This window comes from Prevotella pallens, from assembly GCF_900454935.1.
Classification (GTDB): domain Bacteria; phylum Bacteroidota; class Bacteroidia; order Bacteroidales; family Bacteroidaceae; genus Prevotella; species Prevotella pallens.
Map to the genome: position 1 here is coordinate 1 of NZ_UGTP01000002.1, position 57671 is coordinate 57671.

A 57671-nucleotide genomic window follows, 5' to 3' on the forward strand; every position below is an offset into this window, starting at 1 on the left:
ATGATTACGAAAACGTTGGGAACGGTAAATGCCTTTCAACGTACGCGTATAACTCTGTCGTAGAGGAAGACTCTTGTCATGAACTATCTTCAGAACGTTTTTGATTATCTTTTTATGCAACTTCGCATCTGTAGGATAGGTTATATTCTTCTCCTGTACAGTAGAATCAATGAAAGCAGTATCAAAATGATCTTCGTCATCATGGTCGGTATTAACGCGGATACTTTCTGCTAATATTAACTCCATACCTTCCTCGCCTATACGATTTCTGAAGTGAACTAACTCGGAAGCGTCACAGGGTTGTTTTGGCATAAATTCAAGTCCACCACAGAAATATTGGTAGTAAGCATTCTCGCTCCATTGAAAAACAACCATTTCATCCGACACATTACGCAAATGTTTTAAAATTAAAAGACCACACATCAGGCGAATTGGATGAGCCGGGCGACCGTTAGTGCTGCAATACAAAGGAGAAAAAGCATTTTCAAAACTCTCCCAATTAATCTTATTACTAAGTTGGAAAAGGGGATGTTGATGACTAAGCATATCCTCTAAGGAAGAGAACATAGAGAGCTGTTTGGATGTACGTTTAAGCATAAATATCTGCAAGAATTATAGTGTAAAGGTACAAAAACTTGCAGATATTTGCAAATAATTTATAGCATAATATACTATGAATCAGAGGAATATTAGGCTTTTAAGGGTGGACTATATACGCTTGTATTGCCTTATTGTATGCCTTTACATACATACGATAGGTGCGATATATTGGTATTTTCAGATGGTTAGCAACATTTAAACTTTGTTTTTCTAAAGCGCATAGCGTGGATTATTGTTTTTAGGATATTTGTATTCAAAATCTGTTTATTGTGTTCTTACAATAGTATAAGATAGGTATACCGCACTACTGGGAAAGAATATTAGATATGCCACATTAGAAAACACGATAGCAAAGAGTGTATAAACAAAAGATAGAGTTTTATCGCACAAAAGATAGTTTCTTGTTAAATAAAAAGGTATCTTTTGAAAAACGAACACGTAACTATCAATAAACAAATGCGTAACGCTTGCTATGTTAAGTATAGAAATACGATTTATGGAACCAACATCTCTTTTTTATCTATTGCAGATATGTATGATGTGAGAACGCAATTATTTGCATCTCTAAAGCTATTGGCAAATTGCAATTATATGGCGCATATATAGCCATTACACAACAAATGCAACTCTACAATGCTACAACTACTATGCTGTGGGGTATATATATAATAAGGTGAAAATGATTTTCAGTTCTCATCTCTCCCACTCTAGTTCTTCACTTCTGTTGTTTCAAAATATTTAGAGAGCACCAGTTGAGACACTATATATTCGCGACGAGCATTGCGAAAGCGGGCTACATGGGCGTGAGCGTGTGCTATTATAGCTTCGGCTTCGTGTGGGTGCTGTATATAATAGTTTATTTTAGCTTCCAAATCGGAGTAGTCTGGTGCTACTTCAATGTAATGATAGTCGGGTATCAGAGTTCCTTCCATAAACCAAGTTTCGTACTTTGGACGAGGCATTACAGCAATAGAGTTCGACGACATTATCCATTTTAGATTGCTAGCAACATCGTTTCCTTCTAATGCCATTATGAATTTGTAGGCTAAATGCTCGTTTATAGTCATTTTAGTGGTGTGCCATTGTGGAATATTCTTATCGATAACACCAATATTAAAGAGAGGATTACCAAAAAACTTCTGTACAAAATCGTAGCGATTTTGCTTTAAGTTGTGGCTATCGAACTGACCTATTAAACCACGAAACACCACTTTGTTTAGTTTGTCGGCATAGCTTATACGGTCGTTTACAAAGAGAAAATGGCGTACGCGGTCGAGCTTTAGCAACACCGAATTGGCATTATCGCCTGCAATCGGTCTACTTTTTACGATGGAAGGAACGCTGGGAACGGTGGTTACATCGCCTGGATAAAGACACCATTTATTGTTTAATGGGAACGACTTTGCGTAGCGAAAAGAATCTAAATAGTAGACCGATTGACTTGTTTTTTGCTGTTGGGCAAGACTAATGGCTTTTTGTTGGAAAACAGAATGGTTTATTTTAGACGAGCAAAGCCTGTTATAGTAGTCTACACGTGCCTTAATTTCGTTCCAATCGCTACGTTGTTGCACGTTAGCAAGCAGCATTTTGCGCAGCAACGAGAGCAACCAATGTGGTGTAAACACCCAAAGATAAGACGTAATGTAGTATTTTAGTTTAGAATTTTTCCCACTGTTTAACGTGTAGTAGAGTCGTCTGCAGAAAGTAATATTCATTGCTTTACTGTATAAAGATATTTCTTTGAGAGAGGAATATATATAATTTTTCTATCACCAATAGGAGGCTTTACGTGGTTGATAACATCTCAGAGCTATTGTGTCTTTCCACTTTTACATTAGTAGTGGAACCACAAAACGCGCTAAGCAATAGCCACCGCCAATGAGCCAACAATATATTATGGCTGCCAGCAAAAAGGGTTTGAAGCCTGCCTTTTTAAACTTATCTATACTTGTTTCAGCTCCTAATGCAGTCATAGCCATAGTTAAAAGGAAGGTATCTAAGGTAACAATAGCTTTCACTACTGGTGCAGGTAGCAGGTTGAAACTGTTGAAACAGATAACCAATAAGAACATTATAGCAAACCAAGGCACTTGTATTTTCTTTTTTTCGCCCTCAATGTGTTCGCCATTGGCAGCGTTTCGGGCTGCAAAAAAGGCAATAACAATAAGCACTGGCACCAACATCATTACACGAATCATTTTCACTATGATTGCATTATCGCTAATTGCGGCTCCCATTGCATTGCCAGCTCCCACCACATGGGCTACTTCGTGAATGGTAGAACCGGCGTAAATACCCATTTGTTGTGCAGGCAAATCGAACACACCAGAGCGGTACAGAACTGGATAAAGAAACATTGAGAGCGTTCCAAATATAACCACTGTTGCCACAGCAACGGCTGTTTTATATGGTTTAGGACGTATTGCACCGTCTACACCCATAACTGCTGCTGCTCCACAAATGGCACTTCCGCAAGCTGTTAGCAGGGCTATACTGCGATCCATCTTTAGCAATCGTCCCACAAACAAGCCCAACAGTATGGTTACTGTTACCACTATAGCATCGATAATAATGGCTGGAAGTCCAACATTGGTAACGTCTTGAAAGGTTAGTTTAAACCCATATAGAATAATTCCGAAGCGCAATATGCGTTTAGAACAGAACACAATGCCTGGTGTCCACGTCTCTGGCAAGTCGCTACGCAAGCTGTTTGCATAGAGCATACCCAGAATAATACCAATTATCATAGGCGAAAACGATAGTGTTTTTGCCACATTTGTGTCGCCTAAATAGAAGGCTGCGCACGCAAAAAGCGCCATGAGTAGTACACCATGGAGCATATTTCTACGTTGATTTGTAAGTTTCATACAGGTTGTTTATATCTTTATTTATTGCGCACTGCCCATCTCTGTATAGGTTGGCAAAGCGTTGTTGTTTGCTTATTCGGTGTGCAAAGGTACATAAAAAACACTTATTCGGTTGTACATAATCATAATAATTTCTGAGAGATAGATATATAATACACGTGAATAGCTACGAACTTGTGTTGTGTATATCCCCATTATTAGGTATTTTAACAAAGTTTTAGTTATACGTTACATAGCCTCCAACGATTTATTTGTACTTTTGTAATGAATAATTGGCATACGTAAAGAAATATGTAAGGCATAAAGTGTTCCAAAGTCTTCTTGTATTTCTAAATGATTTAGAATACTTCGAGACACCAATAAATTTATGGAAACTATGAGCATTATACTCTTTATATTTAAGGAATTACTGCCAAACAAAAGAACAAGATTATGAAGTTATCAGAACTTAAGACTGGTCAGACTGGTACAATTATAAAGGTTTTAGGGCATGGGGGTTTTAGAAAACGCATCATAGAAATGGGCTTTATTAGTGGCAAAACGGTTGAAGTACTACTAAATGCGCCACTACACGACCCAGTAAAGTATCGCATTATGGGATACGAAGTGAGCTTGCGACGCAACGAAGCCGAACTTATTGAAGTGGTGCCAACACCAGACAACCAACAAACAAACACAAAAAACACAAACCAAAACACCGAAAGTTCTACACCAAATATTCCACACTCTACATATAATCCGCCAATAGAGGCAGAAGAAAACGATGTTTGTGCACTATCTTCGCCCGCTAACGAAGCCGAAAGAAAGGTGCACCAACAGCTACATACCATAAACGTAGCATTGGTGGGAAACCCTAATTGTGGTAAAACATCGCTCTTTAACTTCGCATCGGGAGCACACGAACGTGTAGGAAACTACTCGGGTGTTACTGTTGATGCTAAGTACGGATATACCGATATGCTGGGTTACCATTTTGAATTAGTAGACTTACCCGGCACTTACAGCTTGTCGGCTTACAGTCCGGAAGAACTTTACGTACGTAAACAAATTGTAGAGAAGACACCAGACATTGTTATTAATGTTATAGATGCATCGAACTTGGAGCGCAATCTCTATCTAACCACACAACTAATAGATATGAATGTGCCTATGGTTTGTGCACTAAATATGTACGACGAGGTAGAAAACCGTGGAGACCACATAGACTATATAAAGCTTGGAACGCTACTCGGAGTCCCTATGGTGCCCACAGTGTTTAAATCGGGAAGAGGCGTTGAGGAATTATTCCGAACCGTAATACAAAACTACGAAGGACAAAAGAGCGATGGCCCACTATATAGGCACATTCACATAAATCACGGACATGAAATAGAAAATGGTATTGTTGAAATTCAAAACCATTTGAAACAAGAATATGATATAGCACAAAAATACTCTACACGCTACCTTGCTATAAAACTGCTTGAGAACGATAAGGAGGCTGAACAGATAGTTTCTGCTTTTCCAGATGCCACAGAAATAATGAAACACAGAGACGAAACTGCTCAGCGTGTGAAGGAAGAGACTGGCGAAGACAGCGAAACGGCTATTATGGACGCAAAGTATGGATTTATATACGGGGCTTTGCAAGAAACCAACTACACCACTGGCAATGGTAAAGACGCATACGCAACAACACGTACCATAGACAAAATTCTTACCAATAGGTATCTTGGCTTTCCGCTTTTCTTCCTTATTCTATTTGTTATGTTCACAGCAACATTCACTATTGGACAGTATCCGATGGATTGGATTGATGCTGGTGTGGCATGGATTTCGGACATGCTAAACAACAATTTGCCCGATGGTCCTGTAAAAGCAATGCTTGTAGATGGTGCTATTGCAGGTGTAGGTGCCGTTATTGTGTTTCTTCCGCAAATTCTTATACTCTATTTCTTCATATCATATATGGAAGACTGTGGCTATATGGCACGGGCTGCATTCATTATGGACCGCCTCATGCACAAAATGGGGCTACACGGCAAGTCGTTCATACCGCTTATAATGGGCTTCGGTTGCAACGTTCCCGCTGTAATGGCTACCCGAACTATAGAGAGTAAACGTAGCCGTTTGGTTACAATGCTGGTACTTCCTATGATGAGCTGCTCGGCTCGACTTCCTATCTATATAATGATGACGGGGTCGTTCTTTGCTGCTCAATATCGCTCAAGCGTTATGTTGCTACTATATATAATAGGTATAGCAATGGCGGTGCTACTGGCTCGACTGTTTTCCAAAACGCTTGTGAAGGGCGAAGATACTCCGTTTGTTATGGAACTTCCGCCATACAGATTTCCTACATGGAAGGCTATTGGACGACATACGTGGGAAAAGGGACGACAATATCTTAAAAAAATGGGTGGAATAATTCTTGTTGCTTCCATCATAGTGTGGGCGTTGAGCTATTTTCCTGTGCCCGACAATCCTAATACTGACAAGCAAGCCCGACAAGAACAGAGTTATATGGGACAAGTTGGTAAGGCTATTGAACCTGTATTCCGTCCAATGGGTTTCAATTGGCGATTAGACGTGGGACTGTTGGCTGGAGTTGGTGCAAAAGAAATTGTTGCATCTACAATGGGTGTGCTCTATACAAACAACGATTCGTTCGGCAATGATAATGAATATAACAACGATAGCCATAAATACGAAGCATTACGCCACCAAATGACAGCCGATGTTGCTGAACAACACCACATTAGCTACACGCAAGCCGAACCATTGGCGCAGCTAACTGCCTTTTGTTTCTTGCTCTTCGTTCTGCTCTACTTTCCATGTGTAGCCACCATTGCAGCCATTAAAGGCGAAACGGGTAGTTGGAAATGGGGCATATTTGCTGCCGTATACACTACGGTGTTGGCATGGATAGTGAGTGCTATTGTTTTCCAAATAGGTAGCTTTTTCTTATAACGCTTTAGAGAAGCAAATGGCATAAATGCCACAAAAGTTGTAAGGTGCTTAGAAACTCTATACATTTTAGGGTTTCTAAGTACTTTTGTTTTACAGCAAACATATAGTTCTTAATATCAGAAAGAGAACAGCACAAACAATATTCGCCGATGGTACGGTATAACTATCTATTGGAATTAATTGTATCAACGCCAAGCATTTATAAACCAACTTTCTTTTCCAACAATACATATTTTTCGTTACATATAATGTGTTGCAAAACGCTTCTAAATGCGAACGCAAAACTTTAGATATCTATAACGTTCGTTTCAGATATCTGTCGTGTGGGTCTCAGATATCTGTCGTGTTCGTTTTAGATATCTGTCGTGCGGGTTTTAGATGTCTGTTTTAAATGTACCTATAAGCAAACACATTTTCGTTATAAAACTGATGCGTTGTTTCCAGAATAAAATAAAGATGACTATTAAACTTAAATCTCTAAGTTTGCAATATGAATTACAAACTTAGAGATTCGAGTAAAACCATAAAGCCTATTAAAACTACTGGTAAGATTACGAAAGATGGCGGGGAATGATATTATTAATAATGTATAATGGTATTATGCTTTTACAACCAATTTAGATTAATAAAAACAATATTTTGTTGGTTTATGCCAGTGAGGGCTAAATGAAGTGGTTTGCTACGCATAGCAGATTGTTCGGTAATGAATACAATTCAGCGTGTGCAGAATATATACAAACGCACTTCGCAAAGCGTAGCGTCTAATTCATCGCATTCACCACCTCGCCAAAAACAATTAATTTGGTGTTAGCAATAGAATAAACCAAACACTCCAAAATAGGAATACATAACAACAATAAACATTATCTATGAATATAGAAATGATAGTGTTACGATAGAAATTCCTATTAGAGCTTTGGGTTCTTATTACCTATATATACGGTTATATAAGTTTATTGAAATTCGCAAACAGATAGCAGTTGCAGCCCTATCGCAAGTCGATAATTTCGGCAGAAGGAGCATCAGCGTGCTTAAACTGGAAATAAGAATTAGGCTGTGAGGCTGTTCTAAAATTACTAATATTAATAGTTACCCACTTTTTTCCTTGCAACATTCTTATTTGTTGTGGGTAAAAAGTTTTAGAAATGGTAACATAAAACTCTTGCATACTACGTGCAGGGTGAATGGCTTGCAAATGCACAACGTATGTTGCAGCAGTTGTTTTCATAGAAATGTGATAGCCATTCTTATACATAGTAATAAAAGCGTATGGGTTCATAGAAAGGCGTTTCGCCTCGTTTGGAGTAGAAACATTCACCTCGTTGGTGCTTTTCATATATGCCCACTGCGTTTTACCATCGAACCAAATGGTAGTTTCGGGTGTAACAGCTTTAAACTTATTGCCCTTTATTACAATACTACCCGATGTTCTGCCCATATCTCCTCCTGTAATCGAGAAGTTAGCAGCAGCTCCGCCACGTTGTCTCACAACCTTTGCAGTTTTGTCTAAAACTTTCTTTGCATCTGCAGAACTCTGCGAAAAAGCATTGACACACAATAGAAATGTCAAAGCAAATAAAATGTTACGTTGTATCTTCATCGTTTTTATAACTCCTTTTTCGTTTTACTTATGCAATGTTGCGAGCAACGATTCAAGACTCATTTCGTCGCCTATTAGTACTTCACGAGGCTTAGAACCTTGTGCTGCTCCCACAATGCCAGCCTTCTCCATCTGGTCCATTAGTCTTCCAGCTCGGTTATATCCAATAGAGAAACGTCTCTGTATCATACTGGTAGAACCTTGTTGATTTAACACTATCGTCCGCGCCGCATCTTCAAACAGCGGGTCTAAGTTTTCATCAAGACTACCTCCGGCAATACCTCCGTCTTCTGCTACAGGCTCAGGAATAAGCAATGGTTCAACAGGACCCGGCTGTGTAGCTATGAATTTGGATATATCTTCTACTTCTGGCGTATCAACAAAAGCACATTGCACACGCGTTGGTTCTCCACCATTAAGATAGAGCATATCGCCTCGTCCCACAAGCTGTTGCGCACCAGGACGGTCTAAAATGATACGCGAATCCATCATAGCACCCACACGGAAAGCTATTCTGCCAGGGAAGTTGGCTTTAATATTACCAGTAATAATAGAAGTGGTAGGTCGTTGTGTAGCTATAATCATGTGAATACCAACAGCACGCGCAAGCTGAGCAATACGTGTAATAGGCATCTCAATCTCTTTTCCTGCTGTAAGAATAAGGTCGCCAAACTCGTCAATAATAACAACAATGTATGGCATAAACTCGTGTCCCTCTTCAGGATTAAGCTGATGATTCAAGAATTTGCTATTATATTCCTTTATATTACGTGCTCCAGCAGCTTTCAACATATCGTAGCGATTGTCCATAAGTACACAAAGACCTTTCAACGTCTTTACCACCTTTTGCACATCAGTAATTATAGGTTCATCTTCGTTCTCTTCTACTGCCGCCATAAATGGCTTAGCAATTGGCGCATATATGCTAAATTCAACTTTCTTAGGGTCTACCAGCACTATTTTAAGGTCGTTCGGGTGCTTTTTATATAGTAACGACGTAATAATAGCGTTAAGTCCTACCGACTTACCTTGTCCGGTTGCACCAGCCACAAGCAAGTGTGGAATTTTTGCTAAATCCACCATATATACATCGTTAGTAATGGTCTTACCTAACGCAATAGGCAGTTCCATTGTACTTTCTTGGAACTTTCTCGAATTTAAAATAGAAAACATCGACACAATAGAAGGCTTTGCATTTGGCACCTCAATACCTATTGTGCCTTTACCAGGCATTGGCGCTATAATACGAATACCAATTGCAGCTAAGCTCAGTGCAATGTCGTCTTCCAAATTCTTTATCTTCGAAATGCGTACACCCTGTGCAGGTGTTATTTCGTATAGCGTAATAGTGGGTCCCACCGTAGCGCGAATGCTACGAATTTGCACACCGAAGTCGTTGAGGACTTTTATAATGCGATTTTTATTCGCTTCCAACTCCTCTTTATCAACAAAGTTTACGTTGTTATCAGAGTCGTATTGTTTAAGCAAATTAAGGGTTGGGTACTTCCAGTTAATGAAAGGTTCGTGCGGATTAATAGGCGAAGTAAGGTCTGTTGCACCAGCAACAACTTTACCTTGTGCTTTTTCTACCGCTTCAGGTATATCAACTTCTATTCCTATTTCACTGTTGTCAGTAGGTTTAGAATCATCTTCTTTTGTGTTTTTCTTATCTTTAGTGTTTGGGTTTATAACTACATTTGGCACATCATCGTCGAGAAACTCCACCGTTTGAGCTTCTATATTTTGCAGTTTCTCTACTGCCGCAGTTTCCATTTCTTGAGTGCTTTCGCCAATTTTATCTTTCTCAATGTTATGTTGGACGATAGTAAACTTCACCTTATCGCGTAAATATCCCACTGGATTTAGCAACTTCTTAATCACAGTGATAGTCTCTGAAGTAAGATAAGTAAGGAAAGCAATCATTGTAATGGCAAGTATAGCTATCAATCCAGGCGAGCCTATGATGTTTTCAACATATTCTACAACGAAAGCACCGTGGTCTCCACCAGGGTTAAATATATTGTCGCCCATTAACGGAGTAAGGAATTTTGCGAAAGTAATAGAACTCCAAACCATTATCAACGCCATTCCAAAGAACCACTTCCATAAGTTTATCTTCTCGTAAGCCTTTATCATTCTCACGCCACAAAGTATAATATAAAGCGGAATAATGAAAGCAGGAATTCCAAAACAGCGTGCTATAAGGAAGTAAGAGAGCAGTGCCCCCACAGATCCACAACTATTTTGAAACACTTTCGTTGAATTCTCTATCTCGCCTGGCCGTAATGCAGTAACTAAACTTTGGTCAGCTTCGCCAGTAGAAAAATAACTTATGAAAGCCACTAATACGTATAAGGCAAGACAAAGTAAAACAATCCCCAATACAAATCCTGTCTTATCGTTTATAATATAATGTGCGCCAATAGCCTCACTAAATGTCTTTGGAGTCTTCTCCTTTTTCTTTTTAGCCATTACTGAATGTTTAAATCAAATGCAAAAGTACTAAAAAAAAGCGATATAATCGGATATCTTTTCAGAAGATTTTGCTAAATTTGCAAAACGAAACAGTACATTATGGTTACTAAATTATATAATAAGTTCGATAAGAAGAATATCTCTGACCTGCCCAGGGTAACATTTCCAGGCAAAATAATAGTAGTGATTACTGAGACGGAGGCTAATAAGGCTGTCGATTTTCTACTATCTGCCGATATTCTTGGTATCGATTCTGAAACACGTCCAGTATTCAAAAAAGGGCAACATCATAAGGTTGCACTCTTACAGGTTAGCACTAAAGACGTGTGTTTTTTATTTCGTTTAAACTTAATAGGTATGCCTGCGTGTATAGTTAGACTGCTTGAAGATACTACTGTTCTTAAAGTAGGACTCTCTTTACACGACGATTTTAGTATGCTACATCAGCGTGCCGAATTTAAGATTGGACGTTTTATTGACTTGCAGAACATTGTAAGCGAATTTGGAATAGAAGACCTTAGCTTACAGAAATTATATGCAAACCTTTTCCATGAACGCATTACCAAACGACAACAATTATCCAATTGGGAGGCTCCCATACTAACAGAACAGCAAAAAATATATGCTGCCACAGATGCGTGGACGTGCATTCAACTTTACGAACGATTAGAAGAACTTCATAAAACACACAATTACGAAACCGTAATAGTGCCAACAGATGAACCTGAAACTACTAAAAACATCGATGAAAGTGGCACTAATGACACACAAAAAAATATGTAGCGATGTATAAAAAGATAGTTTTAAAGAAAGGAAAAGAAGAGAGTTTGCAACGCCAGCACCCATGGGTATTCTCTGGTGCCATACTTAAAATGGACGAACCATTAGAAGAAGGCGAACTGGTAAGAGTTTACACGCACGATGGAGAGTTTATGGGAGTGGGCCATTTTCAAATAGGTTCTATCAGCGTTCGTATTCTCTCGTTTCACGATGTGCCTATTAATGCCAACTTTTGGCAAGCTCGTTTAAAGGCGGCAATGGAAGTTAGAGAAGCCATCGACGTTATTAGACCTGCCGAAAAAGTGGATACCGATAAACATAATACTGTAAATACAACTTATCGCTTAGTACACGGAGAGGGCGACAATCTCCCCGGATTGATTGTTGATGTATATGGAACAACGTGTGTTATGCAGGCTCACTCGGTGGGAATGCACGTCAGTCGCTACGAAATTGCTGATGCATTGCGCAACATTATGGGGGATAAAATTGACAGTATATACTATAAAAGCGAAACCACCCTACCCTTTAAGGCTGAATTAGGACAAGAAAATAGCTTTATTTACGGCAATACCGACAACGATATAGCTATTGAAAACGGACTTAAATTTCATATAGACTGGCTGAAAGGGCAAAAAACGGGCTTCTTTATAGACCAACGCGAAAACCGTAGCTTATTAGAACACTATGCCAAAGGACGCACAGTGCTGAACATGTTTTGCTATACAGGCGGATTCTCTGTATATGCTATGCGAGGAGGTGCAAAGGTGGTACACTCTGTAGACAGTTCGGCAAAGGCGATAGAACTCACCAATAAAAATATTGCGTTGAACTTTCCAAACGATAACAGACACCAAGCGTTCTGCGAAGATGCTTTTAAATATCTGGACAATAACGATGGAAAATACGACCTTATAGTGCTCGATCCACCTGCTTTCGCCAAACATAGAAGTGCCTTAAAGAACGGATTGCGTGGATATACACGCCTAAATGTAAAGGGTTTTGAACGTATTAAGAAGGGTGGAATATTGTTTACATTCAGCTGCTCACAGGTTGTAACAAAGGAAAACTTTCGTCAGGCTGTGTTTACTGCTGCTGCTCAAGCTGGTAGAAAGGTTAGAATATTGCACCAAATACACCAGCCTGCCGACCACCCCATAAATATATATCACCTCGAAGGAGAGTATCTAAAGGGATTAGTGCTCTATGTTGAATAAGGTAAAAACATATATCAACACCCACAAGCTACTACGTTTAAATGGTCGGTATATAGTTGGACTGTCTGGAGGGGCTGACAGTGTAGCGCTGTTACTGATTTTAAAGGAATTAGGCTTTCACGTTGAAGCGGCGCATTGCAATTTCCACTTGCGCGGAGAAGAGAGCCAACGAGACGAAGACTTCTGCATAAAACTATGTAGAGAGAACCATATAGAACTGCACCTAATACACTTTTATACAGCAGAATATGCCAAATTACATAAAGTAAGCATAGAAATGGCAGCGCGCACGTTGCGTTATAACTATTTCGAAGCTCTGAGACACGACATTAGTGCCGATGCTGTTTGCATTGCTCACCACTGCGACGACTCGGTTGAAACCGTCTTATTAAATCTTGTTAGAGGTACAGGCTTACGTGGGTTGATGGGTATTCAACCCATTAACGGCTACATTATTAGACCGTTACTCTGTTGCTCTAAAGCAGAAATAGAAACTTATTTAAGCACGAAAAAACAGACTTTTGTTACCGACAGCACTAACCTTATTGCCGATGTAAAACGAAATAAGCTTCGATTAGAGGTTATTCCAAAACTGAAAGAGATTAACCCATCGTTCGATAACGCCGTAACAAAAATGTCGGAACACCTTACCGAAGCAAACAGAATTATTAATGACTCTATAAGAAGTGCTTTTCCACACATTGTTTCCACCACAAACACAGATATCGAAACGTTGTTTGCACAGCTACAGAAAGGCACATCAGAACAAACACTACCCAACCTTAGCATAAACATAGCTGCACTACAAAAATATGTTTCGCCCGAATATTTCTTGTTTTTCTTACTCACTCCCTACGGATTTACTTCATTGCAGATAAATAATATTGCTTCTTCGCTATCGTCTAATAGTGGAAAAGAATATATTGCAGATAGTTACACCATTTTGTTCGATAGAAAAATGATGCTTTTATCGCGACACGAAACAACTGTTCCAAAAACATTACGAATACCCGAAACGGGAAGATATGTCTACTCGAAGCAATATAAAATAGAAATAAAAGAAGCTATTGTAGATAGCAATTTCGCTATTCCAACAAATTCAAACCACATTGTTGTAGACAAAGCCGCTGTGCATTTTCCGCTCACTCTGCGTCGTATTAAGGTGGCAGACCGCTTTCACCCTTTTGGAATGAGGGGGACAAAACTCGTTAGCGACTATCTAACCAACCTTAAAATAGACACCATTAGTAAACGCCAACAACTTGTTTTAGTCGATGGAAACGGAGAAATTATATGGGTGGTTGGACGCCGTTCCAGCGATATATACCGCATAAGCAAGTCTACAACCACAGCATTGCACATTCGTTTTATATCTGCAGAAGAAGCTAATAAGTAGTAATAACTACTGCAACTATTAACCATATATTAGCAAGAACATTGGAAATATATTTCGCAGACAACATTCCTCAATAGCAAGCTCATAACTAATTAGAGGCTAAAAGCGAACAGCAGAAAATAGCCGAAAACACTTTGAAAGAAAAACTGAATGTAACAACCCCTACACCCATAATACCAGATAATAAGTAATATATTGCTATCCAAATAGATATACAAAACGCTTAAACCAACACATTGATATAATAGTATTCAAACATCTTCAATATTTAGTTGAACCAGCATCTTTTACGTATAATAATATAGGCATATAAAGGTGGTATTTCTGACAGATATCTGAAACAATACTGACAGATATCTGAAACGAACACGACAGATATCTGAAACGAACGTTACAGACGACTAAAACAAGTACAACAAACATCTAACAGATTTCTCCTATAATAACACACAGTTTATTACATTGCAAAGTAGCCAGTAGACACAGTTTATAAATTGCCTACCCATTTTCTACCGAACACAACCACATACTCTACAGCTCCCTATCACCTTCTGCACCATATATCCTTTCTTTCTATTCTCCCAGTAAGCCACAATATTTTATATTCTACACCTTATTATATATTAGTTTCCAAACTTTTTTGTACCTTTGCAATATTAATAGAATTATTTTCAGAGTAGAAAATCATTAACACATAAAGGAAATGAAACCAACATTATTACTTCTTGCAGCTGGTATGGGTAGCCGCTATGGTGGCTTAAAGCAGCTAGACGGATTAGGACCAAACGGCGAAACCATCATGGATTACTCTATATACGATGCGATAAAAGCCGGTTTTGGGAAAATCGTTTTTATCATTCGTAAGGATTTCGAAGCACAATTCCGTGAGAAAGTGCTATCTAAATACGAAGGGCATATACCTGCAGAACTCGTATTCCAAAGCGTTGATGCACTGCCAGAAGGCTTTACGGTGCCCGAAGGAAGAGAAAAACCATGGGGAACCAACCACGCTGTACTTATGGCAAAGCCCGTTGTGCACGAACCTTTCTGCGTTATTAATTGCGACGACTTTTACAATCGTGATGCATTTATGGTGATTGGGAAGTTTCTTGCCAACCTTTCTGAAGGCTCAGAAAACAAGTATGCAATGGTAGGATTTCGTGTTGGAAACACCCTTAGCGAAAATGGAACAGTGTCGCGAGGCTTATGCAGCACCAACGAACAGGGACACCTAACCACCGTTGTAGAGAGAACAAAAATAGAACGTCGCGATGGTAAAGTGCAATATATGAACGAAGATGGTAGTTGGACCAGAGTTCCAGACAATACACCCACCTCTATGAACATGTGGGGATTTACGCCAGACTACTTCGAATACAGCGAAAGCTATTTCAAAGAGTTTCTTTCTAATCCAAAGAACATAGAAAATAAGAAGTCTGAATACTACATTCCAACAATGGTAAACAAACTTATTAACGATGGAACAGCCACAGTAGACGTGCTTGATACCACAAGCACATGGTTCGGTGTAACCTATCCAGCAGACAGAGACGGTGTTGTGGCACGGATAAAAAAACTAGTAGACGAAGGTATCTACCCCAAAAAGCTATTCTAAACACAAAGCTACTTTAAGCTATTTCGATACTCCCAAGTATCGAAATAGCATACACATGAGAAGAAAATAAAGGCAGATGAATATTAATTTATTAGACAATGCAGAAGCTAAACAGTTGCAACAACTTATAATCGAAGCCGAACACATCGTTATTTGTGCACATAAATCGCCCGATGGAGATGCCTTAGGGTCTTCATTAGCGTGGAAATCGTATCTTAACCAAATAGGAAAGACAGATGTAACAGTGTGTATGCCAGATGCATATCCCGACTTCTTACAATGGTTGCCAGAAGCAAACACTGTACTACGATACGACAAGAACCCCGAAAAAGTGCAAGAAACATTCAATAGAGCCGACCTTGTTTGTTGCTTAGACTTTAACCAATATGCACGTGTAGAGGCAATGAGAAGCACTCTCGAAGGCTGCAAAGCAAAGCGAATACTCATTGATCATCACTTAGAACCACAAACAGACAATGCTATAACCATATCGCAACCCAACATGTCGAGCACAAGCGAAATGATATTCTACATCATTAGCCAGCTGGGAGGATACAACGATATGACAAAAGACTGTGCACAGTGCATTTATTGTGGTATGATGACCGATACAGGAGGCTTTACCTACAACTCTACACGTCCAGAAATATACTTCGTAATAGGACAATTACTATCGAAAGGCATTGATAAAGATAACATATATAACCGAGTTTTTCATAACTATTCGGTTAATGCACTACGCTTTAGAGCACACATCATAGCCAATAAAATGAAGGTTGTAAACGAATTGCACGCATCTTATTTCATAGTAACAAAAGAAGATATGCACCGTTTCCACTTTATAAAAGGCGATTTAGAAGGCGTTGTAAATTCACCACTACAAATAAAAGGACTGAAACTAAGCATATCGCTACGCGAAGACACCGAACGCCACAATCTCGTATTGGTTAGCCTACGCTCAAGCAACGGTTTCCACTGTCAGCCAATGGCGGTTCAGTTCTTTAACGGAGGCGGACACGCTGATGCTTCTGGCGGAAAACTATATTGCTCAATAGCTGAAGCCGAACAAATAGTACTAAAAGCATTGCTCGCATTCCAAGACGAACTAAAACGAAAATAAAAGAATTAAAATACAATACAAAAAAAATAGTCAATCATTTGTTATATCCAGATAAATCTCTTACCTTTGCAGACGATTTGAAAACATAAGGTTTCGCTTCTGAAACCTTTATCTCCACAATATCAAAATTTCGATATAACCCATACATAAATACTTTATGTTTAGTAAAGAAGAACTTTTAGAAAAGGATATTCCCGAATTGGAGAATATTGCCAAAGACCTTGAGGTGGACTATAAAAAGTCTGACGACAAAGAGGCTATCATCTATGCCATATTAGATAGGCAGGCAGTAAACGCCGGCATATCACACCCTATGGGAACAACAAAGCGTAAGCGTACGAGGATAACAAAGAAGGATTCCGACAAGGTTTATACCGTTCATGGAAAAGAAGGAGAAAACTTCGACCTACAAAAAAACAAAGTGCAGAACAACACATCACCCAGTTTGTTTAAAGATTTACCAGACACACAAACTAGTGAAAAGCAAGAAGCAGAAATTGAGAAACCGGCAGAAGCTCCAAAAAAGCGTGGACGAAAAAAGAAAGAAGATACACAAACAACTGCAAAGACAACTGTTGAAGAAACTCCGAAGAGTAGCGTAAAAGAGGAAAGTGCTGCAGAGGAAACTAACAAAACTGTAACAGAAACTTCTACAGAAACACCTGTTGAAACAACAGCAGCAGAAACAACAACAAAGCCAACGGAAGAGGTTGTTGAAACAGAAACTCCCGCTAACAATACAGATGACGTGGTGATTCCTGAAGCTGAATTCGTATCAGAAAACGGAGAAACAAACGAAAGCGAAACTACAGAGAATCTTCTCGAACAGCTCCAAGCAAAGGTAAATGCACACAACGAGCAGATGGAAGATACTGAAAATATGGGACGAGACGGTGTATGGGAAGGCGACCCCGGAGATGGAACAGACTTTATTACAGTGGTAGATATTCCGGTTGAAGACCAGGGTATGGTGCCATCGTACGATATGTTCGACCGTCCAACAATACCTACTGATAACAACCAAGCATCATATTACAACGAATCGGCAACACGCCAAGACAATGCTCCCGCTTATGACTTTAACAATATAATTAAAGCTAACGGTGTATTAGAAGTTATGCCCGATGGTTATGGCTTCTTAAGATCTAGCGACTATAACTACCTATCGTCGCCTGACGATGTATATGTGCCTGCAAACCAAATTAAGCAAAATGGTTTAAAGACAGGCGATGTAGTGGAATGCCACGTTAGACCACCACATGAAGGAGAGAAATATTTCCCTCTTACATCTATAGATATGATAAATGGTCGTGCACCATCGGAAGTTAGAGATCGCGTATCGTTCGAACATCTAACACCATTGTTCCCTGACGAGAAGTTTACACTGTGTGGCGACCCACGCACAACAAATCTTTCTACACGTGTGGTAGACCTCTTCTCGCCTATTGGTAAGGGACAACGTGCGCTAATAGTGGCACAACCAAAAACGGGTAAAACTATCTTAATGAAAGATATTGCTAATGCTATAGCGGCAAATCACCCAGAAGCCTATCTGATGATGCTACTTATAGACGAACGCCCAGAAGAGGTTACCGATATGGCACGCACTGTTAATGCAGAGGTAATAGCCTCTACCTTCGATGAACCAGCAGAGCGCCACGTGAAAATTGCAGGAATTGTGCTTGAGAAGGCAAAACGAATGGTGGAATGCGGCCACGATGTTGTTATATTTCTTGACTCTATTACACGTCTTGCGCGAGCATATAACACAGTAGCCCCTGCTTCTGGAAAGGTACTAACAGGGGGTGTTGATGCCAACGCACTACAAAAACCAAAACGCTTTTTTGGTGCTGCGCGTAATATAGAAGGTGGCGGTTCGCTCACAATTATAGCAACGGCACTTATTGATACAGGTTCTAAGATGGATGAGGTGATATTCGAAGAGTTTAAAGGAACTGGTAATATGGAGTTGCAACTCGACCGTTCACTCAGCAATAAACGTATCTTCCCATCTGTCAATCTGGTTGCTTCGAGCACTCGTCGCGACGACTTGCTACAGGATAAAACTACTATCGATCGTATGTGGATTCTCCGTAAGTACATTGCAGATATGAATCCAATAGAGGCTATGAACTCTATTCACGATAGAATGTTACGAACCCATGACAACAATGAGTTCCTCTTATCAATGAATGGATAAACCTATCAATCATTTATAAATACTTCTGAAAAGGGGGGTGTGTCAAAATTGATACATCCTCTTTTTATTCTCCCTTTACCTTGTCTACCACATAATTCGTTAATTACTGCAGCTATGCTGCTAATTTCATATAAAATGATTTATTGGGCTTTAAATAGCCTATATAAACTTGTATAGAGCATCTGAAGGTGCCTAAAAGTACCTCCATAATGTCTTTTAGTTCCTTGAGATTGGTTTTTCTACACATTTTCCCTATGTTAAAGGCTATAGCAAAGAAGGCAAAGTCCATATTGACCTTGTCTTTTCCAAAATGCCTAAACCTCTTGTAGGTCTTATTATATTTTGTTTGTCCAAAAACAGCTTCAGGTTCTATGCACCTTTGTCCTCGATGCTTGATGCCTTCTTTAGAGGTCAGTAGTTCCCGTGCCTTTTGTTTATAGTGCTGTAGTTGGTGGTTTACTTCTATAATTCTGTTCCCTCTTGCCTTAAAACATGAGCCTCTCAACGGACAACCATCACAGCGTTCTGCCTGATAACGTACGCTGTAAGTAACGAATCCGTTAGAGGTTAGGGAACGCTTCATGCCTATACGTTTCATATGCTGTCCCATAGGGCAGACGTAGAAATCCTGTTCCTTATTATAGTAAAGGCTTGCGGGACTGAATGGGTTAGGTGTGTAACGTGGACGCTGCTCTTTATGGAAGTAGTTATACTTCACATAGGCTTCCATATTATGTACGTCCATGAACAGATAGTTCTCCTCGGAGCCATACCCTGAATCGGCTACGACTGTCTTGGCATAACGATGATAGCGTGATTTGAAAGACTCCAAGAAAGAAGGTAGTGTGAGTGTATCTGTACGATTAGCATAGAGTGCAAAGTCGGTGATAAACTGGTTCTCAGTTGCTATCTGCAGATTATATCCAGGCTTAGTCTGTCCGTTCCGCATAGCATCCTCCTTCATGTGCATAAACGTGGCATCAGGATCGGTCTTGCTGTAGGAGTTTCTCTCGCCCATAACCTCAAGGTGTTGGTCATACTCCTGGAGTTTATTACGTTTCTTCTCTAGCTCTTTAAGCTGTTTTTTCTTGGTTCTAACAGCCTGCTTCTCTTCTTTTGTCTTAGGCTCAGGGACTGATTCCAAAGACTTGTTCAATTCCTCGGATATCTCATCGAGCAGAGCTGCAGTAAACTCGACACCTTCTCTCTTAGCGGCATTGTCCTGCGCTATGACATCATCAACTTGAAGCAAGAGTGTGCGTATTTGTTCCTGCAACTTGGCGCGGTTCTTTTCCACGGTTCTCTTCCAAACGAAGGTATACTTGTTGGCTTTCGATTCTATCTTTGTGCCGTCAATATATTCAACGTCAAGACTTATCAAACCTTTGGCTGCAAGTACTAATACGACTTGTGTAAAGATATTGTTGATTTCCTTTTTCGCACGATTACGAAAACGATTGATGGTAATAAAATCAGGCTGCTCATATCCTGCCAGATAGATGAAATGAATGTCACGCTTGAGAAGCGACTCTATACGACGGCAGGAATAGATATTATTCATATAGGCGTAAAGAATCACCTTGAGCATCATTTGTGGATGATAAGGCTTGCGACCACTGGGCTTATAAAGCTTGTAGACATTATCCAACATAAGATTATCCACCAAGGCGTCTAAAAGACGAACAGGATCATCTTCTGCGATATCCTTATCAATTCTTTGAGGAAAAAGAATCATTTTCTTGTGTATGTAAGAACGAAAGTGTATCTTTGTCATAATGAGATTTTTTTAATGCCTAAAGGTACAAAAACTTTAGGAAATAGCAAAGCCCTGGCTTGAGAAAGTCGGGGCTTTGTGCATAAAAAAGAGGATGTGTACATTTTGACACACCCTCTTTTTTTCATATCCTTTCTGCGCTATAATATTCTTCTTGCAACATAGAAGAATGTTTAACCCGAATCAGTCGTTAGTCTCATTATGTATAGTCCGTACCATTATGCATTGTTTCCTAACATCTGTTATATCTTTATTGATATCTCCTCTGCCTTTGTTAATCGACGTAACCTACTGTGTCTGCATTGCAAAGGCAGACAATCTACTCGACAATAAAACACAATATGTTTAGGTTCTACCGACAAATTTGAGTTTAAGCAAGCCTACTGCGCAAACGTTTGACAACCGAAAAACTATTCTTATGCAATATTGCTACTATTTTTATCGGCGAAATGCAATAACTTTGCCACATAATAGTATTAGTAGTGATAGTACAAATTGATAGTTCTAAATGCCAAAAGCTTTGAGGACATAAGCAAATAACACATTCGCAGTCTATATGCTTATTCATTGCAAGGTATTTGAACGTTAATTGTTATGGCTAAACATTTTTATTGTTTTAGAGTGGAGCCCCATTTGCTGTTTGAAGCAGGTGAGGCTTTCTTTTTGGACTAAAATGTAGAACCATAACACTGTTATTATGCAAAATTAAATATGCATTACATATTTCTAACCCATTAATAATCCGTATCTTTGCAACAGTATATTATTAAAGTGGAGATGAACCACATAGAGAAATGTGCAACATTATGAAAAGTTTAACCGATAAATTAAATAAAGTAATAGCTATTTTAGAGAATAGGCTATCGGGCGAGCCTAAATTAAGCTTGATTATTTCCAGATTGAAAAGAACAAGAGAACTGTTGTCAGATAATAATCAAAATAAAACTCTAAAGTCTATCTATGGAATAACCAGAGCCTATTTAGATATTACGAGCGATTATGCAGATCCCATTGTTACCGATTTACACACCATAGAAAAAGAGATTGATGCACTATCTAAATAACATAAATGACAATGAAATATATAAATATTCAGTTGAATAAACACATCTTAAGTGTTATAATATAGCACTATATGAGCGTTTATTTGCTATGATATCTGAAACGAATATTACAGACGTCTAAAACGAAACTCACAGATATCTAAAACGAACACGACAGATATCTGAAACGAAAGCGACAGATATCTAAAACAAAGACAACTATATTCTGCAAACATTCTTATACATTTTAGAAGCTCTATTCTATTGAACCATAAACAGTAAGCACAGCTTACAATATAGCCATCGCCTTTTTACTGAACACACACATCTACCATAGCCATATAATAAGGTTATACACTACATAAAACACAAATTTTAGCAAAACAAGAGCATAATTAATCACTTATTTTGCAAGTGTCGGTAAATTATCGTACTTTTGTATTTCAAATATCAACTCGGTGCAGACAACAAACGTATGGTATTAAATTATATTTGGATAGCATTTTTCCTTATAGCTTTTGCTTTTGGAATAGTGGGCTTAATAATGGGCGATACTACACTATTTCAGAAAATGGTAGATGCTACTTCCGACTCAGCTAAGACAGCTTTCCAAGTATCACTTGGGCTAACAGGAGTTCTCTCGTTATGGCTTGGCATTATGAAAATCGGCGAGAAGGCTGGTATGGTGAATATGTTGGCACGTATGTTAAGTCCGGTTTTCACCAAACTCTTTCCCGATATTCCTAAGAATCACCCTGTTATGGGGTCTATCTTTATGAACATTGCATCTAATATGTTGGGATTAGACAATGCCGCTACACCCACAGGACTAAAGGCAATGGCACAGATGCAAGAGCTAAACACAAAGAAAGACACGGCTACCAACCCCATGATAATGTTTTTAGTGCTGAACACAAGCGGGCTTACCATTATTCCAACCAGCATTCTGGCAGTACGAAGTGCTTGCAAAGCCGTCCAACCCACCGATGTTTTTGTACCCATTTTGCTTGCAACAACCATAGCAACACTTGTTGGAATTATAATAACATCGCTCTGGCAACGCATAAATATCTTTCAACCAGTGTTGTTTATCACCATTTTCGGACTACTCGGAACAGTGGGTTTCATTATATGGGGACTTATGCAGATGCCCCAAAACACTATGAATACTGTTACATCGGTAGTTTCTAATCTAATTCTAATGTCCATAATAGTCAGCTTTATTGGTGCCGGACTATTTAAAAAAATAAATGTTTACGATGCTTTTATAGAAGGTGCAAAAGAAGGTTTCGCCACAGCTGTACGCATTATACCCTATTTGGTAGCAATACTTGTGGCTGTTGGCGTGTTTAGAGCATCGGGCGCAATGGACATTTGTGTAGATGGCATAAGATGGACGCTGCAACAATTCAACATAGACACCACTTTTGTAGATGCGCTGCCAACCGCTATGATGAAACCACTGTCGGGAAGCGGTGCACGTGGACTTATGCTGGAGACCATGCACCACTACGGCGCCGATTCGTTCGTAGGCAGGCTAAGCTGCATATTCCAAGGGTCCACAGATACCACTTTCTATATATTGGCAGTCTATTTTGGCAGCATTGGTGTACGATACACACGCCATGCAGTGGCTTGCGGACTATTGGCAGACCTCGCTGGTGTGCTTGCCGCAATAGGAATATGCTACATTTTCTTCTAAACGAACACAAAACAAAATGGCAAATTTAAAATCATTAGCAAAAGATACAGCTATTTACGGTCTTAGTAGCATAGCTGCTCGCTTTGTAAACTATTTGTTAGTACCCATACAAACCACCAAATTTAATGCAGCAGGTGGACAATACGGCATTATAACCAATGTGTATGCTTATGTAGCACTACTAATTGTACTGCTTACATACGGTATGGAAACTACCTTCTTCCGCTTTATGAGCAAAGAAGGAGAAGACCCAAACAAGGTGTATGCCACTACCTTAAAAATGGTTGGCACAACATCGGTGATATTTATGGCAATAATTCTGCTCTTTAATCAGCCCATAGCAAATTTCTTAGGCTATGCCGACCACCCAGAATACATAACCATAATGTATATGACGGTAGCCATCGACGCATTTGCCGCCATACCCTTTGCCTATTTACGGTGCAAACACAGACCTATAAAATTTGCCGTACTAAAAATTTTAAACATCTCTTTAAACATTGTTTTAAACTTGCTATACCTTATTATATTACCAGGTTTGAAACTTAATTTGTTTGGCATATACGATGCACACTTCACACTCGATGTGGTGTGGGTGTTCTATATCAACCTTATTTGTACCATTATCACCTTGCTTTTGCTTTGGAAAGAACTCTATGGCATACGCTACAGCTTCGATAAAAGCACATGCAAACGTATGCTTAGCTACACTTTTCCACTGCTAATAATGGGGTTGGCAGGACAATTAAACCAATGCGCATCGCAAATAATATTTCCATACGTTTACAATGGAACAGCCGAAGAGGCACGAACACAGCTCGGAATATATGGTGCATGCATAAAAATAGCAATGATAATGGTGATGATTACACAAGCCTTTCGCTACGCTTACGAACCATTTGTGTTTGGAAAGTCGAAGGACAGAGACAATAAAGACACCTACGCTAAGGCTATGAAATTTTATGTCATATTCACCTTGTTAGCATTTCTCACCGTAATGGGATATATGGACGTGCTTCGCCATGTAGTGGGACGCAGCTATTGGGACGGATTAGAGATTGTTCCAATTGTAATGGCAGCCGAAATAATGTTTGGCATCTTCTTTAACCTAAGTTTCTGGTATAAACTTACCGACCGAACAATATGGGGAGCCTATTTCTCTGGTGTAGGTGCAGTAGTGCTTATTGCAATGAACATTCTGCTAATACCAAGTTTTAGCTATTGGGCTTGCGCATGGGCAGGGTTTGTTTCGTATGCCGTAAGTATGATAATAAGCTACTATTTCGGACAGAAATATTACCCTATAGCTTATCCATTAAAAGAAATTCTATTCTATGTAGTGGTGGCATTGGCTTTGTTTGCAGCCATTACAGCCTCTAACAAATATATACCATCGTTGCTTGCACTGGTTGTAAACACAGCTTTAATACTGGTTTTTGTGGGCATCATAGTAAAACGCGACTTTCCATTAGGCAAACTCCCCATTATAGGAAAACGGTTTAGAAAGTAAGAATAACCAAAACATATTTACCATATTATTAATAAATTATGAAAAAATCAACTCTAGTCCTTGCCAGTATGCTTGCAATGAGCACTGCTTCTAAGGCAGATGAAGGTATGTGGACGCTTTTCAATCTACCCGAAGCCGTTTATACGCAGATGGTAGACTATGGTTTCTCGTTGCCATGCGATAGACTTTACAACAGTCCAAACGCTATAAGCAACTATGTAGTAAACTTCTCTGGCTTCTGTTCAGGTGTAGTAGTATCGCCAGATGGGTTAGTTTTCACAAACCATCACTGCGGTTTTGGTGCCATCAATGCCCACTCTACTGTAGAGCACGACTACATGCGCGATGGTTTTTATGCCAAAAGTTTTGCCGAAGAGCTACCTAACAAAGATACTTTCGTATCGTTTATGCGTGCCCAAGACGACATCACTAGTCGTATTGCTCCACTAATTGTAAACAAATCGTTAAAACAACAAGGAGAAATAATAGACTCTGTGGAGAACGTTTTAAACGATTCTATCAAAAAAATAGATAAGACTTTACACATAGAGGTAGCACCATTCTACGAGGGAAATAAATATTATGCTACCACATATCAAGACTTTACCGATGTTCGCCTTGTATTTACCGTACCAAAGAGTATGGGTAAATTTGGTGGAGACACTGATAACTGGATGTGGCCACGTCAGACTTGCGACTTCTCAGTATTCAGAATATATGCCGACCCTAAGACTAACGGACCTGCACCCTACTCTAAAGATAATGTGCCATATCACCCAGAACACTTCGCACCCGTAAGTATGCAAGGCTATAAGGACAAAGACTTCGCTATGACTATTGGCTATCCAGGCACAACCAACCGTTATCTCTCATCGTACGGCATTCAGCAACGCCGCGACATAGAGAATACGGCACGCGTAGAGAGCAGAGATATAAAACTGGCTATTATGAAGAAGTATATGGATGCCGACCAAAAAGTGCGCATTCAGTATGAGTCAAAATATGCAGGTTCTGCTAACTATTGGAAGAACTCTATGGGTATGAATAAGTGTATAGATTCTATTGGACTTATCCGACAAAAAGCTGAATACGAAGGAAAAATTAGAAATTGGTTGGCAACACAGCCAAAGAAAGATGCTTCAATAGATGTTGACTTCAATAAACTGGAGCAACTATATGCACAGAACCGTCCGCTTATTAAGGTTATAAGCTATTGGTCAGAAGCATTCAACCGCACAACAGAGTTCTTTACACGCGCTACAAATGTTGGAACAAATATGCCTTTAAAAGGTTCTGCAAATAATCCAAAGGCTCAATACGTAGAGTTTGCCGACAATAGCGACAAATGGAACTACGCATTAGATAAGGAACTAACTGCTGCAATGTTAGAGAACTATGCGAAAGTGGTGCCTGCCGAATATCACCCTGCATTCTTTCAAACTGTAGCAAAGAAGTTTGGAGGTAATTTCTACAAATATACCGACTGGCTTTACAAAAACAGTAAGCTGCTGAAAAATGGTGAGAAGTTTTATCCTAACGACCGTAAGAAGTTCTTGAAAGACCCTGGTGTAGTAGTAGGAGAAGAACTGGTGAATGTTTATAAAGCCGTTCAAACCAAAGCACTACAGTTGCGTGGAGAAATAAAAGCACAAGAGAAGAAACTCACCGAGGCGAAACTCCAAATGGAAATGGACCTCCCACATTATAGCGATGCCAATTTCACAATGCGTCTTAGCTATGGTCAGGTAGGTGGATATAAGATTGGTGGTTTCAACAGTGGCTACTATACAACAGCCGAAAGCATTGTAGAGAAATTCAAACAAGCAAATAAAGTGGCTGACTATAAGGCTGAACCTATTATGATGAAGCTACTCTCGTCTAACGATTACGGACCATACGCTGACAAGACTTCTGGACAATTGCAACTCTGTTTCCTCACTAATAACGATATTACAGGTGGTAACTCTGGTTCACCAATGTTTAACGGCAAAGGCGAACTTATTGGTCTTGCTTTCGATGGAAATTGGGATAGTCTAAGCTCTGGTATTAACTTCGATCGTGAATTGGCTCGTTGTATTGGTGTAGACATTCGCTTTGTACTCTTCATGATGGATAAATGGGGACACGCCGACCGTTTAATTAAGGAGATAAATGCTAAATAAACAAAACTAATACAACATAAAGACATTGCATATTTAGAAATAAATATATTAAAACCAAATTGGTCATCAGACCACAATATAATATCAATGTAATATTAAACCCCAAGAGTTATACGAAATAACTTTTGGGGTTTTGTTTTAAATAGCACACTCTTCTTTTTGTTGTCCACCTTATATTAAGCATTCTTGCATATTATAAAATAGAAAAACACAAATACTTAGTGCTATGGTTAAAACAAGAACCATACCCTATATGTACACACACATACATCTTATACATATAGCAATATGGCTCTTGCTAATATATAATAGTTATTCCTTTACGGAAATAACACTAAAACCATACGAGCAGTTAGATATAAATGTATCTGATGCTCCTGTATCCTTTACTCCAAAGAAATTTGTTTCTGGACGTCTAGATAAAGCATGAACACCATAATAACCATATTTAGAACCATTATTCCCTACTCTCTTTTCTGTAGACCAGAAATAACCGCGATTATACTGTACAATACCATCAGACCAGTAATCTGGAGCGAGATATCCTATCTTTGTAACTGTAGCCGGTTTACCATTGTTACCATCTGTTATTTTTGAGAAGTCGCTTGCACGGGGAACATGGAAACCAGCAGGACTTGGGTCGTAAACAGTCTTAATAAATGTACCATTATACCCATAGCCTGTTGTATTCTTTGCATCCCACAAATTAAAGAAGGTATTATCTTTACCTGCGTCAAATGTCCAATCCCAATTACCTTTACTAGAAGAATGATTACTTATATTGCGAGCGGCAGCCATTCGCTCTGGAAACATAGAGGCTTGTTGCAATGTGAAACCTTTATCATTACCAGGCGTTTGACATCTAAATGGTGATTGCCACCACAATGGGTCTTTACGCCCTTGTTGGTAGAACATTGATACACCTACATTTTCTAGTTCTTTTGGCTTCTGTGTAATTGTGATTTGTGCAGTTTTACCGCTCACAGCTTGTTCAAATGTTATTCTTACTTTACGGTCTGTTTGATACGTTGTACCACCCCATATTGTATGGCGAAAGCCTAATGGTTCAAGCATAAAATAGCCAGAGCTTGTATTGGCTACGTCTTTTGATGTAATCCATATATGCCAACTCCACAAAACTGTTTCTCCTGCACTAACACCTGTTTTAACTGTAATAACGGCACTTGCCTCTTTCATCTTAGTTTTATCAACACTAAATTCTACAAAGCCACCACTTATACCCTCAACAGTTACAAGATTTGGTTCACTACACCACAACAATTCTGCATTTTCTGCATTTTCTATTTCGGGTTTAGTAATATCACCTGCTCCACCAACAAAACGCTTAATAGCATTGCTATTTACTACATTTGGTTTAAAAGCATCGTTATTTGTTGCACCATTCTTTATAGCATTACCATAAACCAATGGGAATTTATATTTACCACCTGCAGAAACTATATAGCAGTTGGCTGTGTTCTTAATTCCATTAGCATCTATAGAGAGGTCTTTTCTTGTTGTTACTTCTTGTGCTGCCTTAAGTTCTGCTTCTCTTAATGCTTTATAATCTTTATATTCGTTTGTTAGGGTAAGGTTACAAGCTTGTCCTGACGTGCCACCTTCTCCGTGGTCGTTAATAGAAGCAACCATCGATGGTCTACCTTCTGTCCAATGAGAACCGTCTTCGCTATATTCATATTTCTTTATCGTCCATGCCACTCCTTTATCACGAGAAGTGGGGGCTTCTTTCAAGTGTCTATAACTCTGTACGGTGAAAGGAACATCTGTTTCGTTATATTCTTTATTAATTGCATTTGGTGTAACAGTAAATATATACTCTCTATCGTCTACAGCCTTACTGTTTGATATGGTATAAGTTTTTGTAGTTCCTTCAGCCCATACTTTGTCGTGTCCATTTTTGTCTTTACCGCCAATTTTAGCAATAACGGGGTCGCCACTCTCAAAAGATATTTTTACTTGTGCATCGGTTGGCAAGGTTTGTGGAATCATAAAGAAGATACCATCGCCTCCGTTCATTGTTGCACCTGGCTGAACTGCTGTTGAGAATGGTTGTGCCAATGTTAAGGCATAGCTCTTTTTGGTTGTTCCCAGTGTCCACTTTTTTTGTGCAATGTCGTATGTTCCTTCGCCAATAACGTTTAGTATTTCTATTTTTGTTACCTTTCTGTTATACGACAAGTCGTTGCCCACTTTAAAAAAGATGGCTGTTGTTGCGTGATTGAAAGTAATTGGTATTTTCGTATTCACATAGTCGTCGTAGTTATAGTTATCTGTTGCAGCCACAAGCAGGTCGGTTTGTTTCTTTGCATCGGCATCTGGGCTAAACTTTATAATAGGGTTTTGTCCCGATGTGGTTGTAATGTTGCTTGCTATTGGTGCTGGGTGCACTGCATAGAATTTTAACCCTGCGGCTTCGCTTTTACGCCATTTCACAGCGTTTTTCATTGTGCCATCTGCATTCACTTCTTGCCCGTAAAGATAGTTGGCTGTAGTGCTGCCGTTTTTACATGCAAATATAGTGAAGGGTTTATTTATGGTAGCAAAGTTGTCTTTCGTTGTTATTGTTCCGCGCGATTCTGCCGGATAGTATATAGGGTTCACTCCCTCCACTGTTGTTTCTACAAGTTGCAACCCTTCGGCATCTCTGCCCAAAAGTGGTGTTGTTTGTGTTTCGTATACTTGTGGTGCCTTCGTCATTTGTAACGATGGTTCGTTTTTAACCGCTTGTACATCGTTCACACTAAAGCTAATACCATCTGTGGTTGCACTTGGTGTATTGGGCGTATCATCATCGGTACAAGATGTTACCAAAAACGATGTTAAGCCAACGAAACCAACCATAACAGAAACTTTTAGATTGTTTACTTTCATATTTCTTAATTACATTGAATGTGATTATAAAACTAATATATACCTCCTAATATTATCGTCAGATAAAACTATTCTTTATTCCCCATCTAACTCCTCTTCATCACCAGGTGTAAAGGGAGTAACGGTAGGGCCAAGTTCTGGAGTAGTACCTGATCCTGCTAAAATATTTAGATTTTCTTCCATCTCATAAATCTTAACACGTGGTGTGTCATACTTGCTCTTTTCCATACGCTAAAACAATTCTTTTTACATTCTTTTAATAATTATAAATAATAATACATTCTGCTTAAATTAAGTGAGCTATATACCAGAAGTCTCTCTCTATTCTGCTGGTACTTTTAATATACATATAGTAATTTTAAGTGAGCTACTAAAAAATACTTTTATCTACAGTTTCAATTCGGTTGCAAAGTTAGGAGTTTTTTTATAATTAAAAAACAAAAATACACGTTTTATTTTTAAATGAATATATATTCATATTCTGAATTATTAACAGAATGCTGCTAACCATAGCATATACAAGTATGGGCAAAGGGTGTGGAATGTGCTTATACATTTTTTGTTTATACATTATGGTGGATATGGCAACATTATAAAAAAGGTTTATGGTAAGTTATAAAATATATTAAAACTACTGACAAGAAAACATGAGATTGCAGAAAGCAGCGATATAAACAAATTGTTATGCGATTACAGTATTAGAGTTGGAAGCTGAATTGTTGGATACTAAACGCTATGTAGAGCAATTTTCTTTGCCAAAGGCACATTGTTTTTGCGGTGTATGGTGTGTTGCGGCATGGCTTTAAATATGTGCAAAAAGTTTTAGATATCTATCACGATCGTTTTAGATATCTGTCGTGTGCGTTTCAGATATCTGTCATTCACGTTTTAGATATCTGTTTTGAATGGCTTTGCAAACTAACGCTTTTTTTGTTTAAAACTCAACTGGGTTGTTAGAGCATAAACATATTTTGTTTTATTATTGTGCAGATTGTATGTTGTTGCAATGCAGGTGTAGCGAGCTACGTCAGGCTATAAAGACATACAAGATGCCGATAAGAGAACGCAAGATTAGAGGAAGTAATGTTTACGAATATAAAAATGGTGGTGTTGCAGTGGCATTAGCTTTTGGCACCGGTCCTTTGAAAGGCAAAAAAGTTCCCCAATGTCTTCACATTTATGAAAAAAACTAAAAACATGATATACTAACTGGAAGAGCATTGGGGGTATAGTTCGTTGCAATACAATCAACATTTAGTTGTTAAACCTTGTTTAGAAAGCGTCGTTGCTACCAGGCGGTGGCAGTGGGTCATCGTTCATTCTGCTGTCTATAATTTCTCCGCCAAGATCGTTAGGCATCATCGGAGGCAACATATCGTTATCGTCAGGGTTGGCGAAACGTGTAAATTCGCCACGAAACGAGAGCAAAACATCGTCGGTAGCACCCTTACGGTGTTTCGCAATAATAATCTGCGCCTTTCCGTGTAAGTCGTTTCCTTTTTCGTCTTGAAATATTCGGTAGTATTCTGGTCTATGCACAAAGAGCACCAGGTCGGCATCTTGCTCAATAGCACCCGATTCGCGCAAGTCGCTTAGTTGTGGTCGTTTTCCTTCAATGCCATCGCGCTGTTCCACCGTACGGTTCAGCTGCGAGAGAGCCAGCACAGGAATATTCAGTTCTTTAGCCAGTCCTTTTAGCGATCGGCTTATGGTAGAAACCTCTTCTTGCCTACTATTGAAGCGCATTCCGTTAGCATTCATCAGCTGCAGATAGTCTACCATCAGCACTTTTATTCCATGTTCGCGCACCAATCTACGTGCTTTGGTACGGAGTTCGAAAACCGATAGTCCGGGTGTATCGTCTACATAGATAGGCGCACCGTCCATTTTTCTCAAATTGTTATCGAAGCGTTCCCAGTCGGAGGGGTCCAGCTGTCCACTTAGAATTTTGCTACCCGATATGGAACAGACGTTAGACAATAGGCGATTAACCAACTGTACGTTGTTCATTTCGAGCGAGAAGAAAGCCACTGGCACACGATTGTCTATAGCAATATTCTTTGCTAAACTTAAAGCAAACGATGTTTTTCCCATGGCAGGTCGTCCAGCAATAATAACAAGGTCGGACGGTTGCCAGCCAGCAGTTATCTTGTCTAACTGTGTAAAGCCAGTAGAAATACCCGTTAGTCCGCCACTTTCCTGATTGTTAGCCGCTTTGAGCAGTAGTTCGTGTGCTTGCTTTACAATGGGGTCTATCTGTGTGTACTCTTGCGCCATATTCTTTTGCGAGAGTTCAAACAAACTGCCTTCTGCCTTTTGCATAAGTTCGTCTACATCAACAGTTTCATCGAAAGCCGATGTTTCTATCATAGAGGCAAACTGTATAAGTTGTCGGGCAAGAAATTTTTGTGCTAAAATTCGTCCATGATATTCTATGTGTGCCGACGATGCCACGTGCGAACTTAGTTCTACTATATAGGCAGGTCCTCCCACTTCTTCTAATTCGCCGCTGCGTTTCAGCTCTTCCGCCACCGTCATAATGTCTACGGGCTTTTCGTGTAAATTCAACGACTGTATAGCACCATATATTTTTTGATGACGTGGGTCGTAAAAAGTTTCAGGACGAATCAACTCCGATACCACTGTGAAGGCATCGCTGTCTATCATTAGTGCTCCCAGCACAACCCTCTCTATATCTAAGGCTTGCGGCTGTAAGTGCCCAAACGATGTGTCGATAGGTGCTACAGCACGTTTTCGAGTGCCTTTTGCACTATTAGTTTTCTTTTCTGGCATAACAGCCACAAAAGTAGTGAAAAATTTGCAAACCATCGTAACTTTTATCATAATCATTTTTTATCTTTGCAAAAGATTACAGCAGGTAGAGCTTATGGGCTGTATCCAAAAAAAGCCAATTGCTATATATAAATAGGTGTAATGGCTTGTTTTTAGAAAAGAAATATAGATGGAAGAAAAATTAATAGTATATCCGAATTGTAAGATAAACCTTGGTTTGAACGTTGTGCGCAAACGCTCTGATGGATATCACGACCTTGAAACCGTGTTCTATCCTGTGCCTCTGTGCGATAAATTAGAAGCAGTGGTGGGCGAAGGTGCAGAAGGTACGTGTTCGCTCGCAATAAGTGGCAATAAGATAGAAGGAGAACTGTCCGACAATCTAATTGTAAAGGCATATAGAATGTTGTCTGCCGACCACATATTACCACATATTAATTTTAATTTAGAGAAACACATTCCATCGCAAGCTGGACTGGGCGGAGGTTCGTCTGATGCAACCTACACACTGCGCTTGCTAAACAAATTGTGCCAGTTGAATCTCAATTCAGCCACATTGCACCAATATGCCGTTCGGTTAGGTGCCGACTGTGCCTTCTTTGTTACAGCTACACCAGCATTTGCAACAGGAATAGGCGATATATTAGAGCCAATGAATGCCGAATGTGCACATCTGCATGGTATGTATTTGTTAATTGTGAAACCCACAGTAGCCATATCTACCGCACAAGCCTTTGCGTTCGTAAAACCTGAGCCAACATTAATAAAGTGTAAAGACATAGTTGCACAACCTGTAAATAGCGAGTGGCGCAACCATCTTACAAACAACTTTGAAGTGTCGGCATTTAAACTACACCCAGAAATGCATACCATAAAAGAACAACTCTACAATATGGGAGCACTCTATGCACAAATGTCGGGTAGCGGAAGTGCATTCTTTGGCATCTTTAACACACCACCCACACTAACGGCAAACCACTTTAACGGAATGTTCACTTACCTCTGCCAATTGTAAAAGCTTCTGCTTATACAAATAATTAGTGCATAAATACTTACGAACACTTGATGTACATCATTTAATTGCATTATACACTAAAATATATTAGATTATATTTGGAACTACTCTAAACATTATCTACCTTTGCATCAGATAATAAATACAAGAGATAATACTTCAATAGATTGTTTAGGTTATAAGATTAGTTGTTTAAGTAAAAAGTTAGGTATTTAGGCTCAATAGGAGTAATTTAGGTAAAAGATTTGTTAAGCAGGATTTCAAATTTTGAGTATCAGTATTGATTGAACACCGTGAGATGTTAATCATTATTTAAAGCTCAAAGAACATTTTAAGTTTTAAGTTTAAAAGACTAAGCACGACGTTGGTCGTGCTTTTTTTGTGTCGTACCAGTTTAATATATAACAGTCGTGGTGGCAAGTTATATAAGAGTGCAATTAAAAAGTTACAATGTGACACAATATAAAATATCGCCTATTCATTATAAATAGCACATTTATATAATACACATAGTACACTCGAACATAACATTCGTATCTATCAATAAGACAACAATAGAGGCAATAGGAAGATACAAAACTCGAAAAAAAACTTAATTCGCAAGAATATGTCAGCATTTTCTTTGTCAGTTTCTAAAATTTTCATAACTTTGCACACTGTTTGGAATAGGTATCAATTAACGAATTACAAAACTACAGATAGAAATGTCTAAGATTTGTCAAATCACAGGTAAGAAGGCACAGATAGGTTGTAATGTGTCTCACTCAAAGCATCGCACAAAGCGTAGTTTTGATGTAAACCTCTTTAGAAAGAAGTTCTTTTATGTAGAAGAGGACTGCTGGATATCGTTGAAGATTAGTGCAGCTGGTCTTCGTACAATTAATAAATTAGGCTTAGACCGTGCGTTGAAGCAAGCCGTATCCAAAGGTTATGTAAACTGGAAGGATATTAAAGTTATAGGAGACTAATATCATGGCAAAGAAAGCTAAAGGTAATAGAGTTCAGGTCATATTAGAATGCACTGAAATGAAGAGTAGCGGTCTGCCAGGTACAAGTCGCTATATAACAACAAAGAATCGTAAGAATACAGCAGACCGTTTGGAACTGATGAAGTATAATCCGATTCTAAAGAAGATGACTCTTCACAAGGAGATTAAGTAAGCACGTAAATTATAAATAGTTAGATATATTAGACTATGGCAAAGAAAGCGGTCGCTACCCTCCACGAAGGTTCAACGGATGGTCGCGCATATTCAAAAGTTATTAAGATGGTAAAGAGTCCTAAAACAGGTGCTTATATTTTCGATGAGAAGATGGTACCTAACGAGGACGTTAAGGAATTCTTTAAGAATTAATTCTTATAAGATAGATATGGTAGGGGGAGATGGTATGTGTACCGTCTCCCCCTTTTCTTTTGCAAATAACTAAATAGTTTTATTAAACAAAACACAAACAACCATTAACAATTATAGGTTCAACAGAAAACAAATGGCGAAATTATAAACAGTGCCTTCTAATACAGACACTTAAAACAGAATGGTTCTGATATTTATAAAAGTCATAACAAATATCAGTTTCTCTTGCTTCATATATAGGGCAGTTGTGTTTTAGATATTCGCCGTATTCGTTTTAGATATCTATCGTGCTCTTTTCAGATATCTATCAGCTTCGTTTCAGATATCTATCAGTTCCGTTTTAGATATCTATCAGCTTCGTTTCAGATATCTATCAGTTCCGTTTCAGATATCTATCAGTTCCGTTTTAGATATCTATCGTGCTCTTTTCAGATATCTATCAGCTTCGTTTTAGATATCTATTATTTCTAAATTAGATACCATAATAAAGCACAACCGTTATGAGTTTGTATTATAATGCCTAAAAGCTATTTCTTTAGCTAAAGAATTATGACGTTCTTTATTGGTAATGTTTCGAGAAATATATTCGTATAAATACCTAAACAACAATAAGTTGTTCCTAACTTTTATGTATATGGGTGAGAGCTATTACTATCACCATCTTTCTCAATATCTCCCCTACTCGTTTCTACTAAATTGGCATAAAGTTTCTAATAACAGTAAACACGTACAAATGCTAAACGCATATATTTTTCACAACATTCGTTACATTCTTAAAAATCACAAAACTTTTATCCAAACAACAAACGCAAGGCTTCTTCTACTTTGGCTACAGGGTGTATTGCAATTTTAAAACGACCTTTCAATGCTTGTGCATTATTCTTTGGAACAATAATATTACTAAAGCCTAATTTTTCTGCTTCGGCTATGCGTTGTTCTATACGACTAACTGGACGAACCTCGCCACTCAATCCAACCTCGCCCGCCATACACCAACCACTTTCAATAGGAGTATCGACGTTCGATGATAATACTGCAGCTATAACGCTTAAATCCATAGCCATATCCGTTATACGCAAACCGCCTGCTATATTCAGAAACACATCTTTTTGCATTAGTTTAAATCCAACACGCTTTTCAAGTACAGCAAGTAGCATATTCAACCGACGCTGATCGAACCCAGTAGCCGAACGCTGTGGGGTTCCATAAGCTGCCGACGAAACAAGTGCTTGTGTTTCTACCAGAAACGGGCGCACACCTTCGATTGCACTTGATATGGCAACACCCGACAAGTCGCCGGGAGTATCGGTAAGCAACAATTCGGAAGGATTATTAACTGGTCGCAATCCATTTTGGCGCATCTCATATATTCCTAATTCAGAAGTAGAGCCAAAACGGTTTTTTATACTGCGCAAGATACGATACATATAGTGCTGGTCTCCCTCAAACTGCAACACAGTGTCTACAATATGCTCCAACACCTTCGGTCCTGCAATAGAACCTTCCTTGTTGATATGTCCGATAAGAATAACAGGAATATTGCTCGATTTTGCTAATTGTAACAAAGCAGCTGCACTCTCTCGTATCTGTGAAATACTACCAGCACTACTTGCCACTGTTTCAGTAGCCACTGTCTGTATAGAATCTATCACCAAAAGTTCGGGCTTAACATCTTTTATGCTGTTAAATATCTTTTCGATAGATGTCTCTGATAAGATAACTATGTTATTGGGAATAGTCTCTGAAATACGCAAAGCTCGCATCTTAATTTGTTGTGGACTCTCCTCTCCACTTACATAGAGCACCCTGCGGTCGGTAGATAATAGTGTCTGAAGTGTTAAAGTACTCTTCCCTATTCCTGGCTCACCACCTATCAACACCATACTTCCCACAACAAGTCCACCACCAAGCACACGATTCAGCTCGTTGTCCTTCATATCAATACGAATCTCGTCTGTCGAGGAAACATCTCTAAGCGGTTGTGGCACATTTTGTTTTGCCACACCAAACGTGTTAGAAACAAATGCTTTAGCACTACTAACACCCAAATCTGGAGCTATTCTAATTTGCTTAAATGTGTTCCATTCTCCACAATTAGGACATTTGCCTATCCACTTCGCGCTCTCTTGTCCACAGTTATCGCAGACGTATGCTATTCTGTCTTTTACCATAATTATAGCACAAAAGTAGTATTTTCTTTCGTTATTACAAAATTATTCATTACTTTTGCAACATTAAGATTATGTGTAGAATAAAGTATTTACTGCTTCTCACAGCCTTTATAATAATGGGCTGTCAGGTTTCGGAACAAGACGACTCGCTTATAGAGAAGCGCAAGAACAAAGTAGAAGAGGTGGCATACCAACGAGCATTTAAGGTCGGAGTTATGCCAACTATGGACTGTTTGCCCATATTTTTGCTCAAAGACAGTGCACTTTATAATCCAGACGACATAGATATTCGACTAAAAGAATATACTTCTCAACGAGACTGCGATACTGCGATGATAAATGGCAGAGTACAAGCCGCTGTTACCGATTTGGTACAAGCCGAATATTTGAAAGAAGAGAAAAGTGCCGTGCTCGATTATATGACAGAAACAAATGCAACATGGCAACTTATGGCAACACCTGCCTCAGGCATTAAACAGGTTGAAGACTTAGGCGATAAGGTTATAGGACTGGCTTTCAACTCGGTTACACAATATCTCACAATTCAAGTTATCAGTAGCCATTCTATTAAGAATAGAACCTACGGCTCACAAATAAACGATATCTTTATTAGAATGCAGATGTTACGCAACAAGCAGCTAGATGCAGTTTGGACTAGTGAGCCACAAACCACACAGGCTAAAATATTAGGTAACAAAGAAATATATAATTCTACAAAACAAGACTTCACTCCTGGTGCTATTGTTTTTGTTAATGCACCAAAAGTGGAGAAACGGCAAGCCTTTGAAGACGCATATAACAAAGCCGTAGATATGATAAATAAGCACCCCATACAATACTTCGCACCATTGATAAAGAAATATATGCGAGTAGACAATAAGGTTATCTCTGCCTTGCCTAATATGGTTTATAAACGGGTTACACCACCACGCCAAAGAGATATCATAAAGGCACAAAATGCAATAATGTAAGTTGGCTGAGTATGTGGTGCCTCTGATATTTCTACTGCTAAGCTCTAATATAGCGCCATCTGTTATGATACAGCAAAATGGGTGTACAGGAAGGTTCAGCGGAGATATGTTATTACAAATTTAGAATAAAAACTGAATAGCAAACCTAAGAAGAAAAGTTTTAAAAAGAGAAACAACAAGCAGTGCAATATAAATACATATTATATTGCAACATAAAGAATATAGTATATTGAACACAGAGACAAACATAAACAGTGCTTTAGAACTGTTAAGCACTCAGCAATTAGACAAAGCCATTAAAGCATTACAGCCCATATATAATGGTAAACCATCGGTGGCGGAATACAACGAATATATGGCTATTGTAAGCGACTACAATTTAATGTGCGAGTATATGTTGCGCGGATTTAAAGACCCCGCCCGAGAAAAACTCTATGCATCGCTTATAGAACGTTTATACAGAGTGGCTGCAAACTTACTACTAAGCTGGAAGTGCAAAAATAATCCCACTTTTATAGATGCCTTTCATACATCTGCTCACTTCAATCTTAGTCATAACCTTGTGCGGTCTGCCTTAGAGGGTTTTGTAACCGATGTTGCCATGCTCTCTCTAACACCCGAAAACGAACGCATTTCTAAAGAAACAGAACTATATAAACGTCATCAAACCTTCGTAGAACGTCTTTTCTGCGCACTCCTCACATCAAGTCAGTGGTTAGATAGCGATGCAACGTTCTACATTGGTCTTCTCACGTCGCCCACCATCGATGCAGCAGACCAAATGCTCATTGTCAGTGCCATCACCCTTTCAGCAATGTCAATCTACGATATAAAGAAACTCAAAACACTTGTAGATGTATACCGACAGGCATCTGATATAAAGGTGCAACAGCGTGCCTTAGTTGGTTGTGTGCTATCGCTAACCAACAACAATCTCTTCAGAAAAGAACAGGCTGCCCTCATCAACAGTTTCATAACAACAAACGACGCTAAGCACGAACTATTAAACTTGCAAAAGCAGATGTTTAACTGTATGGATGCAGAGCGAGACAACGACAGAATACAACGAGACATTATGCCTAACATTGTTAGAAACTCCGATTTACATTTCGATAGATTTGGCATAAGCGAAAAAGAGAACAGCTCGTTAGAAAACATTCTGCACCCCGATGCCGATGAAGAGAAAATGGAGAAGATGGAAGAGAGCATTCAGAAGATGATGAAAATGCAGAAACAAGGGTCCGACATTTATTTCGGAGGATTCAGCAAAATGAAACGCTTCCCATTCTTCGACCATATTGCCAATTGGTTTATGCCTTTCAGTGCACATCACCCAGGACTGGAGGAGGTAGCACAGAAGCTTGGCGATGGATCGTTACTCGACCGATTGGCTGGACAAGACCCATTCTGCGAGTCCGACAAGTATTCGCTTGCTCTCACCATTGCACAAATTGTGAACCAGCTACCACCCAACATTTTAGAACTCATTAAGTCTGGCGAAGGCATCGGATTGCCTAATATGGAACCAATAGACCACTCTCCGGCTTTCACCAGTCGTATGTACATACAAGATTTGTATCGCTTTTTCGAAGTAAAAATGGCTTCCAATAAAGACATTCCCAACCCGTTTAAAGCCGATGGCGATTACAAAGCCTTCTTTATGTTGCACGATTTGTTTATAAAAGACTTCTATATTGATGCAAAAGAATCGCTGGCAATGTTCCTGTACAAGCATAAACGAGAGGCTGATATAGAGAAACTTACCGAAACCTATCAAAACAATTCGGCAATGTACCGTATGTTTAGAGGCATAGAAGCCATTAGAATGGGAAACGAGGGCGAAGCATTAGAACACTTTGCTGTAGCTGTTGGCTTAGAGCCAGACAATGTTTTGATACTCCGAACTGTTGGTGCTGTTGTTTTACGCCGCAAAGGTTATGGCATCGCCATTATTTGCTACAACAAGTTGTGCGAACTGGAACCCAACGTTAAGGCATACGCCATCAACCAATGTCTATGTTTAGCTGCCAATGGCGATACTAAAACAGCGGTGAACAAGGCATACGAACTTAGTTTGAAAAACGAAGACGACAACCAAGTAAAACGTCTTTTAGCGTGGGTTCTCATTTGCGATGGCAATGCCGAAAAGGCATTAAACATATACAACGAACTAATAAACACCGACAAACAGCCCGACGATGCGCTCAATATGGCGTACGCATATTGGATAAGTGGTAACCCAACCGAAGCTAAGAATAGTTTCACAGAATGGTTAATCAATCACCCGGGTGCCAATTTGGAACACGAATTTGAAAACGACAGCTACGTTTTCAAACCCAATGGCATTACAGAGGTAGACCGAGCACTTATGTTAAGCGCCATCAACAGATAGGTTTTGCCAAACAAAAAGCATCAACTTCGTTTACCCTTTGCATATACATTACACCTTATTATATATAAGGCGAAAAATGCACCTACACAAGTAGGCTAAAGTTTAGATATCTGAAACATTCGTCTTAGACGTCTGAAACGTTTGTTTTAGATATCTGAAACGATTGTTTCAGATATCTAATTTTTTTTATTCTATTTTATACCATTCAACCATCAGAGTTCTCAAGTAGGTTGGTTTTATAGCTGTATAAAAACCAACAGTCGCACAACTTTGCCCTTTAAAATATGAATTTCTACAACATTTGCGTTCTAATTTACATAATAAAACGTAAAAATTTTGTCATACGGTCTTTTATACTTATCTTTGTAGCCTATTTAATTGAGTATTCTCTAAATACTAAATAAATAGTAGCATATTCAATTGAATAAGCAGAGTGGCAAACGAGCACACTCTATGAAGAATTAGGAATAACAATAAACTCGACGACGGATACATGTTGAAACAACTTATACAGCTACAAATAGTAAAGAAACGGCGCAACTTTAAATGGAAAAATCTTTTTCTTGGTACCTATTTTTACGTGCTCATAGCTATACTCATTGTCTCTTCGTTTGCAGAGATGGGCGGAGATATGCTAAAAACGCTCTTACAATTTAAATGGGAACGCATTATCCCCACAGTAGCTACAATGATTATTTTGCCCGATGTTCTTTCCAAACTACTATTTAAAACAGACTCTGCCATTATGGACGCATACATAAAGTCGCGCCCTATTAGCAAACGAACGTGGATATATTTTATAAGCATAACCAATCTGTTTAACTTCTGGACATTGGCATGGGCACTACCTTTAAGCATTGGTTGCTTCTTTCTAATGCCTTTCGGAACAGCGTTTGCGTCAGCAGTGCTGTTGCTCTCCGTGTCTTACACCAACAGTTTAGCCGTCGTAGCCCTTCGCACCTCACAAGGCTGGGAATGGAAATGGGCAACCATAGTGGGCTGGCTTATGTGGTGGTCGCTAACATTTGTACATGGGCTAAACCTCTTTGGTATGTCGTGGGGCATACACATATCGTTGCTTTTCTGTCTTATTATATTAGGCATAGCAACTGGAATCTACTATCTGCAATGCCTAAATAGCTACGATGAGCGCAGAAAGAAAACAGAAAACGTGAAAAAATCGCACAGTTCGGCTTTCTTCATAGAAATGCGCCCCTTTGTTAGAGGTAAACGCCTCCGACTGGTTTTCATACTTCCCATCATACTCATAGCGCAAGCCTTTTGGTATGCTTCAATGGGGAGCGATGCGCCTGATGCAGAAAGCACCAACATAATGCTACCAATGGCAATAATGGCATTACCTATTATGGCTCTCCAACTTACGTTTGCACTGGAAGGAAACTATTTCGATGGGCTTTGGACACGACCTATAAACATAGCTCAGCTGTTGTTCCGCAAATACTACACAGCTATACCGCTCTCGCTCGTAGGTTTTGTGTTGCTGTTGCCCACCTATTTTCTCTACAACACCAGTATATTCTTACTGCTCGGTTGCTTGCTATTTTCGGTTGGTTTTGCCAATCTAATAATACTTACTTACTGCTTCCGAACCAAAGCAATAGATATTTTTGCATCGGGTTTTATGAATACACAAGGCACCGATTTCAGTCCTGCAAGCTTTGCAATAGCTTTCACTGTTATGCTGGGACCTATGGTATTAACAATGTTTGTTCCACTAAACATTTTAGGCTTTGTGCTCGGTGGCATTGGCATTATAGGTTTGGTGGCACACAAGCACGCTATTAATTGGATAGCAAACCGATACCAAAGAAACCGATACCGACACTTTGAACGTTACAGAAACAAGTAGACGTTAAACAACATACTTAATTAAAAAGACAAAAAATATACGATAACAATAGCCGAATATGGAAATAAAGATAGAAAAATTAAAGAAAATTTACGGACAGAACACCGTGATAGACATACCCGAACTAACACTACACAAAGGCGAACTTGTAGGACTGGTGGGCAACAATGGTGCAGGAAAAACCACGCTGATGCGTCTCATGCTCGACCTTATTCGTGCCAACGAGGGGCAAGTGCTATCTAATGGTAGTGCGGTAAACGAGTGTTTCGAGTGGAAAAAATATACAGGGTCGTTCGTAGATAAAAGTTTTCTCATCGATTATTATACGCCAGAAGAGTTCTTCAATTTTGTTGCAAGTGCTTACGACATTGATAGTGCAACTCTCGCAGAACGTTTGCAAGGCTTCGAATCGCTAATGCGCGATGAAATTATGGGCACAGGAAAGCTTATTCGCAATTTCTCTGAAGGTAACAAACAAAAAATAGGAATTATCGGAGCAATGATAGTAAACCCCGAAATACTTATTCTCGACGAACCTTTCAACTATCTCGACCCATCGTCGCAAATAAACATAGCACGCATTATTCACGAGGTGAACCAACAACACGGTACTACCGTGCTGATTTCGAGCCACAATCTGAACTTCGTTTCAGAAATTTGCAGTCGCATAATACTTATGGAAAAGGGTATTATATTAAAAGATTTAATTAACACTAACGAAGCTGCTGCTAAAGAATTGCAAAACTATTTTGAGGAAATGTAGGCGCAACGGCAGGAACATAATACAATAAAAAAGATGATACTAAGACTATTTTTTACTACTTTCGCCTGTCTTTCTGCTACGCTTTTTGCCTGTGCAAAGCCAACGGATAAGGAGAAGATAGACAAGGTAAGGTACGAAATTACCTACCGTACGAAGAGTATCATCGACACCACAAAGGTCGATTCGCTCGGCAATTTCATCTACAACGAGGAGGATATGCGACTCGATGTGGGCGAACAAGTGAGCTTCTTTTATAGCTATTCCAATGCTCTCTACGAACAACAACGCATCGAAATGATGAACAAAGGCAACTTTTCAGTGCCTAATATGCGAGGTGGAAGCATCTATTGGAAGCTATTCAAGAACTTTCCAACAGGCAAAACAACTTACATAGACAATGTTTTCCGTGATGGATTTCGTGTTGTAGAACCCATTGAGCAGCCACAATGGGAGCTGATACCCGACAGTACAGCCCGTATTCTCGACTACAACTGCCAGATGGCACGCTGCAATTACAAAGGCAGACAATGGTTCGCGTGGTTCACAACTGATATTCCCATCGACAACGGACCGTGGAAATTAGACGGATTACCGGGACTTGTGCTCCGTGCATACGACAATTCCCGCCACTATATCTTCGATTGCGTAGGCTTAAAGCAAACCGACGGCACACGCGACATAGTGTTCGATGACCGTTTTAATAGCTACGAGGAAACCTCTATGCGCAACTTGCAGCAGCTGAAAGCCAACACCACGCCTATGGATATTATGAATAGAAGTGGCAAAGGTGTAACGTTCAAGGTAGTAAGCGGCAGTGTTAATGGCAAGCTAACCGAAGCACAGCAAGAGGCAATGCGCAAGCAAATGCAGAAAAGACAACCACAAAACCCAATAGAAAGATTATGAAACGTATTATTTTAACAACAGCGGCACTCGCCCTTACTGTGCTTACCGTAAGTGCAAAGCCTAACAAAAAGGACGAAAACAAAGTTATCGACAAGCTCAAGTACACCATTACCTATCAGACAAAGAGCGTACGCGACACCACAAAACTCGACTCTGCAGGTCGTTATAACTATGAAAACGACGATATGCAGCTGCTGATTGGCGATAAGGTAAGCTACTTTTACAGTGTTACCCACCATACTTATATGGAGAATTTGCGCAAGTCGATAGATGGAAACAATATGCTAATACCAACTTCAAACACAGCACGGGGCAACCTTACAATGGAGTTTTATCGTAATTATCCTGTAGGAAAATCTACCTATATTGATAATGTGCTAAGCGAAGAATTTCGCATTGTGGAGCCTTTAGAGCAACCCCAATGGGACATTATAGCCGATAGTACAAAGCAAATACTTGACTATCATTGTCAAATGGCGCGCTGTTCGTTCAAAGGACGTACGTGGACAGCTTGGTTCACAACCGATATTCCATTGGACAACGGACCTTGGAAGCTGTGCGGATTGCCCGGATTGATACTCCGCGCCTACGATGCTAAGCAACAATACATTTTCAATTGTGTGGGTATGAAGCAAGCAAAAGAAGGCGAAAACATTACTTACAGTTCCGATTTTGACAAGTATGCTGCCTCAACAATGAAAGAATTTGTAGACTATCAACGCAAAGCAATTCCCGAAGATATACTGGCAACGCAGGGAATAAAGATAGAAGTGCCCGAAGAAATGAAGGCTGAGATGATGAAGGCATTGGCAAAACCGCAGCCCAGCAATCCACTTGAGCTATAACAAATAATGCGTACAAGCATAACGCCTTCATTTAATAAACCACCTAAAATACTATTGCTATGCAAATTGCATTAACCATAAATGCTAAAAATGCTTTTCCTCACTCGCTAAATAAGTATTGGAAAAAAGCATTTGCACTCTCATTGTGTATTCTTTTCACACTCGTTGCATCAGCGCAAAACCATATTTCAGGCATCGTGATAGACTCCTTATCGCAGAAGCCCATAGCAAAAGCCAACATTATGTTGCTGAAAGACGGTAAGGTGGTTACTTTCTGCCGTTCCAACGATAAAGGTGAGTTCAGCCTATCGCACAGCATATCCAATTTGAAAGACCTACAACTGCAAGCCACAGCATTAGAATATAAAAAGAAACGCATAGCCATTTCTACCCCAACAAACAATCGGATAGAAATGGTACAGCAGATTTTTGAAATGCAAGAGGTTACAGTGAAAGCAGGACCAATTACAGGTGTCAAAGACACTATTACGTTCGATCTTACGCGCTTCACTTCCGAAAGAGACAATTCGCTGAAAGATGTGTTAGCAAAACTTCCGGGCGTAAACGTAGACAACAGTGGTAAGATAAGCGTAAACGGCAAAGATATCAGCCGTTTTACAGTGGAAGGACTCGACCTTAGCGATGGAAAGTATAACAAGCTAACCGAAAATATAAAAGCAAAGGACGTGAAGAAAGCAGAAGTTATAGAACACGACCAACCCATTAAGGCTTTGCGTAACAAGGTGTTCAGCGACAATATAGCAATGAATGTAACACTAAAAGACGAAGCTCGCGATCGGCTTTCAGTAACATTGCGACCTTATATATCAGTGGGTAAGCCCACACATATTGCAGGTTCGGCTAACATATTGCAAGTTGGTAAGCGTAAGCAGATTATGTACGATGCGATATACGACCGTCGGGGCAGAGATGTGGCTCAGTCGGGCATTACATTCGTCTACGATTTTATGGCTCCACAACCAGTTTCGCTCTCATCGTGGTACAGTGTTCCTACACTCAGAGCACCAATAGAAGCCGAACGCTTACGTTTCAATACATCGCAGAGTTATAGCATAAACCGCCTAACAAAAACTAAAAATGACAAAGAACTACGCATAACAGCCGACTATTATCGTAACGTTCTTCGCCAAAACACAAGCAATAGCTCAACCTATTACTTTGCCGAAATACCTACAACTACTACCGAAAAGCAGCAAATGATGCTGAAAGAAGACATTTTTAATTTCAGTATAGACAAAAAGATAAATACCGAAAAGCGTTATGGTTCGATGCGTTTCAGTGTGAATGCCGAGCAGGACGATGCCTTATCGAAACTCGAAAGCACAGGGCACAACTATATTTCACAACGAGTACGCACACCAAAAGTAAACGTGAAAGGTTATATTACCTCTTCGCAGAACAACGAGCATGGCACACTTTCGCTACAATCTATTGTAGATTATCACTACTCGCGTAACGATTTATATATCAATGCAGACCAAGAGAAAATTAATTCAAACCTTTGGCATAACAACAACGAGGTGAGTTGGCGCACTTCGAAAAATGGTTTTACACAAAACTATAACTTTTCTATAGACTTACAACACCTGAATGTACACAACGGACACACACAGATAGCATTTCATTCGTCGCCTTCGCTTAACTACGAAAAGGGAAAATGGCGTGCAACAGTGCGACAAAAGTTAGACTTAGAGTATCTTACACAACAACGCAAATGGTACTTTCAGATGTCTCCCTCGATATATGCAAACTATAATAAGAGTAGCCGTACAGAAACAAACGCATTGTTTTATTACGCACAATCTATTCGCGGACTGTCTGATTTTGCACTTGATAGCTACCGAATTAACTATCGCACATGGCAGACATCGCCCACGTTTATGCCTCGTACCCAATCGCTAAACTTCAATCTGAATCACAGTTATAAACGTGTCGTAAAAGAATTCTTCTCTAATTTCTCGCTAAATGCTAACCGCACGTGGAGCAATTCTGTAGTAGATATGCAAATTCAGAATGGTAACTACCTTATGACATATATACAACACAACACGAAAAGCACTAACTTAACAGGACGTTGCTGGTTATCAAAAGGATTTTACAAACAGCATTTCAAAACATCGTGCAGCATATCGGCAACTTATAGCAATGGCGAACAGTACACAGCAGGCAACATCTTGCGCTATCAATATCGTTCCTTAACATTTTCGCCAACGCTCACTTATTCGCCTTCATGGGCATTTGTAACCTATAATGGCGACTTCGCTCTCAGCAGATCAACATTCAACAATGCATCTATCTCATCACGTTTCAATTGGAAACAGAGCCTGACGCTTACCTCCACTATTCAAAAGGTAGACCTTTCGCTGTCTGGCATCTACTATCATAACCAGTTGGAGGGCGCAACCCTCAACACATTTATTGCCGATGCAAAAGTAACTTGGCGACAGAAGAAGTTTCTTGTGCTTGCTACACTTGCCAACTTGTTTAACAAACGCAACTACATAGAAACATCATACAGTGGTGTGGGCATTTTTACAAACAGCTACGAACTGCGTCCGCGCGAACTGATTCTTACGTTCGAGTTTAGACTATAGCTACTTAGACGCATATACCGCTTCGGATCTGTACATAAGAATAAACAAATAAATTGCTGAATATATTTGGCAAATTTCATAAAAACTCTGTATCTTTGTGGCAAAACATAAAGAGAAAAGTTATGGAATATACTAAATTAACAAACGGTGTAGATATGCCATTATTAGGATATGGCGTGTTTAGAGTACCGGCAGACGAGTGCGAACGGTGTGTAAGCGATGCGCTTTCTGTGGGCTACAGACTGATAGATACTGCACAAGTATATCGCAACGAAGAGGGTGTGGGTAGCGCATGGCGCAAGAGTGGCATTGCACGCAACGAACTGTTTATTGTTACTAAGATATGGATTACCAATTCGGGGGAGGAACGAGCAGCAGAAAGCATAAACGAAAGTTTGCGCAAACTACAAACCGACTATGTAGATTTGTTGCTTATTCACCAACCTTACGGTGATGTGTTTGGAACGTGGCGTGCGATGGAAAAAGCATATAAAGACGGTAAAACACGTGCCATTGGCGTATCTAACTTTCAGGCTGGACGTTTCTTCGACTTCACTCACTTTGCCGACACAAAACCTATGGTAAACCAATTGCAATGCAACACGTTGGCACAACAAAAGGACATTCAGCCTTTTTTAGCAGAAACAGGAACAAAAACAATGGCATGGGGTCCACTGGGCGGACAAGGTGCCGATGGTATTGTGAAGAGCGAACTGCTTACAAACATTGGACAGAAATATGGCAAATCGGCAGCACAAGTGGCTCTCCGTTGGCTAATTCAGCGTGGCATTGTTGCCATACCAAAGAGTAGCCATATAGAACGTATGAAACAAAACTTCGATGTTTTCGACTTTTCGCTAACCAATGACGATATGGCGCAGATAGAAACAATGAATCAATCGGACACTGGTTTCAGAAATTATACCGACCCAACATACATTAAGCGTCTTATAGAGTTTTAAATAATAGTAGCAGCCATCAACACAAACAAAAGGTTGATGGCTGTTGCATTGCTATAAAAGGAAATAGAACCGAAAGAAATAAGAATGAAGACATTAGTTTCAGTATGTGTTGCCATAGCCTTTGTTTTATTGGCTTACAATTGCAATTGCAACCTAAACAGCAACAACAGCGAAGATATATCGCTAACAGGAAAGAAAGCTACCCTAACCTATCCGGGCATGGTAGCCAATGTGAAGTATATAAACGATAGCACTATTTATTGGAAATCTATTGACGAAAACGACAGCATTGACGAACAAACTAAAGCAATGAAGATGAGAAAGATAGACAATGGAAAGTTCTTTATTAGCTGGATAGGAGACTATGGTGTTACATCTAGTCAGGTGGTAGACTTGAATAAGAAAACTTTTATTGAGTTCTATACTTCGGCAGACATTTTAGGTAACCGAGTTGGTCAGATGATTGAAGGGAAATACGAATTAGACAAATAAGCCATAGCTTTTAGAACAAGTCCCCATACACAACATAGCCTCCTACCCCACACAATAGTGGCAGGAGGCTATTTGGGTTTAAAACTTGTTGCAGATGCTGGCTAATAGCTGACCAACAAGCACGGCAACGATGCCTAAAACAATGGTCGCAGAAAAATATAAGAGCGTTGTAGCAGACAGTCCACTTTTCAACAACGTAGAGTTTCCACGTGTAAAAGCAGAACAAACTACGAAACCGCCACACAACCCCAACACAAGCATTAAACGCGTATTGAAATGAAGCGACTGACTATAATGAAAGATTGATGCAAAACCTATAGTAAAACAACTTACTACATTTACAAGAAGCACTGTGCGCGGACTTGGCTGAGCTACTATGTTATAAACCATTTGCATTACAAAGGTATTCATAAATGCTCCAAAAGCACCACCAAAGATTAGTAGAATTATATTTACCATTTTTACTATTTTTGTCCACAAAGATACAAAAATAACAAAGAACCAACAAGCATATAGTATTCTACTTCTGTATTCACTCACAATATGTGGCTGTTATACCTCGCAAAAATGGCAACTATGGGTATATTTTCTCCCATTTCATCAGCACTTTTAGCATGCTGCAACTATGCAAAACTGTATATCAATAAACAATATAAAGCATTAAAAACACCTCTTCCTACTTTATTTTGCTAAACAGTGTGGGCTATACCACTAAAAAACGCGTGCCACTTGTTGTCCAAGTAGCAAGGCAAGGAAACCAAAAACAAGGCTGCAAAGTGTGTAAATAACAGCAGAGCCAGACATTCCTGTCTCTACAAAGTTAGCATTCTCGTTCATAAAAGTAGAGAATGTGGTAAATCCGCCACAAAAACCAGTTGTAAGCAACAGACGTGTTCCAGGTGTAAGCCAACTGTTAGAGGGCAATGCCGAAACAAGTCCTATTAGAAAGCACCCTAAAACATTAACAGTAAAGGTGCTAAATGGATAGGCAGAAACCATTGAAGATGCCCACAAACGAGATACAAGATAGCGAACAATGCCACCCATAGCACTCCCTAAACCCACTAAAACAATATGTTTAAACATCTGCTTTTTGACCGCAAAGATACAAAAACTACAATAAATAAAGAAACGTAGCTATGTTTTTAAAAAGAAATATAGTAACTTTGCTTCTCAAAATACACCAATAAAAGGTGCACTTTAACGACTATTTTACAAGCAAAGATGATATATCCCAACAATTTTGAACAGAAAATAGGTTTCAACGATATTCGTTCGCTATTACACGAGCGTTGTCTTTCCACGCTTGGACGCGAACAGGTAGACAGTATGGAATTTTCTATAGACACACTGCAAATTAACCGCTGGCTGACCGAAGTGAGAGAATTTCGCAACATACAAGAAGGTTTAGAGCCATTTCCACTAGACAATGTGTTTGACGTTCGGGCAAGTGTAGCGCGCATTCGTCTCGAAGGCACATATATGGAAGAGGACGAACTATTTGATTTAAAGCGGTCTTTGGAAACTATTATTGCTGTGGTGAAATTTTTAAGTGTGGGAGAAGAGTTGCCCAATGGCGAAATACAGCACACTTATCCTGCTCTCTATGCGCTTTCCGATGGGGTCGCAACATTTCCTATTTTGGTGCAACGCATTAGTCAAATTATCGATAAATTCGGCAAAATGCGCGATTCGGCATCGTCAGACTTACTTCAAATTCGTAGAGAACTGGCACGTGTAGAAAGTAGCATATCGCGCACGCTTAACAGTATATTGCATTCGGCACAAAACGAAGGTGTGGTAGAACGAGATGTAACGCCAACCATGCGCGATGGACGTTTGGTTATTCCGGTTGCACCAGGTATGAAACGCAAAATATCTGGCATTGTTCACGATGAGAGTGCAACGGGAAAAACTGTTTTTATAGAACCTACCGAAGTGGTGGAAGCCAACAACAAGGTGCGCGAACTGGAAAACGAGGAACGTAAGGAGATTATACGCATTCTTAGAGAGTTTGCTAAACAAGTGCGTCCGTATGTGCACGAAATACTCGACTCGTATCATTTTCTTGCGCTTATAGACTTTATTAGAGCAAAAGCCGAACTGGCACGTATGCTGAAGGCAATTGAACCTGAAGTGAAATCTGAACCTCATATCGACTTTATTCGTGCCATTCACCCACTGTTGCAGCTTGCTCTGGCAAAGAAACAACATTCAACAATCAATAACGATAAACCTGATGTGGTTATTCCACTCGACATTCAGCTCACCATCGATAAGCATCTGCTTATTATTTCAGGACCTAACGCAGGAGGTAAGTCGGTATGTCTGAAAACGGTTGGACTACTTCAATATATGCTTCAGTGTGGTATTTCTATTCCGGTAAGTGAGCGTTCTACTGCAGGAACATTTCAAAACTTAATGATAGACATTGGAGATGAACAGAGCATAGAAAACGATTTGAGTACATATTCATCGCACTTAATGAATATGAAGACGATGATGAAACAAGCAGATAGCCATACGCTTATTCTGATAGACGAGTTTGGAACAGGAACAGAACCACAAATTGGAGGGGCTATTGCTGAAGCGGTGCTGAAACAATTTTGGAAAAAACAAGCATGGGCTGTAATAACTACGCACTATCAGAACCTTAAACACTTTGCAGAAGACCACAAAGGTGTTGTAAATGGTGCGATGCTATACGACAGACACGAAATGCGACCGCTCTTCCAGCTGGCTATTGGCAGACCCGGTAGCTCGTTTGCCATAGAGATTGCTCGCAAAACGGGTATTCCTGAAGAGGTTATTAACGATGCTTCTGCCATTGTTGGTTCCGACTACATACAGAGCGACAAGTATTTACAGGATATTGTTAGAGACAAACGTTACTGGGAAACAAAGCGACAAACTGTGCATAGCCACGAAAAAGAGTTGGAACGCACCATAGCCAAATACGAAAAAGAAATAGAGGAATTGCGACAAAGCCGGAAGGAAATTATTAAAAAAGCGAAGGCGGAAGCTGAAGAAATTATTAAGGAAGGCAATAAACGAATAGAAAACACTATTAGAGAAATTAGACAACAGCAAGCCGAAAAGGAAGCTACAAAACGCATTAGGCAAGAACTTGCTATGTATAAGCAAGCTATGCTTGATGACGCTACAACATATTTAAACACAAAAAACAAAGCGAAAGCACAAAAATTAAACAACAAACAAACTATGCGCGAGGGGGGATTAATGACCGACGAGGAATTGCAAGCACGCATAGAAAAGATAAAAAATAGAAAAGAACGACACGAACGACACTTGCAAAAGAAAGAAGAACGCAAGCAAAATGCGGCAGAAAGTTTGAAGGCTGCCACAGAGAAAAGAAATATAAACCGACCAATAGGTGTAAACGACACTGTACGCATAAAAGGATTAACGTCTATTGGCAAGGTTGAACTGATTGATAATAAGCAGGCTGTAGTTATATTTGGTGATATGCGCACCAAGATGGCTATTGCACGACTGGAACTTGTAGACGACGACACGCTGAAAGAAAACCAAAAACAGTTTGCAGCATACAACTATAGCCGACAAACCCGTGAAACCATAGACGAGCATCGTAACCAATTTAAACAAGAAATAGATGTGCGAGGTATGCGTGCCGACGAAGCTCTGAATCAGGTTCAGCACTTTATAGACGACGCCATACTTGTTGGCGTAAGCCAAGTGCGCATACTTCATGGTAAGGGTAATGGCATTCTGCGCACTATGATAAGACAGTTTTTAAACACCATTCCAAATGTAAAGGGTGTTCGCGACGAGCATGTACAGTTTGGCGGAGCTGGTATAACTGTGGTAGATTTATAGGCTTTCGTGGCATTCGAAAGGATACGAAACATACAGAAAATGCCCATTTCATCGGGCATTTATTGTTTTACACAGCTTTGCCATTAAACTCAAATAGGGCTATTATACTGCAATATATATAGGTATTATCAATATGGTATTGTTTCCTACATTTTTTATTTTCTTATCGGCATCTCGTCTGTTGTTGCAACTTTACGTAGCCCGCTACACCTGCATTGCAAAGTTAATATATCAGCACTATACAATAACAGAATTTGGCAATACGCTAATAAACTATTTTGGTTTCAGTGCATAGAAAATAGTGCTACTTAGATAGTAATTTCTTACCTTTATGTGAGATAAAAAACCAATTGTTAGATGCCCAATGCCAATGACTTTCGCTTATAGTGTCGGCTGTAATCTTCTGTCCGGTATTGGTTACTTTTGCCTTTCCATCTTTAAAGGGGTTTGCAAACTTATATTGAGGCTTTATAACTACGTTGCCTCGCGTGTCGGCAAAGCCAAAAAGCTCGTTACTGTCCATAATCCTAAAATAGCCTTCGCTGGGGTAATCTGGTCCGTTATCGAAATTGAACACATAGAAAAGCATATTGCCTTTATTATCAATACACCTTATTTTTCCACTATTATCGCCCACAAAACCTATCCTAACTATTGTATCTGTATAGCTACACAAATATTTGCAGGCAACAACGGTATCGCCTTTCGCATTTACGTAACCATACAAATTGTTCTTCTCTGCCACGAAAAGTCTGCTATCTGTGTGGGCACAATTTGTGAAAAACAGTGCGATAGAAATTAGGCTAAGAGCGAAATATTTGCGCAGAATATTAGTTTTGATATGCTTTTGTTCCATATTCGTAGTTTAATTCACTGAAATATCTTTCGTTGTCGATTCGATAAATGGGTATATAGACTCGCTTTGTGCGAATTGTTTTCACATACATGGTGCCATAAGAGAAAAGCACAAGTATTCTATTGCCACACAAAGATAGCTATTAAAGTTTATTCGCCAAAAATATACGAATAAATTTTATAAAGCCAATTATAAAGCGTTGAACAACTACAAAGTTGCAACATTGAGAATGCAAATATTTATAAGGATATATAACTGCCAACTTACAGATATCTAAAACAAATACGACAGATATCTAAAACGAACACGACAGATATCTGAAACAAACACGACAGATATCTGAAACGAACACGACAGATATCTAAAACGATGGTAGCTGGTATACAACTGACTGTTAAATACTTAGAAGTGATGAAAATTAAAACCATTGTATAAGTTTTTAGGGCTATAAGATTGGAAAAACAGTAATCTAAAACAGACTATTAGGGTGTAATATATCTTTCCCATATAATAGTGCTACATTCTGCTTTCGTTTGCTTTATTGTTTGCTGTTTTGCCTGTTTCTCAAACGTGCCACTGCTTGCTATATTTTCGTTATAAAATGAATTAGTCTGCTCAACAATAAAACGGAAATCTGGCAAAGTGCTAATTGTTGGTTTAGCGTATAAAAGACGAATAGTGGGATTCGTTAAACTCAAATAAGTCGTTAGAGCTAAACATATTTTGTTCTATAAAATAGCTACTTGTTTTATTTGACATAAAACGAGATAGCACCAATGTAATAGTACCAAATTAGACTTAACGCAGATAAGAGAGAAAATTGAAAACCGTTATTGCAAGGGTTGCAAGCGTAAGGAATTTGAAAGTAAAATTGGTGAATTTGGTATTAGTTAATGCAAAGAAATGAGCAATAAGTGGTGAGGTTGATGCGATAATGATACCAAGAATAGCATCGAAATGTTGCGGTTGCAGGCATAAAAACAATATGGAAAGTATGTTTATTTGAACAAAAAAGCTGTAAAGCATACGCGTACGTATACTATCGGAACGCCTTTTACGCAAATAGTGAACGGTTCCAATAATAGCACAAAGCATTATCCACACACCTGTAAGAATCTGATTTATAGAAAGCAACCAATAGTTTGCAAAACTACCAAAGGTTAGAAGCTCACCAAAATGGCGCACCACCACTTGCCATTCGCTTTGATAAAGCACAACACTAAGTGCAACAATATTTGGTAAAAGAAGACCAAATATAGACGAAATATAGTTGCGAACACTTGTTGCCTGAAGACGTGTACGCATTAGTATCCATATAATTGGGACATAATAGAGTATCTGCACCCACACTATACTGCTAAGACCAAGACAAAGAAAACCGTAGAATACCCAGCCTTGCGAATACTTGTCTTGATAGCAACGAAACAAACAAATGTAAGAACCTACTATACAAAGTGCTACACTGGCAGCTCTGATGGATACAAACTGGAAAGTTGCCATAGTAGTGAGCGCCATATAACAACACGACACCATACGACTGAAAATACGTATGAGGGCATTTGTGTTGTTGAGCTCCATCATTAGAAAGGTTGAAAAAAGCATACAAAGCAATGGAACAATGGCAAATGTATCGTTGATACAAACCATTGTCCATACAGAAATAGAGAAGAAGGACATTACTGCTGGTGCCCATCTGCTCTCTGAAATTCTGTTTTGCAGTAGTTTGCGCCTTATATTCATTCCTTACTAAATAGTGCACTTATAAGTCGCTACCAATATCTTTACGGAAGTATTTGCCTGTAAATTCTATCTTTTCAGCTTCAGTGAAACTCTTAAACAAAGCTTCGTCTTTAGTGGGACCATACGACGAAACTGCCAAAACACGCCCACCATTGGTTACAAGTTGCCCATCTTTGATAGTTGTTCCACTATGGAAGAGCACCGTATTCTCTGAACAATCGTAGTTGCTAATGGGGTATCCCTTTGTATAAGCTCCTGGATATCCACCACTTACCAACATAATACAAACCACAGAACGGGTGTCGGTTTCTATCTTACAACGGTCTAATGTTCCATTTGCCACCCCTTCGAACAGGTCTACAATATCTGTTTTTAAACGCAACATAACACTTTCTGTTTCAGGATCGCCCATTCTACAGTTATATTCAATCACCATTGGGTCGCCATCTACATTAATAAGACCAAAGAAAATAAAACCTTTATAGTTTATACCTTCTTGTTTCAACCCATTTACTGTTGGTTTTATAATGCGATGTTCCACTTTTTGCATCCATTCGTGGGTAGCAAAAGGCACAGGCGAAACGCTTCCCATACCACCAGTATTAAGTCCGGTGTCGCCCTCGCCAATTCGTTTATAGTCTTTTGCCTCTGGAAGTATCTGATAGTTAGTGCCATCGGTGAGTATAAAAACAGAACACTCTATACCCGACAAATATTCTTCGATGACAACTTTTCCTGACGCATTGCCAAACATTCCACCAAGCATCTGCTTTAACTCGTGCTTTGCCTCGTTTAAATCAGACACAATCAACACTCCTTTTCCTGCTGCTAAGCCATCAGCCTTTAGCACATAAGGTGGTTTTAATGTCTCAAGAAACTTTAATCCCTCTTCTAACGTGGTGCTATCGAAGGTGGCATAGGCTGCTGTTGGTATTGAATGGCGTTGCATAAAGCCTTTGGCAAAGTCTTTACTACCTTCGAGTACCGCACCAGACTTAGATGGACCGATAACTGGTATATGCTTTGTGCGTTCGTCTTGTTTAAAATCGTCGTATATTCCACCAACTAATGGGTCTTCAGGACCTACAACAACCATATCTATAGCATTATCTGCTGCAAATGCTTTAAGTTTCTCAAACTCGTTTACACCTATTGCAACATTTTCGCCACAAGCTTTTGTGCCTGCATTTCCTGGCGCAATGAATAGCTTTTCACACTTCTTGCTCTGTGCTATCTTCCATGCCAAGGCGTGCTCACGGCCGCCACTACCTAACAATAATATCTTCATAAGCGCCTTTACTCCTTTACGTTAGAGTTTTATTTTTTTATGTTTAGTGTTTGTTTGTCTAATGTTTTTTACTTCAGATAGTCTTCGAAATATTGTGTAATTCTCTCGTGTAAATGCACACTTTGGTGTCCTCTCATATTGTGAGGTTCACCAGGATACACAAAGAAATCGGGCTGTGTTCCTGCAGCTATGCATGCCTTAATGAAAGTAAGGCAGTGTTGTGGCAACACTACAGGGTCGTTTAAGCCTGTTATTATCTGTAGTTTTCCCTTCAAATCCTTAGCTTTCGTCAAAAGTGAAGTCTTTGCATAGCCTTCTGGATTTGTTTGCGGTGTGTCCATATAGCGTTCTCCGTACATGGCTTCGTACCACTTCCAATCGATAACAGGACCACCGGCAACACCCACTTTGAAGGTTTCAGGATAGTTTGTGATAAGCGAAATTGTCATGAAACCACCAAACGACCAGCCATGCACACCTATTCGGTCGGCATCAACAAATGGTAATGTCTTCAGATACTTCACTCCTTGCATCTGGTCGCGCATCTCAACCTGTCCGAGCTGACGGAAAGTGGCTTGTTCGAATGCTTTTCCACGATTTTCGCTACCACGATTGTCTATAATGAATAGCAAATATCCTTTCTGTGCCATATAGGTTTCCCACGAGCGAGAGCCGTAATGCCAGCTTGCATCAACGTTGTGGGCGTGTGGTCCACCATATACATATATCACGGTTGGGTATTTTTTTGATGGGTCGAATCCAATGGGTTTTACCATTCGCCAATACAAATCGGTAGTGCCATCGTCGGCTTTCAACGAACCAGAACTATACTCTGGCAAGTTAAAACCACTCCATGGGTCTTTCGCAGTAAGCCAAT

Annotated in this window: 41 protein-coding genes and 2 pseudogenes (1 of these 43 running past the window's edge); 27 read left to right on the forward strand and 16 right to left on the reverse strand. The window is 39.4% G+C overall.

Annotation, left to right across the window (positions count from 1 at the left end; genetic code table 11):
* From DX009_RS09220 to DX009_RS09230, 3 genes are all read right to left on the reverse strand, one after another.
* Positions 1–597, reverse strand: a 597-nt coding sequence (locus DX009_RS09220; RefSeq protein WP_147278675.1) for a transposase, incomplete at its 3' end; no start/stop codon positions are given.
* A gap of 710 nt (positions 598–1307) precedes the next feature.
* Positions 1308–2315 (reverse strand): glycosyl transferase family 90, encoded by a 1008-nt coding sequence (locus DX009_RS09225; RefSeq protein ID WP_115083860.1) that lies wholly within the window; start codon positions 2313–2315, stop codon positions 1308–1310.
* Positions 2316–2429: 114 nt separating this feature from the next.
* The gene (locus tag DX009_RS09230) at positions 2430–3467 is read right to left on the reverse strand and encodes a YeiH family protein (protein ID WP_115083861.1); all 1038 of its coding nucleotides are present in this window, start codon (positions 3465–3467) and stop codon (positions 2430–2432) included.
* Positions 3468–3899: 432 nt separating this feature from the next.
* On the opposite strand from DX009_RS09230, the gene feoB reads away from it, so the two are divergent.
* Positions 3900–6416 (forward strand): ferrous iron transport protein B, encoded by a 2517-nt coding sequence (gene feoB, locus DX009_RS09235; protein WP_115083862.1) that lies wholly within the window; start codon positions 3900–3902, stop codon positions 6414–6416.
* Positions 6417–7404: 988 nt separating this feature from the next.
* Here feoB and DX009_RS09240 read toward each other — a convergent pair.
* Together DX009_RS09240 and DX009_RS09245 are read right to left on the reverse strand one after the other, a co-directional pair.
* The gene (locus DX009_RS09240) at positions 7405–8016 is read right to left on the reverse strand and encodes a LolA-like putative outer membrane lipoprotein chaperone (RefSeq protein ID WP_115083863.1); all 612 of its coding nucleotides are present in this window, start codon (positions 8014–8016) and stop codon (positions 7405–7407) included.
* A 24-nt stretch (positions 8017–8040) separates the two neighbouring features.
* A complete protein-coding gene (locus tag DX009_RS09245) occupies positions 8041–10488 on the reverse strand; it encodes an FtsK/SpoIIIE family DNA translocase (protein ID WP_115083864.1) in 2448 nt (815 codons plus the stop codon).
* Positions 10489–10590: 102 nt separating this feature from the next.
* On the opposite strand from DX009_RS09245, the gene DX009_RS09250 reads away from it, so the two are divergent.
* From DX009_RS09250 to rho, 6 genes are all read left to right on the forward strand, one after another.
* On the forward strand, positions 10591–11274 hold the full coding sequence (locus tag DX009_RS09250) for a 3'-5' exonuclease (protein WP_006046221.1): 684 nt from the start codon (positions 10591–10593) through the stop codon (positions 11272–11274).
* A 2-nt stretch (positions 11275–11276) separates the two neighbouring features.
* Positions 11277–12488 (forward strand): class I SAM-dependent rRNA methyltransferase, encoded by a 1212-nt coding sequence (locus DX009_RS09255; RefSeq protein WP_115083865.1) that lies wholly within the window; start codon positions 11277–11279, stop codon positions 12486–12488.
* The gene (tilS, locus tag DX009_RS09260) at positions 12478–13884 is read left to right on the forward strand and encodes a tRNA lysidine(34) synthetase TilS (protein WP_115083866.1); all 1407 of its coding nucleotides are present in this window, start codon (positions 12478–12480) and stop codon (positions 13882–13884) included. Before DX009_RS09255 ends, tilS begins: the two co-directional genes overlap by 11 nt.
* A 703-nt stretch (positions 13885–14587) precedes the next feature.
* Positions 14588–15499, forward strand: a complete 912-nt coding sequence (locus DX009_RS09265) for a glycosyltransferase family protein (RefSeq protein WP_115083867.1) — start codon at positions 14588–14590, stop codon at positions 15497–15499.
* 76 nt (positions 15500–15575) lie between these two features.
* Positions 15576–16619, forward strand: coding sequence for a DHH family phosphoesterase (locus DX009_RS09270; protein ID WP_006046227.1), 1044 nt, complete (start codon positions 15576–15578; stop codon positions 16617–16619).
* Between the two features lie 157 nt (positions 16620–16776).
* Positions 16777–18819, forward strand: coding sequence for a transcription termination factor Rho (rho, locus tag DX009_RS09275; protein ID WP_115083868.1), 2043 nt, complete (start codon positions 16777–16779; stop codon positions 18817–18819).
* A 112-nt stretch (positions 18820–18931) separates the two neighbouring features.
* Here rho and DX009_RS09280 read toward each other — a convergent pair whose 3' ends face one another.
* Positions 18932–20593, reverse strand: a complete 1662-nt coding sequence (locus DX009_RS09280) for an IS1182 family transposase (protein WP_115083120.1) — start codon at positions 20591–20593, stop codon at positions 18932–18934.
* 806 nt (positions 20594–21399) lie between these two features.
* Here DX009_RS09280 and DX009_RS09285 point away from each other — a divergent pair.
* The 4 genes from DX009_RS09285 to DX009_RS09300 all read left to right on the forward strand — a co-directional run bounded on the left by DX009_RS09285 (position 21400) and on the right by DX009_RS09300 (position 27010).
* Positions 21400–21657, forward strand: coding sequence for a hypothetical protein (locus DX009_RS09285; protein ID WP_115083869.1), 258 nt, complete (start codon positions 21400–21402; stop codon positions 21655–21657).
* A 454-nt stretch (positions 21658–22111) separates the two neighbouring features.
* The gene (locus DX009_RS09290; protein ID WP_006046231.1) at positions 22112–23338 is read left to right on the forward strand and encodes a nucleoside recognition domain-containing protein; all 1227 of its coding nucleotides are present in this window, start codon (positions 22112–22114) and stop codon (positions 23336–23338) included.
* A 16-nt stretch (positions 23339–23354) separates the two neighbouring features.
* Positions 23355–24848, forward strand: coding sequence for an oligosaccharide flippase family protein (locus tag DX009_RS09295; RefSeq protein ID WP_115083870.1), 1494 nt, complete (start codon positions 23355–23357; stop codon positions 24846–24848).
* A gap of 38 nt (positions 24849–24886) precedes the next feature.
* Positions 24887–27010: a S46 family peptidase gene (locus DX009_RS09300; RefSeq protein ID WP_006046233.1), complete on the forward strand. Its 2124-nt coding sequence runs from the start codon at positions 24887–24889 to the stop codon at positions 27008–27010.
* Between the two features lie 312 nt (positions 27011–27322).
* Here the strand turns inward: DX009_RS09300 and DX009_RS09305 are convergent, their stop codons facing one another.
* Both DX009_RS09305 and DX009_RS13350 read right to left on the reverse strand, forming a co-directional pair.
* Positions 27323–29902, reverse strand: a complete 2580-nt coding sequence (locus DX009_RS09305) for a hypothetical protein (protein WP_115083871.1) — start codon at positions 29900–29902, stop codon at positions 27323–27325.
* Between the two features lie 75 nt (positions 29903–29977).
* A complete protein-coding gene (locus tag DX009_RS13350; protein WP_181792345.1) occupies positions 29978–30130 on the reverse strand; it encodes a hypothetical protein in 153 nt (50 codons plus the stop codon).
* 821 nt (positions 30131–30951) lie between these two features.
* On the opposite strand from DX009_RS13350, the gene DX009_RS13355 reads away from it, so the two are divergent.
* A complete protein-coding gene (locus DX009_RS13355; protein ID WP_181792346.1) occupies positions 30952–31095 on the forward strand; it encodes a hypothetical protein in 144 nt (47 codons plus the stop codon).
* Positions 31096–31174: 79 nt separating this feature from the next.
* Here the strand turns inward: DX009_RS13355 and dnaB are convergent, their stop codons facing one another.
* Positions 31175–32695 (reverse strand): replicative DNA helicase, encoded by a 1521-nt coding sequence (gene dnaB / locus DX009_RS09315; protein WP_040595902.1) that lies wholly within the window; start codon positions 32693–32695, stop codon positions 31175–31177.
* 169 nt (positions 32696–32864) lie between these two features.
* Between dnaB and ispE the strand changes: the two genes are divergently transcribed.
* The 4 genes from ispE to DX009_RS09335 all read left to right on the forward strand — a co-directional run bounded on the left by ispE (position 32865) and on the right by DX009_RS09335 (position 35065).
* Entirely contained in the window at positions 32865–33710 is an 846-nt protein-coding gene (gene ispE / locus DX009_RS09320) for a 4-(cytidine 5'-diphospho)-2-C-methyl-D-erythritol kinase (protein ID WP_115083873.1), read from the forward strand.
* 704 nt (positions 33711–34414) lie between these two features.
* The gene (gene rpmB / locus DX009_RS09325; RefSeq protein WP_006046240.1) at positions 34415–34678 is read left to right on the forward strand and encodes a 50S ribosomal protein L28; all 264 of its coding nucleotides are present in this window, start codon (positions 34415–34417) and stop codon (positions 34676–34678) included.
* 4 nt (positions 34679–34682) lie between these two features.
* On the forward strand, positions 34683–34871 hold the full coding sequence (gene rpmG / locus DX009_RS09330; protein WP_006046241.1) for a 50S ribosomal protein L33: 189 nt from the start codon (positions 34683–34685) through the stop codon (positions 34869–34871).
* A gap of 35 nt (positions 34872–34906) precedes the next feature.
* Positions 34907–35065 carry a DUF4295 domain-containing protein gene (locus tag DX009_RS09335; RefSeq protein ID WP_006046242.1) on the forward strand — a complete coding sequence of 53 codons (159 nt, stop codon included), beginning with the start codon at positions 34907–34909 and terminating at the stop codon, positions 35063–35065.
* A gap of 791 nt (positions 35066–35856) precedes the next feature.
* Here the strand turns inward: DX009_RS09335 and radA are convergent.
* Positions 35857–37236, reverse strand: coding sequence for a DNA repair protein RadA (gene radA / locus DX009_RS09340; protein WP_006046243.1), 1380 nt, complete (start codon positions 37234–37236; stop codon positions 35857–35859).
* A gap of 71 nt (positions 37237–37307) precedes the next feature.
* Here radA and DX009_RS09345 point away from each other — a divergent pair, with 71 nt between their 5' ends.
* The 9 genes from DX009_RS09345 to DX009_RS09385 all read left to right on the forward strand — a co-directional run bounded on the left by DX009_RS09345 (position 37308) and on the right by DX009_RS09385 (position 49052).
* Complete coding sequence (locus DX009_RS09345; RefSeq protein ID WP_006046244.1) at positions 37308–38207, forward strand: ABC transporter substrate-binding protein; 900 nt, start codon at positions 37308–37310, stop codon at positions 38205–38207.
* Between the two features lie 229 nt (positions 38208–38436).
* Positions 38437–40599 carry a tetratricopeptide repeat protein gene (locus DX009_RS09350; RefSeq protein ID WP_115083874.1) on the forward strand — a complete coding sequence of 721 codons (2163 nt, stop codon included), beginning with the start codon at positions 38437–38439 and terminating at the stop codon, positions 40597–40599.
* Between the two features lie 493 nt (positions 40600–41092).
* Positions 41093–42469: a DUF5687 family protein gene (locus tag DX009_RS09355; protein WP_115083875.1), complete on the forward strand. Its 1377-nt coding sequence runs from the start codon at positions 41093–41095 to the stop codon at positions 42467–42469.
* A 58-nt stretch (positions 42470–42527) separates the two neighbouring features.
* Positions 42528–43232: an ABC transporter ATP-binding protein gene (locus tag DX009_RS09360; protein WP_115083876.1), complete on the forward strand. Its 705-nt coding sequence runs from the start codon at positions 42528–42530 to the stop codon at positions 43230–43232.
* 33 nt (positions 43233–43265) lie between these two features.
* On the forward strand, positions 43266–44138 hold the full coding sequence (locus tag DX009_RS09365) for a GLPGLI family protein (protein WP_115083877.1): 873 nt from the start codon (positions 43266–43268) through the stop codon (positions 44136–44138).
* Positions 44135–44983, forward strand: a complete 849-nt coding sequence (locus DX009_RS09370; RefSeq protein WP_115083878.1) for a GLPGLI family protein — start codon at positions 44135–44137, stop codon at positions 44981–44983. Before DX009_RS09365 ends, DX009_RS09370 begins: the two co-directional genes overlap by 4 nt.
* Before the next feature lie 59 nt (positions 44984–45042).
* Positions 45043–47598, forward strand: a complete 2556-nt coding sequence (locus DX009_RS09375) for a carboxypeptidase-like regulatory domain-containing protein (protein ID WP_115083879.1) — start codon at positions 45043–45045, stop codon at positions 47596–47598.
* Between the two features lie 122 nt (positions 47599–47720).
* The gene (locus tag DX009_RS09380) at positions 47721–48560 is read left to right on the forward strand and encodes an aldo/keto reductase (protein WP_115083880.1); all 840 of its coding nucleotides are present in this window, start codon (positions 47721–47723) and stop codon (positions 48558–48560) included.
* 84 nt (positions 48561–48644) lie between these two features.
* The gene (locus DX009_RS09385; protein WP_115083881.1) at positions 48645–49052 is read left to right on the forward strand and encodes a MoaF-related domain-containing protein; all 408 of its coding nucleotides are present in this window, start codon (positions 48645–48647) and stop codon (positions 49050–49052) included.
* A 78-nt stretch (positions 49053–49130) separates the two neighbouring features.
* Here DX009_RS09385 and DX009_RS09390 read toward each other — a convergent pair whose 3' ends face one another.
* Together DX009_RS09390 and crcB are read right to left on the reverse strand one after the other, a co-directional pair.
* On the reverse strand, positions 49131–49511 hold the full coding sequence (locus DX009_RS09390) for a fluoride efflux transporter FluC (protein ID WP_006046256.1): 381 nt from the start codon (positions 49509–49511) through the stop codon (positions 49131–49133).
* Between the two features lie 252 nt (positions 49512–49763).
* Complete coding sequence (gene crcB / locus DX009_RS09395; protein WP_115083882.1) at positions 49764–50138, reverse strand: fluoride efflux transporter CrcB; 375 nt, start codon at positions 50136–50138, stop codon at positions 49764–49766.
* A gap of 138 nt (positions 50139–50276) precedes the next feature.
* Here crcB and DX009_RS09400 point away from each other — a divergent pair.
* Positions 50277–52196, forward strand: a pseudogene (locus tag DX009_RS09400) (endonuclease MutS2); the annotation flags it as partial.
* Between the two features lie 90 nt (positions 52197–52286).
* Positions 52287–52910 (forward strand): annotated as a pseudogene (locus DX009_RS13825) (Smr/MutS family protein); the annotation flags it as partial.
* A gap of 304 nt (positions 52911–53214) precedes the next feature.
* Here DX009_RS13825 and DX009_RS09405 read toward each other — a convergent pair.
* The 4 genes from DX009_RS09405 to DX009_RS09420 all read right to left on the reverse strand — a co-directional run.
* A complete protein-coding gene (locus tag DX009_RS09405; RefSeq protein WP_115084059.1) occupies positions 53215–53655 on the reverse strand; it encodes a WG repeat-containing protein in 441 nt (146 codons plus the stop codon).
* 909 nt (positions 53656–54564) lie between these two features.
* Entirely contained in the window at positions 54565–55506 is a 942-nt protein-coding gene (locus DX009_RS09410; protein WP_115083884.1) for a hypothetical protein, read from the reverse strand.
* 19 nt (positions 55507–55525) lie between these two features.
* On the reverse strand, positions 55526–56794 hold the full coding sequence (gene purD / locus DX009_RS09415; protein WP_006046265.1) for a phosphoribosylamine--glycine ligase: 1269 nt from the start codon (positions 56792–56794) through the stop codon (positions 55526–55528).
* A gap of 68 nt (positions 56795–56862) precedes the next feature.
* A protein-coding gene (locus DX009_RS09420) for a S9 family peptidase (protein WP_115084060.1) crosses the window boundary here: on the reverse strand, positions 56863–57671 show its 3' end. The gene runs 1396 nt beyond the window's last position; only the last 809 of its 2205 coding nucleotides appear in the window; its start codon lies beyond the right edge, outside the window; its stop codon occupies positions 56863–56865.

Excerpts from the sequence above, each read along its gene's own strand:
- DX009_RS09390 (WP_006046256.1), bottom strand. The coding sequence starts at position 49,511 with ATGGTAAATATAATTCTACTAATCTTTGGTGGTGCTTTTGGAGCATTT.
- DX009_RS09335 (WP_006046242.1), top strand. The coding sequence starts at position 34,907 with ATGGCAAAGAAAGCGGTCGCTACCCTCCACGAAGGTTCAACGGATGGT.
- DX009_RS09250 (WP_006046221.1), top strand. The coding sequence starts at position 10,591 with ATGGTTACTAAATTATATAATAAGTTCGATAAGAAGAATATCTCTGAC.
- DX009_RS09240 (WP_115083863.1), bottom strand. The coding sequence starts at position 8,016 with ATGAAGATACAACGTAACATTTTATTTGCTTTGACATTTCTATTGTGT.
- DX009_RS09300 (WP_006046233.1), top strand. The coding sequence starts at position 24,887 with ATGAAAAAATCAACTCTAGTCCTTGCCAGTATGCTTGCAATGAGCACT.
- DX009_RS09410 (WP_115083884.1), bottom strand. The coding sequence starts at position 55,506 with ATGAATATAAGGCGCAAACTACTGCAAAACAGAATTTCAGAGAGCAGA.
- radA (WP_006046243.1), bottom strand. The coding sequence starts at position 37,236 with ATGGTAAAAGACAGAATAGCATACGTCTGCGATAACTGTGGACAAGAG.
- DX009_RS09360 (WP_115083876.1), top strand. The coding sequence starts at position 42,528 with ATGGAAATAAAGATAGAAAAATTAAAGAAAATTTACGGACAGAACACC.
- feoB (WP_115083862.1), top strand. The coding sequence starts at position 3,900 with ATGAAGTTATCAGAACTTAAGACTGGTCAGACTGGTACAATTATAAAG.
- DX009_RS09230 (WP_115083861.1), bottom strand. The coding sequence starts at position 3,467 with ATGAAACTTACAAATCAACGTAGAAATATGCTCCATGGTGTACTACTC.
- rho (WP_115083868.1), top strand. The coding sequence starts at position 16,777 with ATGTTTAGTAAAGAAGAACTTTTAGAAAAGGATATTCCCGAATTGGAG.
- DX009_RS13355 (WP_181792346.1), top strand. The coding sequence starts at position 30,952 with ATGCCGATAAGAGAACGCAAGATTAGAGGAAGTAATGTTTACGAATAT.
- DX009_RS09355 (WP_115083875.1), top strand. The coding sequence starts at position 41,093 with ATGTTGAAACAACTTATACAGCTACAAATAGTAAAGAAACGGCGCAAC.
- DX009_RS09270 (WP_006046227.1), top strand. The coding sequence starts at position 15,576 with ATGAATATTAATTTATTAGACAATGCAGAAGCTAAACAGTTGCAACAA.
- tilS (WP_115083866.1), top strand. The coding sequence starts at position 12,478 with ATGTTGAATAAGGTAAAAACATATATCAACACCCACAAGCTACTACGT.
- DX009_RS09285 (WP_115083869.1), top strand. The coding sequence starts at position 21,400 with ATGAAAAGTTTAACCGATAAATTAAATAAAGTAATAGCTATTTTAGAG.
- DX009_RS09225 (WP_115083860.1), bottom strand. The coding sequence starts at position 2,315 with ATGAATATTACTTTCTGCAGACGACTCTACTACACGTTAAACAGTGGG.
- crcB (WP_115083882.1), bottom strand. The coding sequence starts at position 50,138 with ATGTTTAAACATATTGTTTTAGTGGGTTTAGGGAGTGCTATGGGTGGC.
- DX009_RS09345 (WP_006046244.1), top strand. The coding sequence starts at position 37,308 with ATGTGTAGAATAAAGTATTTACTGCTTCTCACAGCCTTTATAATAATG.
- rpmB (WP_006046240.1), top strand. The coding sequence starts at position 34,415 with ATGTCTAAGATTTGTCAAATCACAGGTAAGAAGGCACAGATAGGTTGT.
- DX009_RS09245 (WP_115083864.1), bottom strand. The coding sequence starts at position 10,488 with ATGGCTAAAAAGAAAAAGGAGAAGACTCCAAAGACATTTAGTGAGGCT.
- purD (WP_006046265.1), bottom strand. The coding sequence starts at position 56,794 with ATGAAGATATTATTGTTAGGTAGTGGCGGCCGTGAGCACGCCTTGGCA.
- DX009_RS09290 (WP_006046231.1), top strand. The coding sequence starts at position 22,112 with ATGGTATTAAATTATATTTGGATAGCATTTTTCCTTATAGCTTTTGCT.
- DX009_RS09265 (WP_115083867.1), top strand. The coding sequence starts at position 14,588 with ATGAAACCAACATTATTACTTCTTGCAGCTGGTATGGGTAGCCGCTAT.
- DX009_RS09305 (WP_115083871.1), bottom strand. The coding sequence starts at position 29,902 with ATGAAAGTAAACAATCTAAAAGTTTCTGTTATGGTTGGTTTCGTTGGC.
- ispE (WP_115083873.1), top strand. The coding sequence starts at position 32,865 with ATGGAAGAAAAATTAATAGTATATCCGAATTGTAAGATAAACCTTGGT.
- DX009_RS13350 (WP_181792345.1), bottom strand. The coding sequence starts at position 30,130 with ATGGAAAAGAGCAAGTATGACACACCACGTGTTAAGATTTATGAGATG.
- rpmG (WP_006046241.1), top strand. The coding sequence starts at position 34,683 with ATGGCAAAGAAAGCTAAAGGTAATAGAGTTCAGGTCATATTAGAATGC.
- DX009_RS09295 (WP_115083870.1), top strand. The coding sequence starts at position 23,355 with ATGGCAAATTTAAAATCATTAGCAAAAGATACAGCTATTTACGGTCTT.
- DX009_RS09370 (WP_115083878.1), top strand. The coding sequence starts at position 44,135 with ATGAAACGTATTATTTTAACAACAGCGGCACTCGCCCTTACTGTGCTT.
- DX009_RS09255 (WP_115083865.1), top strand. The coding sequence starts at position 11,277 with ATGTATAAAAAGATAGTTTTAAAGAAAGGAAAAGAAGAGAGTTTGCAA.
- DX009_RS09375 (WP_115083879.1), top strand. The coding sequence starts at position 45,043 with ATGCAAATTGCATTAACCATAAATGCTAAAAATGCTTTTCCTCACTCG.
- DX009_RS09380 (WP_115083880.1), top strand. The coding sequence starts at position 47,721 with ATGGAATATACTAAATTAACAAACGGTGTAGATATGCCATTATTAGGA.
- dnaB (WP_040595902.1), bottom strand. The coding sequence starts at position 32,695 with ATGCCAGAAAAGAAAACTAATAGTGCAAAAGGCACTCGAAAACGTGCT.
- DX009_RS09365 (WP_115083877.1), top strand. The coding sequence starts at position 43,266 with ATGATACTAAGACTATTTTTTACTACTTTCGCCTGTCTTTCTGCTACG.
- DX009_RS09280 (WP_115083120.1), bottom strand. The coding sequence starts at position 20,593 with ATGACAAAGATACACTTTCGTTCTTACATACACAAGAAAATGATTCTT.
- DX009_RS09385 (WP_115083881.1), top strand. The coding sequence starts at position 48,645 with ATGAAGACATTAGTTTCAGTATGTGTTGCCATAGCCTTTGTTTTATTG.